The sequence below is a fragment of the Prescottella agglutinans genome (assembly GCF_004011865.1).
Classification (GTDB): Bacteria; Actinomycetota; Actinomycetes; order Mycobacteriales; family Mycobacteriaceae; genus Prescottella; species Prescottella agglutinans.
The window spans coordinates 172066-227705 of the sequence record NZ_RKLP01000009.1; the positions used below are offsets into that span (position 1 = coordinate 172066).

Sequence of the window (55640 nt, forward strand, 5' to 3'; positions counted from 1 at the left end):
TACAACGCGGCGGAGGAAGCGAACACCGTGGCGACGACGGCGGTTGGGTCGCAGATCAACTAGCAGGTGTTGCAGTGCGGAGGGCTCCTCGAGCGTGCGCCAAATTAGCTTGGACATCGAAGATCGAATGTCTCGCGCTGGCGTGTATCTCTCCTGCTGCGCGTAGCCCCTGTGAAATAGCAGGGAACCGAATCGGCAGTGCCTGCGTCTGATTAAGTTGGGAGCGGTCTGGAACGAGGGGAGGAGTGCCGGATGCGGGTGGCGGCCGTGGTCGGTCTGGTCGGCGCTGGGCTGCTGTTGGCGGGGTGCGGGTCGGGGGATGTGGCGGGCAACGCCGCTCCTGTCGACGGTACCGCGAAGGAGTCAGTGTTCAACCCGTGTGATGACATTCCCGACGAGGTAGTTAACGCCCTTGCCGTCGATCTCGCGACCGAAGAGCGGGACATCATCGGAGTCAAGCAGCCGGGGTGGAACGTCTGCGGGTGGCGCGGTTCTGAGTACTCGCTGAGCGTCTTTGCAACTACGCGGACTCTCGACGAGGTACGAACGAACGACCGGAACGAGGACTTCGCTCCAGTAGACCTCGACGGTCGGTCTGCTTTCACGTACCGAGAGGTAACGAACGTCGCTCGCGACTCCTGTGACGTTGCGATGGGTTCTGCGGACGGCGCTGTCCTGGTGTCAATTGGGTTCCACGTGCTGACACCCCCCAGCGGACCGAATGAACCGTGCGAGATCGCCGTGGAGGCAGCACGGTCAATCAGCCAGTATGTGCCGAGATGACGCCCCAACGGGAAACGAGGTGAGGTGGTGAACACGGAGTCGGTCTGGTCGGGACTTGGCGTTGCCGCTCAGAGCGGCAACCTCGTTCTCGAGCGCGGAACAGCATCGAGATGCGCGACCAAATGCGGGGAACTCATCGACCAACTGGACGGACTGCGGGACTCCGCGGTTCGCTTGGCGAAGATCGACGGATTTGGATCCCTGCCATCAGGGCTGGCACTCGCCGCCAAGTTTGAGCGTAAAGCTTCTGGCGGAGACTATGCGCTTGACCAGGCGATCGCTGACCACATTCGCACAGTGGCAGAGATCCGCGACGTCTTCCTCCAAATCGAGGCCCGCTACACCGAAGCGGAGGAAGCGAACACCGCAGCGACGACGGCGGTGGGGTCGCAGATCAACTGAGACTGCCGGCTCAGCGGCACTGCGGGGACGGTGCGGCATCGGAATCTGCAGCTGATCACCTGAACGGAACGCACGACAAGAGGGGGACGGGGACATGGATCTGCAAGGCTTGGCAATGGTGGGTAAGGCCGCGGCGGTGGTGGGTGGCAAGGTGGTCGACTTCGCCGTCGACAAGGGGAACGATGTCGTCGAGCTCGTCACCGGAACCGACTACAAGGAACGGGACCGTGTCCGCGACGAGCAGGCCGCCGGCAACGCCGAACGCTCCGACATCTACCGCGAGCAGGCGGGGCTCTACAACCAGGTGGGCCAGGACTTCGACGCTCCGGTCCTCGGGTCGCCGGAGGCGTTCGAGGCCATGTCGCACGAGGCGATCAAGTCGGCCGTCGACGCCATGAACGGGGAGGCGCTCCGCGCCAGCGCGGAAGGCTGGAAGAAGATCGGTCAATCGCTCGAACAGTCCCTCAACGACTTCCGAGACTTCATGGGAAACACGATCAAGGAACGCGCCTGGGAGGGGATCGCCGCGAACAGTGCCAAACAAGCGACCGCCAACTACGCACAGGACTCGAACCGGTTGGCGGCCGCCGGCAAGCTCGTCGGCACCAAGATCGAGGAAGCCGCCACCGCGATCGACCAGGTGAAATCCACCGTCCCACCGGTCTCGAAGAGATCGATCGGCGAGGCCTTCCTCGACGCAGTGTTGCCGCCGGTGGGGTTGTACAAGAGCATCGTCCACGAGCAGGATGAGGCCCACAAAGAGGCCATCCAGATCATGCGGACCGTCTACACCCCGGTGATGCAGCAGTCCGACACGAACGTTCCGACGCTGCCGCCGCCCGTGCAGGTGGGTACGCCCCCGACGCCTCCAGACCAGCGGAACCAGGGTGGGGGCACTCGAGGAGACGGGGCGCCCGGATACACGCCGTACACCGCACCGAACGCGGGATCGCCGGGCCCGAACGGGGGCCTTCCTGGCGGCACCCCGGGAAGCGGGAACGCGCCGGGTGCCGACACCGCCGGCCCCGACGCGCTCGGACCCGATGCCACCGGACAGAACCCCTTCGCCCCCGGCAACGGCGGCGCATCCACCGGCAACCCGAACACCGTTGACGCGCAGACCAACCCGGCCTCCGCGTGGACGGCACCGGCCGCGGCTAATGGAGCCGAAGCCACCCGCTACGGCCAGACCGGCCTGGGCCCGCTCGGCACGGGTGCCGGCGGCTACGGCGGTGCCTCCGGTACGGGCGGCGGCTTCGGCGGCGGGGGTGGCTCCACCGGATCCGGTGCGGGCGGCGGCTACGCCCCCGGCGGATTCCTGAGCGGCGGCAGCGGAGGTGGTGCCGGCGGCCTCGGCGCCGGCGGAGCGTCCCCATCGGCCGCGGCCGGCGGAACCGGTGGCGCCTCGGCGGCCGGCCGACCCGGCGCCGCCGGCGGCACCGGGATGATGCCCGGCGCGGGCGGCGCGCGCGGCCGCGGCGAGGACGACAGCGAGCACAAGACGCCCGGCTACCTCGTCAACGTCGACAACGGCAACGAACTGATCGGCAAGCTCCCGCTCGCCGCACCGCCGGTCATCGGATCCTGAACGGGGCCAAGTGTTCTGAGTCAGGAATCTGAAAACGTACTTCCTGACTCAGAACACTAGAGGCCCCAGGTGTGTCGGCCGTGCACCCGGTACTCGTAGTAGAGGACGTTGGTGCGGGCCGAGATGTACCCGCACAACCCGCACGTCAACGCGATATCGAGGCTGCTGGGCAGCTGCAGCAGCATGCTGGCGATCCCGAGTGCGACACCGATGGCGAACGTCGTCAGGGCCTTGCGCCACAGACCTAGATGCAGCAGGTAGAAACAGCCGAAGAAGAATGCGAAGGTGTTGGAGGACACGGTCATTCGAGTCTTGAATGGCAAAGCCCGGAACGCCTCTTGATAGGACTTGCTGGGCTTCCACATTCCGGGAACACCGTTTGCCTGGAAGAACTGGAATCGGATCCGCCACGCCTCGGAGAGATCGGTCATCTCTCCCAGACTCACAGCATCCGAACTGACATCAGATGTCATCCCCACCCCTTGAACAAATCCCCCGACCACGGTCACGTAGCCGGCCCATTGTGTCCCACTGGAGTGGACGGATACCAATCGCCATGGAGCTGCTCTGGAGCAACCCCGTCCGCTTACATGGTTCTGGCCACGGCCCCGCTACGCCTTCACCGGCCCCGCCCGCAGCACGTCGTCGAACTGTTCCCGCACCTCGGCGATGTGCTTGTCGAGATCCTTGACCTTCCAGCCCTCGGTGCTGATCGGTTCGAGGACATCGACGTAGACGGTGCCGGGATGGGCGACGAACGAGTTGCGCCACATCAGGTCTCCGGCGTTGTGGATGACGATCGGCACGATCGGCACCTGCGCCTGCATCGCCAGATGGAACCCGCCCTTCTTGAATCGCCCCAATCGTGGTGTGGGGGAGCGGGTTCCCTCCGGGGCGATCGCGATCGACGTGCCGTTCTCGAGCTTCTCTACCGCGGGCCCCAGCGCGGCGCGCGCCTGCGTGCTGTCCGACCGGTCCACGTACGCCACGTCCAGCAGCGCCCCCACCGCCGCGAACCGCGGATCGTGCGCCGCCTCCTTCTTCGCCACTCCCGTCGCATCCCGGCGAACCACCTTGCCCACCAGCAACAGGTCCAGCGAACTCTGGTGGTTGAACATGAACACCGCGGGACGGTCCTGCCACGCGTTGTCCTCGCCGGTGATCCTCACGTCGATCCCGCAGATCGTCAGCGCCAGATCCGGGCCCACCGCGCCCACGATGTTCGCGGCGGTCCTCCTACTGCCCGTCAACACCCCCGCCCCGAGACCGGCAGCGGTCGCGACCGTCAGCGCCCCCAGCGCCGTCGCAGTGCGTAACGTCGCGACCGGCGTCGCCCCCCGCTCGGGCTTGCGCAGGTTCACCGACAGCCACCCCTCGTCGTGTGCGATCCCCGCCAGCCGTCGATCCGGGTTCAACGCCACCGGACGTCCCACCGAATCGAGCATCGGAACATCCTCGACGCCATTGGAATACGCGAACGCCTCCGACAGCGGCGCCCCGACCTCGTCGGCGAACTCCCGCAGCGCCTTCGCCTTCGCCGGCCCCCACAGCGCCGGCGCGGCCAACTCGCCGGTCAGCATCCCGTCGACCACCTCCGGCCGACTGCACAGCACGTCCTCGATCCCGAGGTCGTCGGCGAGGTACTGCGCCTGATACGTCGTCGCCGACGTCGCCATCACGATCCGATGCCCGGCGCGGCGGTGCGCGTCGAGCAGTCGCCGCACGTCCGGGTAGATCATCGACGCGACCTCCTGGCGGAACAGACGCTGGCTCCACTCCCACAGTTCGTCCTCGCGCCGCCCCGCCAGCCCGGTGACCGCGATCTCCATCAGCCGCCCGACGTCGGCGCCCCGGAACTGCGTGTCGAACGCGGCCCCCGTGGTGCGCAGCAGTTCGGCGAGGCTGATGTCGAAGCGGCGCAGCCGATCCCGGTACACGACGCTCGCGGTGTACCCGGTGATGAGGGTGCCGTCCAGGTCAAAGGCGGCCAGCGTCGTCGGGCCCTCCGGGGCGGCGGCGATCGCGGCGTACAGATCCTTCAGGCGGTTCATCGGCCCGCCTCCGGGGACCCGTCGGCCGGTTCGGTGACCGAGTCGGGGCCCTTCACCTCGTCGAGCTTGGCGTGCGCCAGGCCGCGGATCTCCCGGACCCGCCGGACCAGCGTCCGGATCTCGGTCGCGAAGGCGCGTCGACGCTCGAGCACGGCCGGGTCGTCGGTCTCGACCAGCGTCCGGTTGCGCGCCAACTGCAGTGCGGTGCCGAACAGTTCCGACGAGATCGACTCGCTGCTGGCGATCTGCTGCCGCAGCCTGCGTTGCTGCGCCAGCGCGAGGCACTCGGAGACGAAGGCCTTCTCGTCGAAATCCCCGGACACCGGGACGTCCAGCAGGTGATCGGCCACCACCTCGTAGGACTCGAGGAACGGCTGGAAGACCCGGTGCGCGAAATAGGGACGGACCCGGGCCAGCACGTTCTGCACGTGTTCGGGATTGCCGAGGTCGTCCTCCCAGGTCGGGTCGATCAGGCTCAACTCCGCGCGCATCTCGTCGCGGAAGGTGTCCTTGTCGCTGAAGAAGAACTCGTACTTGAGCAGGTCCCGGATCCTCAGCGCCTCCCGCCAGCCGTCGGTGAGCGGGTCGGCGAACTTCTCGTCGACCGCGGCTTCCAGCACCATCTCGGCGATCGCCCGGACCAGCAGGAAGTGGATCATGTTGTTGCGGTAGAACGCCGCCACCAACCCCTGATCCTTGCCGAGGTAGTAGACGCGTTCGTTGCCCTCGTCGAACCGCTTGAGCACCCCGGCGTCGACGTGGGTGAACAGGGCCCGGCGGATCACCTGCGGGTTCGTCAGGTCGGCGTCCCCGGCGGTGGGCAGCTTGCGGGAGGTGATGTAGTCCACCATCGGCCGCAGGATGAACTCGAGTTCGGGCACCGTCAGCGCCCGGTCCTCGATGCCGAGGAACGCGAGCATCACGAGCGACGACGCGGTGATCGGGGTGACCTCGTTGATCCGGTGGCTGACCTCGATGCCGGTCTTCTGGATCGCCAGGCGCATGTCGCCTTCCTGCGCGAGCGAATCCCGAAGCGACAGTGGGCGTCCGATCGTCACATGTGCGACGCCGCGACGCTGCCCCTGCGCCCGGACGTAGCCGACCAGCCACCGGAAGCTCTCCTTGCGCTTGGCCGCGCCGTGCGCCTCCGCGGCCATCGCGCTCACCTCGTACAACTGGTCGTACACCAGCGACACCGGCACCAGGTAGACGTCGGAGGCGTCGCTCTCCCGGAACGCCTGCGCCAGATAGGTGAGCAGCCCGTAGCGCGGCGGGCGCAGCTTCCCGGTGCGCGACCGGCCGCCCTCGATGTACCACTCGAGGTTGAAGCGCTTGTTCAGCAGGAACCGCATGTACTCGCGCAGCGTCCACTTGTAGATCTCGTCGCTGCCGAACTTGCGTCGGATGAACACCGTGCCGGACCGTTTGCTGATCGGGCCGACCGGCCAGAAGCTGACGTTGAGCCCACCCATCACGTGGTTGAGCGGCAGATCGTTCGCGAGCAGCGCGGGCCGCAGCACCAGCGGGTCGAGGTACGACCGGTGGCTGGGTAGGAACACCAGCGAGTGCTCCCGGTTGAGCTCGCGCAGTTCCTCGAACCGGGTGGTGTCGACGTCGAGCCGGTACGCGCGGGAGAAGTAGCGGCCCAACTGATCCCACAGGGCGATCGCCCGTCGGCTCTGCGCCGCCACCATCTCGTCGAGGTCGGCGCGGGCCCGCCGGTCGACGTCGGTGACGGTGAGATTGAGCTGGGCGGCGAGCCTCTTCACACCGGCCGTGAACCGGCTCGAGTCGGTGATCTCCTCGACCACGAATCGCGACACCTTGTACTGCGTGCCGAGGAGTTTGCGTTCGGCGCGTTCGAGCGCGAGCGCGGCCTGCCGCCGGATGAAGTCGGGCAGCGAGCCGCCGCCCCGCTCCGCCAGTCGGTCGCGCAACTCGTTCAGCGGTGCCGCATCGCCCTCGATGACGCGGCAGCGCGCGGGATCGTTACGCAGCACCCGACGCTGCGCGCCGGCGCCGAGATGCAGCGGATCGCGCGCCGAGAGCGCCTCGCGCAGCCGGCGGGCGCGATGCCCGTCGGTGACGTCGGGCAGCCACACCACCCGCACCGGCGTCAGCTCCGGGTCGTCGTCGCGCTGCGCCAGCGAGGTCAGCCCCTGATCGGTGGTCGTGACGGTGACGGTGGGCTCCCCGGTCTCGGCCTCGCGGCCCTGGAGCCACGTCCGCAGCACCCGGTCCTCGGTGTCGGTCATCGGCTCGGTGAGATAGACCCGCGTGTGATGGTTCGCGCTCGTCATCGTCGCGCTCCTTCCGATCCCTCAGCCTTCTCGCGCGCGTTCCCGAGCGCCACCACCTCGTCGAGCCCCTCCTGGAGGCAGCGCATGAACAGGGCGGGCTCGGTGACGGCGGCGGTGTCGAGGTTGACGCCGATGCAGCACACCCCCACGTGCGAGACCATCGTCGCCATCACCGCACACCCGGGCGCCGGCGCGAACGGGAACACCCGCTCGATCCGCGCGCCGGCCAGGTACACCGGGACCGGGACGCCGGCGACGTTCGACGCCTGCAGATCCAGGCCCTTCGACTGGGACAGGTACCACTCGGCCAGCAGCCGCGTGGGCAGCCGCACCAGCAGCGGCGACGCAGCCTCGACGATGTCGACCGCGGGTTCCTCGCGCAGCGCCAGCACGATGGCCCGCACCTTGCGGATGCGCATCGCCGGATCCGCCTCGGTCGCCGGACCGGCGAACCGCACCGCCGCGAACCGGTTGCCACCGGACTGATCCGACGCCGCCCGCATGTTGATCGGCATGCCCATCGGCACCTTCCCGACCGACACCCCCATCTCCTCGTGGTAGCGCCGATACCCGCCGAGCAGCGCCGCGACGTACGCGTCGTTGACCGATCCGCCGGCGGCGTGCGCCGCGATGCGCAGTTCGTGCAGCCCCACCTCGAGCACCCCGAACCAGCGGCCGAGGCCGCGGTTGCGGAGCAGGGGGGACCCGGTCGCCGGCGGCGGCTGGATCACCCGGCGCAGCGAGTTCGCGTAGTCGAGGATCTCGCCGGTCGCGTCGAGCGGGCGCCGGACCGCGTCGAGCGCCAGTCGCACCGACCCGGTCACCAGCCCGGCGATCCGGCTCGGCGCCCGCCGCGCCTCGGTGACCACCTCGCGGCCGAGCGCCGAGAGGTCGTTGAGGTGCTCGGGCGGCGCGGGCTCGCGATCCGGCTTGTCGGGGGTGGGCTCGGGCCGGCGGCTGTGCAGCAGCGTCATCATCTGGATGCCGCCCATCCCGTCGGTCATGCTGTGGTGCGTCTTGACGACGTACACCGCGCGGCCGTCGTCGATGCCCTCGATCAGCACCGCCATCCACGGCGGGCGGGCCTTGTCGAACGGCTCGGTCGCCAGGTGCCGGCACAGGCGCAGCGCGTGATCGAGATCGGCGGGCTCGGGCAGGCGCACGCGCCGCAGGTGGTAGTCCAGATCGAACTCGGGATCGACCGACCACACCGGGTTGCCCAGCCCGAAAGCCGGTTCCACCGCCCGCATCCGGATGCGCGGAACGATGTGCGACGCCCACTCGTGGGCGCGGACCAGCCGGTCCCAGTCGGGTGCCTGGTCGAGGACGTCGACGGCGACGATCGGCGTGCGCAGTTCCGGCCGGACCTCCTCCATCCGCCACATACCGGTCTCGAAGTCCGACATGATCCGGCTCATGCCCCACCCGACCGCGGACAGGTCGACGTCCACCGCGCTCGGAGGGATGAACGGTTGTCCGTCGGCCATACGCACGCTCCTCGGATCCGCGCTGACGAGATCGCTCTGGGGTGTCGCCTCAAGTGTGGACCCGCACGCGTGGACGCGTCACGGGATTCGGCGCTTCACCAGTGGGGACGATGCGGACAAGTCGTGTCGCGCGCGGTCCGGCCCGGTCTCCGATACCGTCTGAGGGACTTCGATCCTTGCCCCGGCGAAAGGACTCGGTCATTCCCCTCTACCAGTTCCGGTGCGATCACTGCGGTCCCTTCGACCGCACCTTTCCGATGGCCGCCGTCCCCGAGACGAGCACCTGCCCCGACTGCGCGTCCGACGCGCGGCGGCAGATGACCGCGCCGCGCCTCGGCCACGGCGCATCGACACCGATGCGACTGCTCGACGCGACCGCGCGGTCCGCGAGCGAACCGGCCGTCGTGCAGGGCCCCCGTCCCGGCGCCCGCCGCACCACCCAGAAGGTCACCACCGACCCGCTCCACCGAAAGTTGCCCCGCCCCTGAGTAAACCGACCATGTCGTGAGGAGCCCTGCATGCCCGAGTTGCTGTTCCCGTTGGATTCCCGCAAGAAGTTCACCGAGCAGGAGAAGATCGGCCACAACCGGTGGCACCCCGACATCCCGGCCGCGGTGACCGTCAAACCGGGCGACTCGTTCCGGGTGCACTGCCGCGAATGGTTCGACGGTGCGATCCACAACGACGACTCGGCCGACGACATCCTGAACGCGCCGCTCACGACGGTGCACACGCTCTCGGGCCCGTTCGCCGTCGAGGGCGCGAAGCCCGGCGACCTGCTGATCGTCGACATCCTCGACATCGGGCCCATCCCGCAGGAGGATTCGGGGCCGCTCGCCGGCCAGGGCTGGGGCTACACCGGCATCTTCCCGCGCGACAACGGCGGCGGCTTCCTCACCGAGCAGTTCCCCGACGCGTACAAGGCGGTCTGGGACTTCGCCGGGCAGACCGCGACGTCGCGGCACGTGCCGCATGTGAAGTTCACCGGCATCGTCCACCCCGGCCTGATGGGGACGGCCCCGTCGCACGCGCTGCTCAACAAGTGGAACACCCGCGAGGCCGCGCTGATCGCGACCGACCCGGAGCGGGTGCCACCACTGGCGCTGCCGCCGGAACCGCGGGACGCGATCCTCGGGACGCTCACCGGCGCCAACTTCGACCGGGTGGCCGCCGAGGCCGCGCGCACCGCGCCGCCCCGCGAGAACGGCGGCAACCAGGACATCAAGAACCTCACCAAGGGCAGTCGCGTCTTCTACCCGGTGTTCGTCGACGGCGGCAAGCTGTCGGTGGGCGACCTGCACTTCTCCCAGGGCGACGGCGAGATCACGTTCTGCGGCGCGATCGAGATGGGCGGATTCATCGACCTGCGCGTCGATCTCATCAAGGGCGGCATGGAGACCTACGGTGTCGCCGAGAACGCGATCTTCATGCCCGGCAACACCGACCCGCAGTACTCCGAGTGGCTCGCCTTCTCGGGGACCTCTGTGACGCTCGACGGGGAACAGCGCTACCTGGACTCCCACCTGGCGTACCAGCGGGCGTGCCTGCACGCGATCGAGTACCTCACGAAGTTCGGCTACAGCCCGGAGCAGGCGTACCTGCTGCTCGGTGCCGCACCCATCGAGGGCCGGCTGTCCGGCGTCGTGGACATCCCGAACTCGTGCGCGACGGTGTACCTGCCGACGGCGATCTTCGACTTCCCGATCGCGCCGTCCGCGGCCGGTCCGGTGCAGATCGATCCGGGGATCGGTGCGCCGCACTCGGCGCGCTAGGCGAACGAACGCTCGACCGGACGGCACCGACGGATCGTCTCCTCCTTCGCGGGGCGGGCGGGCGTCGGTGCCGCCGCGTGCGCGCGCGCATATTAGCAGCGCAAAGCATATTTTCGGCGTCCTTCGAATGTACTCGAGTCCAATAGTTTTGTCGCAGGTTTCGAGTGATGCGCGGCCGGGTGAACGCCGGGTTTCGTTATCCGATCGTGATGATCAAACAGTAACGCCCCCGTCTTTCGTCGCGTTAGCGTCGATTCCAATCGCCCGGCGCTATCGAAGCGTTACGCGATGTCACCATCATCAACATCCTTGTCGCCCGGAACGTGATGTCCGCCAGAACGAGGTCGGGCCGTCGGGGAGAAAGGGGCGCGGAGTAGTGAGCGCTTCGTCGAACTGCATCGAGGACTACGTCGCGGCGATGTTCGCGTACGAATTCATGGACGGAGGAGTCGACTACGACTCACTCGACCGCATTCACCGCGGAGACGTGGGTGAGTGGGTGTCGGCCGTCGCCGGATCCGGACTCTTCACGAACTCGCAGGTCGAGCGGATCGATGTGGCGTGGCGCCTCGAACCGAAGTCCCTGCTCGACACGCTGCTGTCCGAGGCCGACGAGATGACGGTCCGGCGCTGCGAGATGACGTGGGCCGCGCTGGACCGGCCGGAGCACTCCGAGGTGGCGGTCGGCGGCTACGACAGTGTCGCGGTGGCGTCGGCGTCCACCACGATCGCCTGATCATCGGTCAGACATCTGTACGGAACCCCGGCGGCACGGCAGGCCTCGATCATTCGGGCCGATTCGTCGCCGGGGTTCGCCGTGTCCGGCACCGGATCCTGCGGGTTCCCGCCGACGGGTGGGCAGTGCGGCACGATCGCGAAGTCGACCAGTCCGAGCCCGTCCCATCGCGGCTCCACCCCGCACGTCGGCGCCACCTCTCCGGGGTTGTCAGCGCTGTCCACCCCGACCAGCGACGGCGCCATGACGCAGGCGCCCGCGCTGTACCCCGCATAGGCGAGCACGCCGGTGCGAAGCAGTCGCGGTAGCACCTCGTCGCCGCCGCTGCGCGCCAACTGGGCGCGCAACACGAACGTGTTGCCGCCCCGCACCCACACCGCGCGGAACGCCGACAGTGCGTCCGCCAACCGGTCGGGGGCGCCGACGTAGTCACGCAGATCCACCTCGGCCGGGGCGAACCCGAGTCGCCGCAACGGGACCACGTCGCTCACCACCGCCGACTCCCGCGCCCGGACCGGCCACGCGTCCGCGGCGTTCGCGATCACCGCGATCGGCCCGGGGCCTCCGACCAGATCCAGGAATCGGTCCACGTGCGCGCCGAAACGATACGACGACAGGAACAGTCGCACGCGCGGTCAGACCGTGTAGGCCAGGTGGTCGAGGATGCGCCGCCCCACCTCGCTGTCGCCGCCCAGTTCGAACTCCGACACGTGGTCCGCGGCGACGGTGCGTCCGCACGCCAGCCGGGTGAACAGACGCGAGTCCATCGCGATCGTCGACGTCGCCGGCCCGGACAGCGCCGGCACGACGGCGGCGCGGCCGTCGACCTCGACGTGGAGCGTGCGGGCGAGCGGACCGGACAGCTCGAACGTCACGCGGGCGCCGTCGGGCGCGTGCCCGAGCTTGCCGACGATGAAGCCGAGCGCCCCGGCGATCTCTTGGAACGCGAGATCGCCGCGCGAGCCGCCCTCGTCGCCGGCGGGGACGTCGAGGGCGTCACGGATGTCGTGCTCGTGGATCCAGCAGTCGAACAGCCGGATCCGCATGAAGCGGCCGTACGTCGCCGGCCCGGCCGGGGTCACGGTGGGCGCGTCGAAGTCGGCCTGCGTCATGGCGGACAGGGCCTCCTGCCGGGTGGAGGTGATCTCGCGGAACATCGCGAGGATCTGGTCCCCGGTGTGGGCCCGCAACCCTTCCACCCAGCGCTCGTTGTAGGCGCCGATCTCGTTGCGCACGTGGAGGAGTCCGTGAACGTCGATCGCGGTCTCCGGGGGTTCGAGTCCCGACAGCATCGACTCGGTCCCGATGATGTGCGAGACGATGTCGCGCACGGTCCAACCGGGCAGCGCGGTCGGCGTGATCCAGGCGTCGCCCTCGACGGTGGACAGCACGTCGTCGAGCACCGCCCACTGCTCGGACAGGGCGTCGACCAGCATGCCCTGGGGGAACTCGCTCATGTGTCGCTCTCCGTTTCCGCTACGGGGAGGTCGACGACCTCGCCTCGGTCGATGCTCTGCCAGTCACGGCCCCGCACGTACGGTTCGAGGGCGCGTCCGATGTCCGCGGCGTCCGACGGGCCCTTGACCCGCTGGATCTCGTAGACGTGCGGAAACTCCAGCAGTTCGGTCACCGTGTTCCACAGGCGGACCGCGGCCTCGCCGTCGGGCGGGTCGATCAGCACGGGGCCGAAGAACGCAGTGCCCTGGACGAACAGCGTCGGGACGCCGAACCCGCCCGACGCGACCACCCGGTCGTGGTCCGCGCGGACGTCGTCGTGCGTGGTGGGGTCGGCCAGCGCGACGTCGAGCAGGCCGGGGTCGAGACCGAGTCGGTCGAGCAGGTCGCGGGCCACCGCCGGGTCGTGCGGTTTGCCGCCGTCGACGTGCAGCAGGTGCCCGGTCGCGAAGTACCAGCGGTCCAGCAGGTCCATGCTCTCGCGGCGGAGCAGCGCGCCGATCCGCATCAGGGACCATCCGTACGACCACTCACGTTCCCACGGATGCTTCTGATCGTCGCGGCGGTTGATCTCCTCGAGGCTGAAGAAGCGCCACGCGACGTCGATTCCGGTCTCGGCGCGGACGTGCCGGATCCATCGGGACGCATGGAACGCGAACGGGCACATCGGGTCGAAGTGGAAATCGACCGACGTGATCGGCTCGGCGCGCGCGTCCGTGGTCACCCTGTCACTCTATGACCGATCGCCGCCCGGAGCGACGACTCGGACCGCAAACGTCGCGGCGAGTCGGTCTGCGAGCGATTCGGTCGAAATCACCCCGAAGTCGCGAACGGGGGTGGACCATCGACGCACACCGATCGTGCGAATCACCGTTCACATGAGGAGCCGCCGTGTTTCCCGGAAACTTCGTCGCATCCACGCCCGACAAGCCCGCGGTGATCCGACCCGCGACGGGCGAGCAACTCACGTATAGGCAGTTGGACGACCGTTCACTGCGGCTGGCCCGCTACCTGCAGTCGGTGGGTCTGCGCCCCGGCGACCACGTGGCCATCGTTGCCGGCAACGACCTGCGGGTGCTCGAGGTGTACTGGGCGGCGCTGCGATCCGGGCTTTACGTCACCGCGGTCAACTGGCATCTCACCCCGGCGGAGACGGCGTACGTCGTGGACGACTGCGAGGCGTCGGCGCTCGTGGTGTCCGCGGACGCCGCGGCCGCGCTGCCCGCGGACGTGGGCGACCTGCCGAAGGTGCGGCACCGGTTGGTGTTCGGGGGAGCGGTCGACGGATACGACGACTACGACACCGTGCTCGCGGAACAGTCGCGCGAACCGCTCGCGTCGCAGCCGCGCGGCCAGGACATGCTGTACTCGTCGGGAACCACCGGCCGCCCCAAGGGCATCAAGCCGAAGCTGCCGGACGGGCAGGTCCACCAGACGCTCGACCCGTACACCGCGGTGTTCTCGCCGATGTACGGGTTCGACTCCGACACCGTCTACCTGTGCCCGGCGCCGCTGTATCACGCAGCGCCCCTGCGCTTCTGCGGGACGATCAACTCCGTCGGCGGCACCGTGATCGTGATGGACCGCTTCGAACCTCGTGAGGCACTCGAGCTGATCCAGCGCTACCGCGTCACCCACAGCCAGTGGGTGCCGACGATGTTCGTGCGAATGCTCAAGCTGCCGACAGATGTTCGGGACCGCATCGACGTGTCGAGCATGCGGGTGGCGGTCCACGCGGCGGCGCCGTGCCCGCCGGACGTCAAGCGCGCGATGATCGACTGGTGGGGACCGGTGATCCACGAGTACTACGCCTCCACCGAGGGATCCGGGGTCACGTTCATCGACAGTGCGCAGGCGCTCGCGCATCCCGGATCCGTCGGTCGCGACGGTGTGGTCGGGATCGTCCACATCTGCGACGAGTCGGGACGTGAGTTGCCGACCGGGGAGATCGGCACCGTGTACTGGGAGCGCGACGAACTGCCGTTCGAGTACCACAACGACCCCGACAAGACCGCGTCCGCGCAGCATCCGGACCATCCGACGTGGACCACCAGCGGGGACATCGGCTATATCGACGACGAGCGATACCTCTATCTCACCGATCGGGCCGCCTTCACGATCATCTCGGGCGGCGTCAACATCTACCCCCAGGAATCGGAGAACGTGCTGACCCTGCATCCCAAGGTGCACGACGTCGCGGTGATCGGCGTGCCGCACGACGAGATGGGAGAAGAGGTCAAGGCCGTTGTCCAACTGGCGGACGGTGTGACGGGAAACTCCGAGGTGGAGCGGGAGTTGCTCGACTACGTCCGCGACCGGGTCGCGCACTACAAGGCGCCGCGGTCGATCGACTTCACGGACGAGCTCCCGCGCACACCCACCGGGAAGCTGATCAAGCACCGACTGCGTGCCCGATACGTCACGGTGTGAGGATCAGACCGACTCCTGCAGGAACTGCTGCAGCACCGCTGCATGACTGTGATCGACGTCCTGGGCCGCGGTCAGCAGGACGATCGGGCGGTCCTGCGCGAGCTCGAGAACCCGCTCGGCAGCGGTGCGCCCGTCCGGAGATTCCAACTCAGCGAGATAGCGGGAGCGAAACTCGGCAAACTCTGCTACGTCATGGCTGTACCACCGACGTAGTTCCGTCGACGGTGCGAGATCCTTCGCCCAGTCGTCGTAGTGGAACGAATCCTTACGCAGTCCGCGCGGCCACAGCCGGTCGACGAAGACCCGAAATCCGGCCTCCGCGCCAGGGTGGTCGTACACACGTTCGATGTCGACGGCTCGAGTGTGCATCTCCGAACCTCCGTTTCTTGGGCCTATTCGGCCGTCAAGTTACGTCCATGTGAATTAGTGAGCTGTATCACAAAATGTGTCTCTTACAGTGGTATACCTCTGTTCGGACTCGATTCAGACGGCATCGACGACTTGCGTGTGTTCCCTTGCTCACGGTAGTTCTGCTTACCATCGTGGACCACTTGCATCGATCGGGTCATCGTCCGTCGATCGCTCGATAGTTGCCGCCCGTCGCGGCAGGCACACCATCTACCGCAGGAAGTCGAAACATTGGATACATCGAAGAGCGCGGCACAGGTGCGCCCATCGGTCGGTGTCGTTCGGGAGACGAGCGACGGCGAGCGACGGGTGGCGCTGGTGCCGAAGGTCGTGGCGTCCCTGGCCGCGAAGGGCGTCGACGTCGTCGTCGAGCCCGGTGCCGGACTGGGGGCCCTGATTCCGGACGAGCTGTACAAGGAGGCGGGCGCGACGATCGGGGACGCGTGGACCTCCGACGTCGTCGTCAAGGTCGCACCGCCGTCGGACTCCGAGGTCGGCAAGCTCCGGTCGGGGCAGACGCTGATCGGCTTCCTGGCGCCGCGCAACGCCGAGAACCAGATCGGTGCCCTCACCGCGGCGGGGGTGAGCGCGTTCGCCGTCGAGGCGATCCCGCGTATCTCCCGCGCCCAGGTGATGGACGCGCTGTCGTCGCAGGCGAACGTGGCCGGTTACAAGGCCGTCCTGGTCGCCGCGTCCGAGTCCACCCGCTTCTTCCCGATGCTGACCACCGCGGCCGGCACCGTCAAGCCCGCCACCGTGCTCGTCCTCGGTGTGGGTGTCGCGGGTCTGCAGGCGCTGGCCACGGCGAAGCGTCTCGGTGGCCGCACCACCGGCTACGACGTGCGCCCCGAGGTCGCGGATCAGGTCCGCTCGGTGGGTGCACAGTGGCTCGATCTCGGCATCGACGCGGCCGGTGAGGGCGGCTACGCCCGCGAGCTGACCGACGCGGAGCGTGCGCAGCAGCAGCAGGCGCTCGAGGACGCGATCAAGGGCTTCGACGTGGTCATCACCACCGCGCTGGTGCCGGGTCGTCCGGCGCCGCGTCTGGTGACCGCCGCGGCCGTCGAGGGCATGAAGCCCGGCAGCGTGATCGTCGACCTGGCCGGCGAGACGGGCGGCAACTGCGAGCTCACCGAGCCCGGCCAGACCGCCGTCAAGCACGGTGTGACGATCTGCTCGCCGCTGAACCTCCCGGCGACGATGCCCGAGCACGCCTCGGAGCTGTACTCGAAGAACGTTGCGGCCCTGATCGAGCTGATGCTCGACGAGAACGGCGCGCTGGCGCCCGACTTCTCGGACGAGATCCTCGCCGGTGCGTGCGTGACCGGATCGAAGGAGAACTCGTAGATGTACACCGAATTGTTGGCGAACATCGCGATCCTGGTTCTGGCCGGGTTCGTGGGTTTCGCTGTGATCTCGAAGGTGCCGAACACGCTGCACACGCCGCTGATGTCGGGCACCAACGCCATCCACGGCATCGTGGTGCTGGGCGCGCTGGTGGTGCTCGGGCATCTGCCCGGTGACGCCCCGTGGTCGATCAAGGTCATCCTGTTCGTCGCGCTGGTGTTCGGCACGTTGAACGTCGTGGGTGGTTTCGTGGTCACCGACCGCATGCTCGCGATGTTCAAGCCGAAGAAGGACGCCCCCAAGGCAGCCGTGAAGAAGGGGGCTGACGCCTGATGAGTTACCTCGTCACGATCCTCTACATCGTCGCGTTCGCGATGTTCATCTACGGTCTGATGGGCCTGACCGGCCCGAAGACCGCGGTCCGCGGCAACTACATCGCCGCGGTCGGCATGTTCGTCGCCGTCGTCGCCGTGCTGATCGACATCCGCGACACCGACAACTGGGGCCTGATCGTCGGCGGCCTCGCCGTCGGCATCATCCTCGGTGTCCCGCCGGCGCTGCGCACGAAGATGACCGCGATGCCGCAGCTGGTGGCCCTGTTCAACGGTGTCGGCGGCGGCACCGTCGCGCTGATCGCGTGGGCCGAGTTCCTCAACTCCGACGGTTTCACCGCGGTCGAGACGGTCCCGTCGGCGCCGTTCATCGTGGGCTCGCTGTTCGCGGCGATCATCGGCTCGGTCTCGTTCTGGGGCTCGCTGGTCGCGTTCGCCAAGCTGCAGGAACTGTTCAACAAGACGTTCGAGAAGAAGGTCGTCGCGTCGGCGAAGCTGTTCCAGCTCGCGAACATCGTCCTCGCGCTGGTGTCGGTCGGCCTGGCCGTCTACATCGGCCTCGGCGCCGACGGCGAGCCGCAGTCCCCGTGGCTGATCGTCGGGTTGTTGGTCGCGGCCGGTGTGATGGGCCTGTTCGTGGTGCTGCCGATCGGCGGCGCCGACATGCCCGTCGTCATCTCGCTGCTCAACGCACTGACCGGCCTCTCGGCCGCCGCGGCGGGTCTCGCCCTGAACAATCAGGCGATGATCGTCGCCGGCATGATCGTCGGCGCCTCCGGCTCGATCCTGACCAACCTGATGGCCAAGGCCATGAACCGGTCGATCCCGGCGATCATCTTCGGCTCGTTCGGCGGCGGCGACGCCGGCGGCGCGGGCGGCAGCGCGGCGGGTGGCACCGTCAAGGCGACCTCCGCCTCCGATGCGGCGATCCAGATGGCCTACGCGAACCAGGTCATCGTGGTCCCCGGCTACGGTCTCGCGGTCGCGCAGGCCCAGCACGCGGTCAAGGAGATGGCGGCGCTGCTCGAGGACAAGGGTGTCGAGGTCAAGTACGCGATCCACCCGGTCGCCGGCCGCATGCCCGGTCACATGAACGTCCTGCTCGCCGAGGCCGACGTCGCCTACGACGCGATGAAGGAGATGGACGACATCAACGGCGAGTTCTCCCGCACCGACGTCACCGTCGTCATCGGCGCCAACGACGTCACCAACCCGGCCGCGCGGAACGATTCGAGCTCGCCGATCTACGGCATGCCGATCCTCAACGTCGACCAGTCCAAGTCGGTCATCGTGCTCAAGCGGTCGATGTCGTCGGGCTACGCCGGCATCGACAACCCGCTGTTCACCGCGGACGGCACGTCCATGCTGTTCGGCGACGCCAAGAAGATGGTTTCCGAGGTCACCGAGGAGCTCAAGGCCCTGTAGGCCTCGGCACACCACGGAACACGAGAACGGCAGCTGACGGGGCGATCCCCCTCCGCCTGTCAGCAGAAGGGACCCTTCGCACGCTCACGGCGTGTGCAGGGTCTCTTCCGCCGTTGCGGTCACCGTCCGGCGGGGCGGCTGCACCACACCCGCGAAGCGGGACGCGACCAGCACGCACGCCAGCGGCACGATCATCGCGACCGTGAGCGGCACCAGTTGGGTGAGCCACCCGATCGTGGCCGGGCCGGCGAGGAAGCCGAAGTAGCCCATTCCCACCACGCGGGACATATTCGCTCCGGCCGCACCGGTCCCGAGATTCCCGGACGCGGTGAAGATCTGCGGCACGCAGCCCGACAGCCCGAGCCCGAACAGCGCCCACCCGAGCAGCGTCGTCGGCAGCCACCCCGACACGACGACCAGCGCCATGCCGGCAGCCGCGATCAGCGCCCCGTAGCGCACCACCGCCACGGGACCGAACGCGGCGCTGACCCGGTCCGCGGTGAACCGGCCCACCGTCATCGTCAGCGAGAACGCCCCGAACGCGAGCGCCGCGACGGACGCCGAGACGCCCAGGTGTTCCTTGACCTGCAGCGTGGTCCAGTCGTTCGCGACGCCCTCCGCGAGCATGAGGGCGAACGCGACGGCACCCAGCGCCAGCACCCGCGGCGAATACCGTCCGCGCGGGCGGGGCTCGTGATGTTCGGGCCGGGGATGCGCCGACGGCGGCAGCAGCCTGGTCGTGCACAGCACGATCACCGCGACGCCCAGCACGGACGCCGCCGCGAGCGTGGTGGCCGGTGACCAGCCCGCCTTGATCGTCACCGCCCCGACGAGCGATCCGGCGACGCCACCGATCGAGAACATGCCGTGGAACGCCGACATGATCGGCCGGCGGTACGCCTGCTCGGCGAGGACGGCCTGCGAGTTCATCGACACGTCGAGGGCGCCGTTGCCGAACCCGAACACCATCAGCGCCAAGCCCAGCTGCCACGCGGTCGACGCGAGGCCGGGGCCGATGGTCGCGACGGACAGCAGCGTGCCGCTGAGCGCGACGAGCAGTCGGCTGCCGAACCGATCCGCCAGCGGCCCCGACAGCTGCATGCCGGCGATCGCGCCGACCGCGAGCAGCAGCAGCAGCGACCCGAGCGTGGAGTGGGCGATGTTCGTCCGGTCCTCGATCGCCGGAATGTGGACCACCCACATCGCGAGCAGGAACCCGTTGATCCCGAACACGCCGAAGATCGCGGCCCGCGCCGAGCGCAGATGCGTCGGCGGCTCGGTTCGGGGGTGCACGTATCCCTTTGTACCCAAGGTTCGGGACAGTTGAAGGGACCCTACGTGCGCCGGCAGCGTCTGAAGGGCCCCTTCAGCTGTCCTGGGCGCGTTCAGAGTTGCGCGAGGAGTGTCGGCACGGGGTCGGCGAGGGTCGCCCCGAGATCGGCGAGGAACCGCGACGCCTGCTCGCCGTCGACGAGGCGGTGGTCGACGGTCACGCTCAGCGTGGTCACGTCCCGCGCGACGATGTCGTCGCCCACCACCCACGGTCGTCGGTTGATCGCACCGAGCGCGAGGATCGCCGCCTCACCCGGGTTGAGGATCGGGGTGCCGGTGTCGATGCCGTAGACCCCCACGTTCGTGATCGTGATCGTTCCCCCGGTCAGGTCCTGGGGTGTCGCTTTGCCCGCGCGTGCGGTGTCGGCGAGTTCGCCCAGCGCGCGGCACAGTTCGGGAAGCGGCAACTTGTCGGCGTCCTTGACGTTCGGGACGACGAGGCCGCGGTCGGTGGCCGCCGCGATCCCGAGGTTCACGTAGTGCTTGGTGACGATCTCCTGCGTGTCCTCGGCCCACGCCGAGTTCAGTTCCGGGTGGGCGCGCAGCGCGAGCAGCAGCGCCTTCGCGACCAGCGACAGCGGTGTCAGGTGCAGGCCCGCGAATGCGCTGGAGGCGCGCAGCTGTCCCAGCAGGTGCACGGTCTCGGTGACATCGACGGTCAGGAATTCCGTGACGTGCGGCGCGGTGAAGGCGCTGGCCACCATCGCCGCCGCCGTCTGCCGGCGCACGCTGCGGATCGGCGTGCGCGTCTCGCGTTCGTCCGGGACGGGCGCGGCAACGGCAGGGGTGGTCGCCGGCCCCGCCTGCTCCACGTCGTCGACGGTGATCGCGCCGCCGCGTCCGGTGCCGGTGAGCGTGGCCAGGTCGACGCCCAGGTCTCGTGCGGCGCGTCGGGCGGCGGGGACCGCGTCCGGCCTGCCTCCCACCGGCCGGGACGGCTGCGCGGCGGGTCGGCGCCGCCGGCTGGGGGCGGGGGACGACGGACCGTATCCGACGAGCACCGACTCGGACTTCGGCTCGTCCCTCGGCACGGCGTCGGCGGGGCGCGTCGACTCGATCCGGATCAGCGCGGTTCCGACGGGCACCGTGTCGCCGGGTCGCGCCAGCAACTCCCGCACCACGCCCGCGAACGGCGACGGCAACTCCACCAGGGCCTTCGCGGTCTCGACCTCCGCGATCACCTGATTGAGTTCGACGGTGTCGCCCACGGCCACCGCCCACGACACCAGTTCGGCCTCGGTCAGCCCCTCCCCGAGGTCGGGCAGGCGGAACTCCTCCACGCCGCTCACGCCGCCAGCACCTCGTCGACAGCGCCGAGGATGCGGTCGGCGTCGGGGACGTGGTGCTTCTCGAGCTTCGCCGGCGGGTACGGCACGTCGAATCCGCCGACCCGCTGCACGGGCGCCTCGAGTTGGTAGAAGCAGCGCTGCGAGATCCGGGCGGCGATCTCCGCGCCGAGGCCGACGAACACGGGGGCCTCGTGTGCGACGACGAGCCGCCCGGTGCGCCGCACCGACTCCTCGACGGTGTCGAAGTCGATGGGGGACAGCGACCGCAGATCGACCACCTCGAGCGACGTGCCCTCGGCGTCGGCGATGTCCGCCGCCTGCAACGCGGTCGGCACCATCGACCCGTACGCGACGAGGGTGGCGTCGGTGCCGGCGCGGGCGATGCGCGCCCGGTCCAGCGGCAGGTCCGGCGGTGCGTCGATGTCCACCTCGCCGCGGTCCCAGTACCGCCGTTTCGGCTCGAGGAAGACGACCGGATCGTCGAGGGCGATCGCCTGCCGGATCATCGCGAACGCGTCGGCGGGGTTGCTCGGCGAGACGACCCGCAGGCCGGCGGTGTGCGCGAAGTACGCCTCCGGTGATTCCGAATGGTGCTCGACCGCGCCGATGCCGCCGCCGTACGGGATGCGGATCGTCAACGGCGCCCGCACGTGTCCTCGGGTCCGGTAGTGGATCTTGGCGACCTGGGACACGATCTGGTCGAACGCGGGGTAGACGAAGCCGTCGAACTGGATCTCGCACACCGGCCGGTAGCCGCGCAGCGCCAGCCCGAACGCTGTTCCCACGATCCCGGATTCGGCGAGCGGGGTGTCGAGGACGCGGGCCGGGCCGAAGTCCTTCTGCAGGGTGTCGGTGATCCGGAAGACGCCGCCCAGCTTGCCGATGTCCTCGCCCATCAGGACCACCTTGGGGTCGTCCTCGAGGGCCCGCCGCAGCCCGGCGTTGAGGGCGGCGCCGAGCGTCATCGTGGTTGCGGAGCTGACGACAGTGGTCATGACTGGGCCTCCTCACGGTTCAGGCTGTCGAGGTACGTGCGGTAGGTGGCGCGTTCCTCGTCGATCAGGGGATGGGCGGTGGCGTAGACGTGCTCGAACAACTCGTCCGGGCCGGGATCCGCGGCCTCGAGGGCGCCGGCGCGCAGGCGGGCCGCGACCTCGTCGGCGCGGGCGGTGACCCGGGCGTCGAAGGCGTCGTCGAGCAGCCCCTCGCGGTCGAGGAGTCGGCGCATCCGGTCGATCGGGTCGCGGGCCCGCCACACCTCGTTCTCGGCCGCCGCCCGGTACCGGGTGGGATCGTCCGCCGTGGTGTGCGGGCCCATCCGGTACGTGATCGCCTCGACGAACGACGGACCGGCGCCCTCGCGCACGCGCTGCGCGGCCTGCCGGGTCACCGCCAGCACCGCGAGGACGTCGTTGCCGTCGACCTGCACGGCCGGCATGCCGTAGCCGGCGGCGCGCAGCGCGATCGGGTTCGGGCTCTGCAGCTGCACGGGTTCGCTGATGGCCCACTGGTTGTTCTGGCAGAAGAAGAGGACCGGCGCGTTGAAGCTCATCGCGAAGCCGAGCGCCTCGGCGATGTCGCCCTGGCTGGTCGCGCCGTCGCCGAAGTACACGACGGTGGCGATCTCGGCGCCGTCGAGGTGCGCGCCCAGGGCGTACCCGGTCGCGTGCAGCCCCTGCGATCCCACGACGATCGCCGGATTGGTCATGTTGACCGTCGCCGGATCCCAGCCCGAGTACGCGCAGCCTCGCCACATCCGCGTCATCACGGCCGGGTCGACGCCGCGACAGTAGGCGACGGCATGCTCGCGGTAGCTGGTGAATATGTAGTCGTCGGGGTTCAGTGCGTGCACCGAGCCCACCTGCGCGGCCTCCTGCCCGAGCAGCGGCGCCCAGATGCCCAGCTGCCCCTGCCGCTGCAGGTGTGTTGCCTCGGTGTCGATGCGCCGCGCAACCACCATGTCCTCGTACAGGTCCCGGAGTTCGTCGGGACCCACGTCGGACACGAGCGCGGCGTAGTCGGGTCGGTGAACGCGCCGTCCGTCGGGTTGGACGAGCTGCACCGGAAAGTCGATCCTGTCGGCCATCGGGGTCACCTCGCTGGCTCTGGATCCGACGGTGCCTCGTGAGCGATCGCCGGATCGTCTGTGCTCTACCTCATAGCATCCGCCCTTTCGCGATCTGCGCAAGTGTCATCGTCACGATTCAGCACAGTGCACGGTTGGGAAGTGCCTTTCGCGGGCATACTGCGAAATATGACCACTCTCGACGCCACCGACGCCCGGCTCCTGCTCGAGTTGGCCCGCAACCTGAGGGCGACCGGTGTGGAGCTCGCCCAGCGACTCGGCCTGTCGCGCAACACCGTCCAGGCCCGCCTGTCCCGGTGGGAGGGGTCCGGGGCCCTCGGCGGCTTCGACCGACTGGTCGACCCGCGGGCGCTCGGCTACCCGCTCGCGGCCTTCGTCGCCACCCGGGTGGACCAGCATCAACTCGACGACGTCGTCGACGCGCTGGCCGACATCCCCGAGGTCGTCGAGGTCTACGGCATGACCGGACTGACCGACCTGTCCGTGAAGGTGGTGGCGACCGACGCGGACGACCTGTACCGGCTGGCCGGGCAGATCCTCAAGATCCCCGGCGTGGAGCGCACCAACATGGCGCTGGTGATGCGGGAACTGGTCGGGCCGCGCACCGCGCCGCTGCTCGAGCGCACGGCCCGGCAGTGAACAGTGAGCGCTCCGTAATACCCGCGTCACGGGCTGCGGGACGCTAGCATCTGCGGACGGGCGTCGCGGGGGCGCCGGATCGAAACACGCAGAGCAGTCGTTTTTCACCATCCGGAAGTACGCACGAGGCACGGCAGGGGAGTGATGCGAAATGGGCGTTGTGGGCCTGGACGAGGATGCCGTCTCGACGTGGATCACCGGACTCGGTGTCGGCGCGCTGGCGCCGCTGTCGTTCGAGCGGATCGGCGCCGGACAGTCGAATCTCACTTTTGCAGTGCGTGATTCGGGTGGCGGGCGGTGGGTGCTGCGCCGGCCGCCCCTGGGTCGTCTGCTCGCATCGGCGCACGACGTCGAGCGGGAGCATCGAATCCTGTCTGCGCTGCAGGGAACTGGTGTGCCGGTTCCGAAGATGCTCGGTCTCACAAAGGATCCGGCGATCACCGACGCGCCGCTCGTGCTCATGAGCTACGTCGACGGCGTCATCATCGACGACGTCGTCGTCGAGGGTGAAGGGGAGGTCGGGCGGCTCACGCCCGAGCGTCGCCGCGCGATCGGACTGTCGCTGCCCAAGGCGCTGGCGAGCATCCACCGCGTGGATCTCGAGATGGCCGGCCTGCTCGACCTGGCCAGCGCCAAGCCGTACGCCGCACGTCAGCTCAAGCGGTGGTCCGCGCAGTGGGAGCAGTCCAAGACGCACGATGTGCCCGAGATCGAATCGCTCGCCGAGCGACTGTCGCGGAACATCCCGATGCAGACCGAAACCACGCTGGTGCACGGCGATTTCCATCTCAGCAACGTCATCACCTCGCCCGACGACGGCCGGGTGGTCGCGGTGCTGGACTGGGAGTTGTGCACGCTCGGTGATCCGCTCGCCGACCTCGGGGGGCTGCTCGCATACTGGCCGCAACGCAGCGACGGACCGTCCGGGCTGCTCATGGCGTCGACCCTCGACGGCTTCCCGACCCGGGACGAGTTGGTCGACGTGTACGTGCACGAGACCAAGCGCGACGTGTCCGACGTCGGCTTCTGGCACGTCCTGGCTTTGTGGAAGCTCGCGATCATCGCCGAGGGGGTTCTCCGCCGCACCATCGACGATCCCCGGAACCGGGCCGAGGGGGGCGGTCCGACGGCCGAGTTCATCGACAGCATCGTTCATCGGGCGGTCGCGACGGCCGACGCGGTCGGTCTGGACTGATCGCGCTGGGCGGGTGCCCACTCCATCTGTGGTGCGCGGCCCATGCCGCATTCGCCGGCCTCCTGGCGCAGGCCGTCGGGGAAGACTAGTTGGCCGACGCCCTCGCCTCGATTCGCCGACTGTCGGCCGCCCTCGACCGGTTGGCCGACGACGACGCATCGGGCAACCCTCACTGACGGGACCCGCACGGCGGCAACCGAACTCGCCGGGGCGTGGCGTCAGTCGTCGGAGACGGCCAGCAGGCTTGCGGCGCTGCGGATCTCGGGCGGAATCGGTACCGGTCGGCGGGTGTCGGGGTCGACGTACACGTGGACGAGCCGTCCGGTGGCGGCCAGGTCCAGGACGTCGTCGGGGTCTTCCCGGAAGATCGCCAGCGCGAAGACGATGCTGCTCGTTCCGAGGTGCTCGACGGACAGGCCCACGTGCAACTGGTCGGGGAACGACAGTTCGCGCACGAACCGGCACGACGCCTCGGCGACGATGCCGATCGCGGACAGCTCGCGGATGTCGAGTCCGGTGCTGGCCATGAGCCATCCGTTGACCGCGGTGTCGAAGTACGAGTAGTAGGTGACGTTGTCGACGTGCCCGTAGTGGTCGTTGTCGGCCCAACGGGTCGGCACCGGCCACAGGGCGGGATACGCTTCGGCGCGCGGTTCGGGCTCGTCGCGGGCTGCCATGGGATCAGACGATATCCCCTCGTGTTCGGTCAGCGCAGCTGGTCGTCGCGGCGCAGCAGGGAGGGGACGACGAACCACAGCGCGACGAAGAACAATGCGGTGATTGCCCCGATGAGCTTCGCGGCCCAGCCGCCGACGGCGATCTCCGCGACGATGAGCACCGTCCCGACCATCGCCGCGGCGAGGAATCCGGAGCCCGCGAGCGCGCATCGGTTCGCCTGGCGCAGGATGTCCGCGCGCCGACGGTGCCGGAACAGGATCCGGTGCCACACCGCGGGCGCGATCAGCAGGGCCGACGACGCCGCGGCGCACAGCACCGTGATCAAGTGCAGTGTGCGCACGTAGACCGACTGCTCCTCGTACACCGTGGTGAAGACGACTGCGAGCAGGAAGGCGAACAGGATCTGCACGCCCGCCTGCTCCACCCGCAGCTCCTGCAGGAGTTCGCTGAAGTTGCGGGCGAGGCGCGTGCTCGGCGATTCGCTGGGGTCGTTCGGCGGGAGATCGGCCAACAGGGCCTCCTAGGACCTCGAGAACTCGGACGCCCGCCGGACCTGGTCGTCGGTGGGCCGGACCCCGGTGTAGAGGGCGAACTGTTCGGCCGCCTGCAGCGCGATCACCTCGGCGCCGGTGATCACGGTCTTGCCTGCCGCGGTGGCGGCACGGATCAGTGGGGTGTCGGGCGGCATCGCGACCACGTCGAAGACGGCCTCGGCCGCACGGATCGCATCCTCGGGGAACGGCAGCGCGTCGGCGTCCGGGCCGCCGGCCATGCCGATCGGGGTTGCGTTGACGAGGAGTTGCGGGTGGGCCTCGCCGAGTACGGGCCGCCACTCGAAGCCGTACGTCTGGGCCAGTGCCGGTCCCGTCTCACCGTTGCGCGCGACGACGGTGACGGTGCGGAAACCGCTGTCCCGCAACGCGGCGACGACGGCCTTCGCCATGCCGCCGCTGCCGGCGACCGCGACGGTCCGGTCGGGATCGAGTTGTGCACGATGAAGTAGGTCCGCCACCGCCTGGTAGTCGGTGTTGTACGCGTGCAGTTCGCCGTCCTCGTTGACGATCGTGTTCACCGAGTCGATCGCCGACGCCGACGGGTGCACCACGTCGACGTGCTCGATGCACGCCTCCTTGAACGGCATCGACACCCCGCACCCGCGGATGCCGAGAGCGCGGATCCCTGCGATGGCCGACGGCAGGTCGGTGGTGGTGAACGCCTTGTAGACGAAGTCGAGACCGAGCTCGTCGTACAGGAAGTTGTGGAATCGGGTTCCGATGTTGCTGGGCCGGCCCGACAGCGACATGCACAGTCGGGTGTCCTTGGTGATGTTGTCGGTGATGGTGCGGCTCACCCGTCCACGCTAACCGGCGTCCGCCGCTCGTGTCGGCGACTCGTCACCGACACGAGCGGACGCCACTTCTATCGGGGATCGCCGCCCGCGCACGGTGCATAGGTCGAGCCGGCGAAGTCCGGTACATCCGGAGCGGGCGAGGAGACCAGGGGCGCCTGCGCTTCCCACGCGTCGGACTGAATCGTAGGCTCGATGTAGGCGTTCTTCAGCGTCGCCCAGGCTCTGGTGCCCCCCGAGGATGTGTCCCCGATCAGCTCGGCGAGCCACTTGGCCATGGCCTCGTCATTCTGCGGATCCCGCGAGAAGTCGTAGGCATCCCACATGGCCTTGCAGTAACTCATGATGTCGTCGGGCCGCTGCTCGACGGCGTCGCACGAGGTGGTGTAGTACGCCTGGACCAGCGGCGAGAGCGCGTTGCCGTCCCGGCCGACGATGTCGGTCACGCGGACGACGTCCGTCGGGGGCAGTTGCTCTTCCATCGTGGGCCCGTAGTACATGGCGTCGACCTGCTTGGCCTTGAACGCCTGGATCGCGGTCGCGGGCGCGCCGACGGCCACGAACGTGACGTCCTTCGCGGGGTCCATTCCCGCCTGGCTCAGCAGCGCGGAAATCCACAGCTCGGTCCCCGATCCGCGAGCAATCACACCGATTGTCTTGCCCTTCAGGCTCTGCATCGTCGTGTCGGGATCGGTGGGGTCACCCTTGATCTCCGTGCCCGGCTGCGCGATGACCTCCAGCGTGTTGCCGACGGTGCCGCCCATCGCCTTCACGCAAGCGCCCTTGTCGATCGCGGGCCACATCAGCGCGGGCACCATGGTGTCCACCGCGATGTCGTTGGAGATCAGCGCGGTTGCAAGGCTGTTGGCGTTGTCCATGGTGACCAGTTCGACGTTGACGCCGCGCCGGTCGAAGAAGCCCTCGTTCTCGGCGACGTAGGTCATCAGGTCGGCGGGCACACCGCGCGCCAATCCGACCTTCAAGACGGCGCCCTCGCCGTCGGCCCCGGTGCTGGCCCCACCGGCACTGCCGCAAGCTCCCAGCATGAGTGTGGTGCCCGCTGCGGCGAGGAGCGCAATGGCGCTGCGCGTCCAGTTACGTTGACGACTCATCTGGCTTCCTCTTATCTCTGTACGGCTTCCCGGGGTGGGAATCTTCGGCTTCGCTGCCGCGATCCACCAGGGAAATTTCGGCCAATGCCTGCGGACCGATCGTCAGACATCGGAGATGTGCAGGTATTGCGTTGTGTTGCGCGGGACGAACCGGCGCTAGATGACGACGCCGCCGTTGGCGCTGATCACCTGTCCCACGAGGTAGTGGTTCTCGGTCGCCAGGTACACCGCAAGCGAGGCGTACTCTTCCGGCCGGCCGAGACGGCCGACCGGGATCATCTGGTAGAGGTTCTGCTTCTGCTCCTCGCTTGCGTGCTCGAGATACTCCTCGAACGGAGGCGTCGAAACGCCGCCGCAGGCAATGGCGTTCACGTAGATGTTCGCGCCGGCAACGTCGAGCGCGACGGTCTTCGTCATGTTCGCGACCGCAGCCTTGCTGGCGGAGTATCCGGGACTGTGCATGCTGGCGGTGGAGATGCCGGCCACCGACGAGATGTTGATGATCCGGCCGTACTTCTGCGGCTCCATGTACTCGAGCGCCTCGTGGGTGCAGTAGAAGACACCATGGACGTTGACGTCCCACCAGCGCAGCCAGTCGTCGTCCGTCAGGCTGCTGGTCACGCCCACCGCCTGCCGGGGCATCGGGGTGGTGACGTAGGCGTAGTGCTTGTTCCGGCGGATCTCGTCTTCCGGGGTGGTCGGCACCTTGGCCGCGTTGTTGACCAGGATGTGCACGGTGCCGAATCTCTCGGCCGCCGCCGCGAACATGTCCGCCACGTCGGCCCGCGAGGAAACGTCGCAGCGGACGGCAAGACACTCACGCCCCAGCGCCTCGATCTCCGCCGACACGTCCTCGAGCTTGTCCGCCTGGATGTCGCAGAGGACGAGCTTGGCGCCCTCCTCGGCCATCGCGAGGGCGATGGACCTACCCAGACCCTGACCCGAGCCCGTGACGACGGCCACCTTGTCGAGAAGTCGCATTGAAAGCCCCTTCCTGCTTGCTGCGGTAGGTAACTTGGCTGAAGAGTCGAAGTCGCCCGTCGCGGACGCTCTTCGGCTTCGGATCGGATCAGCCTTCGGGCTGCTGCTGCCGGCGCGCGGCCATCTCCTCCACCAGGATGGGGACGCCGAGGTTGCAGGAGTGGATGCCCACGATCGTCGCGAGCTTGAGAACCTCGAGGATCTCCTCGGGGGTCACGCCCATGTCCAATGCGGCCTGGATATGACGCCTCGTGCCGGGCGCGTACATGTGGGTCGCCGACGCGTCGACGGCGATGCACAGCAACTGCACGACCTTCGGTGGGATCAGGCCGCTCTGGAACGGCTGCATCGCCATCTTCATGTACAGCTCGGTCCACTCGGGGTCCATCTCGTACAGCCCGTCCCACAGCTCGTTCCAGCCGCCCCCGGCCTTCATGCCCTCGACAACCGGGTATGCGCTGTCCGTTCGAGTCATCGTGTCCTCCTGTCGGCCGGAGTCGGCCGGGTTTTGGTGTCTGCCGGAAATCGGCGAATCAGATGTCGGGCGCCGGGCGGGTTCGCGCTCGAGAGTTGTGCCCGTGGCTGTCATCGGCACCGCGTCGACGAACCATCGGGTCGACATCGCACGCGGCGACCGAGTGACGGGGATCACGATATCCCGAGGATCGAACCGTAACTTGACGGTTCGGGTCGCCGAATTTGACTATTGGGGCTAGCTTTCTCGGATGCTGATGCTCAGAAGTGCCGTGCTGAACGGCTATGTCGACGTGGCGGAGTCGGTGGGCTTGAACCCCCATCCGCTGATGCGAGTGGTCGGGATCGACCCGGGAGCCTTTGCTGCCACCACCGGGTGGATCTCGGCCCACTCGGTCGACCGCCTGCTGGAGATCTCCGCGACTCAGTCGGGCTGCGCGGATTTCGCCATCAGGATGTCCGGCGACCGTGGACTGTCCGCTCTCGGCCCGGTCGGGCTCGTCGCCCGCGAGGAGCCCGACGTCCGTGGCGCGTTGGGCATCGTCCTGCGTCACCTGAACCTGCACAACGAGGCCATCGCATTGAGCCTGACCGAGGCCAGAGGCCTGGCGACCTTCCACGTGCAGTCCGCCGCCGGGATCACCCTGGGTCGCCAGTCCATCGAGTTGGTGGTCGCTTCCGTCTTTCGGATCCTCGCGGATCTACTCCCCGAGGACTGGCGGCCGGTGGCCACCTGTTTCGCGCACGAGGCGCCGCCGGACATCGCGCTGCATCACCAGGTGTTCGATGCGACCGTGGTCTTCGGGCAGGAAATCGACGGAATCATCATCCCGTCCAGCGACCTCGACACGCCGAACCCGCTGTCGAACCCGCTGCTGCGCCCGTTCGTCCAGGAGTACCTCGGGCTGTTGGCCCCGGCCACCGGCACCTCGCTGTCGTTCCAGGTTCGCGATCTGATTGCCACACTCTTGCCCACCGAGAGTTGCTCGGCCTCGAGGATTGCTCGCAGCTTGGGCATGGACCGGCGGACGCTGCACCGGCATCTGGCGATCTCGGGCGACTCGTATTCCTCGATTCTGGACGCCGTGCGCAGGGAGCATGCCCAACTCGCGATCGAGCGCGGGGACGGCTCTCTCACCGAGCTCGCCGCGGAGTTGGGGTTCTCGGAGCTGAGCGCGTTCTCGAGGTGGTTCCGGCAGCGGTTCGGTGTCAGTCCACGTGCCTGGGCGAAGAAGTTCGCCGCCGATACCTCGACGGTGCCGAGCGGGTGGAGGCCCCCGCCGAAACCGCCGGTTCCGCTGGGAGGTTCGGCGCCGAAGTCCGGGTCCGGCGCGAGGCCACCGGCCTGATCGTCGCCGGAATCCGCTTGGTGACGGCGAAGCGGTCTTCTCCCAATTGGTCAACTTTTGCGACCCAAACCGTCAAGTGTTCGCCCGCGCCTCGGGATAGCGTGATCTGCGTCACCCGATAGGCCGCGTGTGGTGCCGACCACTTCATCGGTGGGTGTGACGGCATACCGCGCGTTGGGCCAGTCCGTGTTCCCGGCTGGCGCCCCTTCCCCATGAACGGAGATCTGCAATGCATTTCCAGGACGATGCGTTCTTCCCCGAGAACCAGGACAAGTTGGTCATCACGGTCGCGCCGTACGGTCCGGAGTGGGCGGTGGAGGACTTCCCGGAGGATCTGCCGCTGACGATGGACGAGCACGTCCAGCAGGCCGTCGACTGCTACGAGGCCGGTGCGACGGTGCTGCACATCCATGTTCGTGAGGAGGACGGCAAGGGTTCCAAGCGGCTGTCGAAGTTCAACGAGCTCCTGGGCCGGCTGCGTGAGGCGGTGCCGGACATGATCCTTCAGGTCGGCGGGTCGATCTCGTTCGCACCCGAGGGTGACGGCGCGGACGCGAAGTGGTTGCCGGACAACGTCCGTCACATGCTGGCCGAGCTGGATCCGAAGCCGGACCAGGTGACGATCGCGATCAACACCAGCCAGATGAACATCATGGAGTTGATGACGCCGGGCGACATCAAGGGCACCTCGCTGGAGAACGCGGAGCTCGCGGCGACCTACCGTGAGATGACGGTGCCGGCGGGCCCGGAGTGGGTCGAGGAGCACCTGCGTCGTCTGCAGGCCGCGGGTATCCAGCCGCATTTCCAGCTCTCGTCGATTCCGCAGCTCGAGACCGTGGAGCGGTTGATCCGCCGCGGTGTGTACACCGGTCCGCTGAACCTGACGTGGGTCGGTATCGGTGGCGGTTTCGACGGCCCGAACCCGTACAACATCATGAACTTCGTCCAGCGGGTGCCGGACGGTGCGTGCCTGACCCTCGAGACGCTGATGCGCAGCGTGCTGCCGGTGAACACGATGGCGATGGCGATGGGTCTGCACACGCGTTGCGGCAACGAGGACAACCTGTGGGCGCCGAGTGGCGAGGTCAAGATCACCTCTGCCGAGCAGGTCCGCCAGCTGGTGCGTGTCGCCAAGGAGCTCGGTCGTGAGGTGGCCACCGGCAAGGAGGCCCGGGACATCTACAAGATCGGTACCACGTACGCCGACGCCGACGAGACGTTGGCCAAGCTCGGGTACGCACCGAACCGGAAGCCGGGGCAGGTCGGCTTCACCGCACACGCCTGACGATCCGCCGGCGGAAGCCCTGCCGGTCGTCGAGGCAGGACGCGGCGTACACCCGACTGCACCAAACCCGAGTAACCAGAGGACTTTTCATGACCACATTCCGCACGCGCGCGGCCAAGACGGTTGCGATCGCCGCAACCGCCGTCGGCGCGATCACGTTGTCTGCATGCGGTGGGGACACCTCCGCCGCAGAGGGCTCCGTGATGAAGGTCGGCATCACCCAGGGTGTGCCCGGCGACCTGATGGCGGTCGTCGCCGAGAACGAGGGCTTCTTCGACAAGCGCGGGGTCAACGTCGAGTTGATGCCGCCGTCGTTGACCACCGCCCAGTCCGCGGCGGTCATCTCCAATGACCTCACCGTCGGCACCATGGTGCCCGGCACGCTGTGGCCGGCGATCGACAAGGGTGCCTGTGTGAAGGCGCTCGGCTCGACCCTGGGCAACACGCTGGAGGTCATCGCGCAGCCCGGTACGGAGATCAAGGGCGACCCCACCGATCCCGACACCACCATGAAGAGCCTCAAGGGCAAGACCATCGGCGTCACTTCGCGCGGGTCCGGCATGGAGCTGTGGATCACTGCGCTGCTCAACGAGGCGGGCATGGACCCCGCGAAGGACGTCACGTTCGTGGCCGTCGGCGCGCCCGCGACCGCGATCCAGGCGTTCAAGGCCAAGCAGGTCGACGCCATGTACTACGGGCCCACGATGGAAGAGCAACTGCCCCCGACGGACGTCGTCCGCGTGACCGACATCGTCGGCCGGGACGGCAACGCGCTCTCGCCGCTGGTCCAGGGCTACCCGTCCGCGTCGTGCAGCACGATCGAGCAGCGCCCGAACGACGTGCTCAACTACTGCAAGGCCATGTGGGATGCCTACGACTTCTCGCAGGATCCGCAGAACGCGGCGACGATGGCCAAGTGGCTCGGTGGGCTGGTCGGCGTGACGCCCGAGGCTGCGCCCGCGCTCTGGGAGTCCATCAAGGATGTGTACGTGCCCTTCTCGATCACCGAGGAGTCGTGGAAGGCGCAGGCCCCGCTGGCCGGTTCGCCCGCTCCCGAGGCGCCGAACTTCGCCGACACCGTGTACGAGCCGTGCGCAGGCGGTGATCCCCGATGAGTGTGACTCCCGCCGGGGTGGCCCGGTCTGCAACACCCACGACGGCGGCGGTGGGCGGCCCGCGTGCCGTCGGCAAGGTGAAGAAGCAGAAGAAGGACAAGGTTGTCGTCGGTGCTACCGGCGCGAAGGCGAAGCTGTCGGGCGCGCCGCTGCTGGCGGTGCAGATCCTGCTGCTGGTGGCGCTGCTGGGACTGTGGCAGTTGACCTACAACTTCGCCGGCAGCAACAAACTGGTGGTCTCGAACCCACAGCTGGTGTGGGAGGCGTTCGTGGCCTGGCAGGACAAGGGCACCTTCTGGCCGGATCTGTGGTCGACGGTCTCGGCGGCGTTGATCGCGCTGGTCGCCAGCGCCGTGATCGGCATCGCCGTGGGCATCGGCCTGGCGCTGTCCCCGAGTGTCGAGGCAGTGGTATCCCCGTTCCTGGACGCGATCAACGCCATGCCCCGGATCGCATTGGCCCCGGTGTTCGTCATCTATTTCGGCATCGGCTCGACGTCGAAGATCGTGCTGGCCTTCACGCTGGTGGTGTTCATCATCACCATCAACACCCGTGCGGGTGTCGCCAGCGCTGACCCGGAGTTGCTGCGGCTCTCGGTGGTGATGGGCGCGAACAAGTGGCAGCGCTTCTACAAGGTGCTGCTGCCGGTGGCGGTTCCCTCGATCTTCGCGGGCCTGCGACTGGGCCTGATCTACTCGCTGCTCGGCGTCGTCGGCGCGGAGCTGATCGCGTCCACCGCCGGCCTGGGCCAGCAGATCTCCGCATCCTCGGCCGCATTCGACCTCGGCACCGTCTATGCGGCGCTGATCGTGCTGGCGATCATCGCGGCGGCCTTCAACGCGGCGTCGGGCCGGATCGAAAAGGCGATTCTCCGTTGGCAACCCCCTCAGGACTCATGATGACGCATACGGACGTGACGACGACGGGCGCCGCCGGCGCCACCACCATCGAGGATCCGGCCTTCGAGATCCTCTCCGCGACACTGGATTACACCCCGCCGGGCGCGACCACGTACTCGGGCGTGCGGGATCTGTCGATCACCGGCAAGCGGGGTGAGCTGCTGGTCCTGGTCGGGCACAGTGGCTGCGGCAAGACCACCGCGCTGAACCTGCTGGGCGGATTGATTCAGCCGACCACCGGTTCGGTGTCGGTGCTCGGTTCCAGCCCGGCCCAGGCACGCTCGCAGATGGGCTACATGTTCGCCCGCGATGCGCTCTACCCGTGGCGGACTGCGCTGCGCAACGTGGAGTTGGGCATGGAGATCGCCCACGTCGACAAGGCCGAGCGGCGCGAGCGGGCGATGGACATGCTGCGCAGGGTCGGTCTCGAGTCGGCGGCCGACCGCTACCCCTGGCAGCTGTCCCAGGGCATGCGCCAACGGGTTGCCCTCGCCCGGACCTGGGTGATGAAGCCCGCCATGATCCTGATGGACGAGCCGTTCTCCGCCCTGGACGCGCAGACCCGCGACGTCGTGCGCGACGAGTTCCTCAACGTGTGGAGCCAGGAACGACAGACGGTCGTGTTCGTCACCCACGACCTGGGGGAGGCCCTGCTGATCGCCGACCGCGTCGTCGCGATGCGCGAAGGCCGCATCGTGATCGACATGAAGGTCGAACTCGACCGGCCCCGCGACACCATCGACATCGAGAGCTCCGTCGAGTACCGCGACATGCTCGCGGAACTCCGCGAAACACTCAACAAGCACTGACCGCCATACTCCCTCATACGATCGCGGGGCCGGCCCAACGCATGGGCCGGCCCCGCGGTCGTGGTCGAGAACGGCGGTTGATCGACCTTCATCAGGGACCGCTGGAGATTTCCACTGCCGCTTTCCATGTCGCGCGATCATCGATTGCAGAGAGCATGTACCGAGCCAGGTCGGCACGGGTGATGGTGCTGGCGTCGGCAAGGTGGGTGTCGACAGCGGTGCGGTAGTTGCCCGTGGGGGCCTGTCCGTGAGCATGGGCGCTCGAATGATTGTCCATTGGACCTCTTGGGTGCGTAGGGACGCCTCCATTCGTCTCATGTCTGCGTATCCGTGCCGGTACATCCGCTGGACGACGAGACGAGTGACGATCCTCTGGAGCGCGGGTGTGTCCGGAGAGATGTCGAGTCCGGCGGAGGACAGGCAGAGGAGTCGGCAGCGTCTTCCCAGTCGCCGGCCTCGAGAACATCACCTGGGACGATTCGCAGCGAGGAACTCTCCGGATGGGCGATTCTCTCCGGGTGGCGGGCGATCACAGTAACGTCGTGTCCAGCACGGACAGCCTGGGCAAGCACTTCGGCTCCGGTTCCACCGGTCGCGCCGAGCACCAGAAGTTTCATCGCGCATCACCTTCGGAGAGTGCTCCCAGAATCCGGGCAGTGAGTGCCTCTTGAGTCGCGATGCTGAGGTGCAGGCCGTCCTCGGTGAACCCGTGACGATCGGAAACCGCGGGCGTGCTGTCGACTGCGAGGCCGGGCATGGCGAGGATCGCTGCAGCGAGCGATGACAGATCGGCGTTCGTCCACGAAATTCCGGCGTCGCGGAAGAACGGGAATGCGGCGACAAGTGTTTCGTCGACCGGTGTCGGGGTCACCCATATCCAGCGAGAGCTGTCATCCGGGAATGCTTGGGCGCGAAGCTCGGTGAGATTTCGAAGTGTTTCCTGTCGGGTCACCAACTGGGGTCCGTCGGCAGAGCCCAGACGTTGGGAGTCGTTCCCGCCGAGCATGCAGAACATCCAGTCCGCTGTCTGTCGCCGGATCGCAGGTACCGCCGCGAGCATCTGCGTGCTCGTGGCACCGGCGACAGCAAGATTCGCGAAACGTAGCTCGAGATCGGGTCGGTGTGTTTCGAGGATCGTACGCAGTATCTCGAACCAGGAAAGCCTGTCGGCGGTGGTGCTCTCGCCGATGGCCACCAGGCGCGCGCCCCGTTCGAACGGCAGCGTCTCGAGATGCGCGCTGACCCGTGGGTCGGCAGCGAGCCGGGCCGCGACCTCCGTGCGTTGTACGTCGAAACCTTCGAGGACGGAGCGATATTGGTCCTCGTCGGTGCCGAAAATGCCGGACAGTGTCTCGACGCTCAGATTCCGAGCGTAGGGCAGCGTGTGCTCGGGGCGCTGGAATCGGATGAGTTTCTCGAGCATCGGGTTGGTCATTTCTGGTCCTTCCTGTTGATGACATGGGTCTCGGTCGGAATGACGAACGCGGCCACGACGATCCAGGCCAGCGATGTGAATCGCACGATCGGGAGCAGGATCGACAACGCGGGAAGCGCGACGGTCAGCGTTGCCGACATCGCGAGACCGGCGATGACGAGACCCGCCCGGGCGTGCCAGCGCGGCAGAACTCGAGCGATCAAACCGGGCACGGCGATTCCCGCGATGAGCAGGCCGTTGGGCACGATGAATCCGGGGCCGCCGGTGATGAACGCAAGGTCGTGCGCCAATCGCACGAGCTCGGTGCTTTCCAAGATCTCCGGCCGGGTGAGAGCCCAGGTGACGAGTGCCGACGAGGCCATCGACGCCGAGGCGAGAATCCCGCCCGCGAGACCGATCGTCGGTCCTGGTGCGCGGACACCGAGCCGGTTCAGCCGCACCGACACCGTGGCAGCGAAGATCGCCAGCGGAAGCGCGGCGGCGAACTGCAGTAGCGCCGTAACCAGGACCGGGGTCGTTTCGGCGCGGAAGTACTCGACGACGGCGGCTTCGTCGGAGTAGGGGGACGGGTAGGTCGCGCCTCCGGCAAGGACGATGGGAATTGCCAGCGAGGCCATGAAGAGAGCGACGGTCGCGATCGCGATGGGCGGCAGAGGCGGCCCTGTCCGGGCGCGACGCGGACTGGTGAGTGTGGCGGTCATAACGTCATTCCTCCGGTGACATCGAGAGTTGTCCCGGTGATCCACGACGCGCGGTCGCTGACGAGAAAGGCGATCGCTTCGGCGACGTCGACCGGCTGTCCGATGCGGCCGAGAGGTACACGTGCGGCAATCGCGTCGAGCTGTGGCGAAGGTATGCGCTTGTTCAGTGCGGCGGTTTCGCTGATGGAGGGCGCCACGCAGTTGGCCCGGACGGCCGACGCTGCGTACTCCTTCGCGATGTGCTCGGTGAGCATGACCACGCCTGCCTTCGCAGCGGCGTAGGCCGCGTTTGCCTGGGACGGTCGACGGCCGGCACTCGAAGCGACGGTCACGATCCGCCCTCCGCCCCGCTCCAGCATCCCGGGGAGCACCGCACGAATGGTGAGGAACACCGACGTCAGGTCCGTGTCGATCACGCTTCTCCATCGATCGGGATCGAGGGCCGCGGTCGGAACGGGCGCCCCTGCGCCGCCGGCGAGCGTGACGAGCACGTCGATCGGCCCGAGTCTCTGTGCCACATCGGCCACGACCTCGGCGAGATGGTCGGCGTCACTGACGTCTCCGACGTAGCCGGCGCTGGCGCCGCCCTCTCTGCGCACCTCGGAGGCGAGCGCGTCGAGAGCGGCCGGGGTACGTCCGTGGACAGCGACGTCGGCGCCGAGTCGTGCGAGCGTTCGGGTGACCTCGGCGCCGATGGAGCCCGATGCCCCGGTGACCAAGGCGACGTGACCGGACAGCGATTCAGTAATCATCATGAATCATTCATAGCAGTGAATGATTCTGTTGCGCTAGCATTGCGTGGTGCCCGACCCTCGACACCCCCTCGCCACGTCTCGTGTCAGCTTCCTGCTCGCCCAGGTCGGGGCCTTCGCTGCGGCACGCTTCGCGGAGCGACTGGAGGCACTTTCAGTGCAGCCCAGCGATATCGGGATCCTGAGACTCATCGCCACCGAGCCGGGTCTCAGCCAGCAGGCTCTCGCGGACAGGCTCGGCGTCGCCCCGAGTCGCGTCGTCGTTCTGATCGACGGACTGGAGAAGAAGGGCCTGGTCGCTCGTGAGCGGAGTACGCGCGACCGACGAATCTACGAACTTCAGCTCACCGACGAGGGGCGCGCAGTCATGGGCCGGATGCGCCATGTCGGCGCCGCCCATGAAGCCGACATGGCGAAAGCGCTCACCGCGAAGGAACGCGAGACCCTCGCGACCCTGCTGAACAAGATCGCGGCGAGCCACGACCTCACGCCCAATGTGCATCCCGGGTACCGCGCAGGCGGTTGATCCTGCCGATGTGCTGGACGGCACCGACGGTGCCGGTCAGGAGTGTGGGAACTTCGCCGCGTGGATCGAGCCGACGTCGACGCCGTCGTGCCCGATGAGCCACGAGCCGCCGTTCTGCCGGCACTCGGCGATCTTGCCGAAGATACTCAGGAGGAAGTAGATCGCCTGCTCGGGCGATCCGGTGGTGGCCAGCCGGTGCGATTCGCCGTGTTTGGTGACGTCGAGCCACACCCCGGACTGCCCGTCGAGGCGCATCGCGACGATGTGATCGGCGTCGACGAAGGCCACCTTGCGCTGCTGCCACGGCGTGTTGGGTGAGTACACCTGTTCGAAGACTTGAATCATGATCGGCATGACCGGCTCCAGACTTCCGTCTGCGCCCAGTATGGCCTGGTGGCGGGGTGAACTCCAGGCATGTCGGTGCGGGCTGGTTGGATGGATCGCATGCTGCACGGGCTCTGGTCGCCGGGCGCGGGCCTCTTGCTGTGGCGCGGCCCGGACTCCGAGCTGCCCGATCTGCCCGAGCCGATCGGCCGGGTGCTGCGCCGCCGCTTCCGCCGCCATCACACCGTGCAGGTTCCCGCGGCCGTCGGGGTGCAACCGCAGCGGGTCCCGGTCCTGGCTCTCGCGCCCGCCGAGGCCGCCGACGTCCTGCTCGCCGTTCCCGACGATGCCCCGCACGTCTCGGGTGATCTGCGGTACCTGGCACACGTCGCGCGCGGCGTCGAACGGTGGGCGCGGGCCGGTCGCGTCGTGCCCGAGCTGTACCGGGCGGAGGGGCACTGGTGGCCGCGGTGGCGGCTGCTGGGCGGGGAACGGCAGCGTGCGTGGCTGGCCGAGCTGTCGGCGGCGATGCCGCCGGTGCAGCGGTTCGAGGGCAGCCCGCGCGAGATCCTCGACGACTTCGTCGGCGAACTGACCGACGCGGTGGTCCGGGACCTGCTCGGCGACCGGGACGCGGAGCATCCGCTGCTGCGGGCGCTGCTGCGCGGCGAGCCCTACGAGGGCGGCAGCCACCGGATGGCGAGCGGGCTCGACGCGTGGCGCGCGAGCCTGACGGCCGACGAGCCGGAACTGGTCCTGCGGCTCCTCGAACCCGAACCCGAGGAGGGCGAGTCCGACCTCGCCGACGACGCGCTGTGGCGCCTGCAGGTGTGCCTGCGACCCGAGGGCGAGGCGCCCGCGCCGGTCCGGTTGCACCGCACGGAATCCCGGCTGCTCGAGATCGCGGTCCGGAAGCTGGGCGCCGCGGTCGCGGCGTACCCGCGGCTGCGGGACCTGCCCACCGACCCGGACAGCCTCGATCTGCTGCTCCCGACCGCGGTGGTCACCGACCTGGTGCTGCACGGGGCCCGGGCGCTCGAGCACGCCGGCATCGCACTGCTGCTGCCGCGCGCGTGGGCCGCGGGATCGCCGTCGCTGCGGGTGAAGGTGTCGTCGCCGCCGGTGCCCGCCGCCGCCGAGGACCGGGCCGTCGGCATGAACGAGATCGTCGGGTACGACTGGGAACTCGCGCTCGGCGACATCGTCCTCACCCCGGACGAGCTGACCCGGCTCGCGGACACCCAGAGCGACCTGGTCCGGCTGCGCGGGCAGTGGGTCCAGGCCGACGCGACCGTGCTCGCGCAGGCGGCCCGCTATGTGACGCAGCGTAATTCGGGAGAGAACGGAACGCTCGGCGGGCTGCTCGGGCAGCTCACCGAGGCCGAGCGGCCACCGGTGCCGGTCGACGAGGTGCAGGCGACCGGGTGGGTGGGCACGCTGCTCGACGGCACGCTCGAGCCGGCGCCGGTGCCGAAGCCGACGGGGCTGCAGGCCGACCTGCGGCACTACCAGCAGCGCGGTCTGGACTGGCTGGCGTTCATGAGCGATACCGGGCTCGGCGCGGTACTGGCCGACGACATGGGCCTGGGCAAGACGCTGCAGTTGCTGGCGCTGCTCGCGCACGAACGCTCCGACAAGCCGACGCTGCTGGTGTGCCCGATGTCGGTGGTCGGTAACTGGCAGCGTGAGGCCGCCCGGTTCGTGCCCGACCTGCGCGTCCACGTCCATCACGGCGCCGACCGCAGCCGCGGCGAGGACCTCACCGGGGCGGTCCGCTCCAGCGACCTGTTCATCACCACGTACTCGCTCCTCGCCCGCGACGCCCCGGCGCTCGCGGAACAGTCGTGGCGCCGGGTGGTGCTCGACGAGGCGCAGCACATCAAGAACTCCGCGACCGCGCAGGCCCGGGCCGCCCGCGCGATCCCCGCCGAGCATCGTGTCGCCCTCACCGGCACCCCGGTGGAGAACCGCCTCGACGAGCTGCGGTCGATCCTCGACTTCGTCAACCGCGGAATGCTGGGCAGCCCACAGGCTTTCCGTGCCCGCTTCGCGGTGCCGATCGAGCGGGAACAGGACGAGGCCGCGGTCACCCGGTTGCGGGCGGTGACATCGCCGTTCATCCTGCGCCGCGTCAAGACCGATCCCGCCGTCATCTCGGATCTGCCGGAGAAGCAGGAGATGACGGTGCGGGCGAACCTGACCGTGGAGCAGGCCGCGCTGTACCGGGCGGTGGTCGACGACATGCTGAAGAAGATCAAGGACACCGAGGGCATGCAGCGCAAGGGCGCCGTGCTCTCCGCGCTCACCCGGCTCAAGCAGGTGTGCAACCATCCCGCCCACTTCCTGGGGGACGGGTCCGGGGTGCTGCGCCGCGGCCGGCACCGGTCCGGCAAGCTCGGACTGGTCGAGGACATCCTCGACTCGGTCACCGCCGACGGTGAACGGGCGCTGCTGTTCACGCAGTTCCGGGAGTTCGGCGACCTCGTGGTGCCGTACCTGTCGGAGCGGTTCGGGGTGGATGTTCCGTTCCTCCACGGCGGTGTTCCCAAGGCCCGCCGGGACCGGATGGTCGAGCGGTTCCAGGGCGACGACGGGCCACCGATCATGCTGCTCTCCCTCAAGGCCGGCGGCACGGGGCTGAACCTGACCGCGGCCAACCACGTCGTGCACCTGGACCGGTGGTGGAACCCGGCTGTGGAGAATCAGGCCACCGACCGGGCCTTCCGGATCGGGCAGCGCCGCGACGTGCAGGTCCGCAAGCTGGTGTGCGTCGGCACGCTCGAGGAACGGATCGACGCGATGATCTCGAACAAGCAGGAACTCGCGGATCTCGCGATCGGCACCGGCGAGAAGTGGATCACCGAGATGAGCGCCGATCAACTGCACGACCTGTTGATCCTCGGCGACGAGGCGGTCGGCGAATGAGCCCGCAACGCGGCCGCCCGGACTTCAGCGCCTTCGGCAAGCGCCGGCCCGTGGTCGGCGGCGTCGAATCGGTCTCCAAGCGAGGCGCATTCGCGCGCGGGTGGTGGGGGCGCGCGTTGATCGAGTCGCTCGAGAAGGTCGGCGACACCGGGCGACTGAGCCGCGGCCGCACCTACGCCCGCGGCGGTCAGGTGGTCGCGCTCGACATCGCGGCCGGGCGGGTCACCGGTGAGGTGCAGGGCAGCCAGATCGCACCGTTCACCGCGGTGCTGACGCTGCGCACCCTCGACGAGGAGCACACCGCTGAACTGGTCGAGACGATCCGGTCGACACCCGGCACCCTCGCCGCGCTCGCGTCCGGGGCGGTTCCGCAGGAATTGGCGCCGATGCTGTTGCCGGACGGCGGACGCGAACTCGACTTCGACTGCACGTGCCCCGATCCGGGGTGGCCGTGCAAGCACGTCGCCGCCGTCGCGTACCTGCTGGCCGAGCGTGTCGACCGCGAACCCCTGACGATGCTCACGGTGCGGGGCCTCGACCTCGACACGTTGATGCGGGCGGTCGGCGGCGAGGAGGACGACACCGGCCCCGCGCACGTCGACGACCACTTCGGCGACGGCGTGCGGTACGAGACACTGCCCGAGATCGAGTTCGCCGCCGCGCCGGACGATCTCGACGCGACACTGCTGCGCACCGTGCTGCGCGCGGGTCTGGAAGCCGGCGCGGACGAGTCCGACGTGGCTGCGGCCCTTCGCGACCTCGACGAGTGCTACCGCGCTTTGGGGAGCGGGTTCCGGCGTCGGCGGTAACATCAGGGCGCTCTGGTCGGATAGACGCGACATGAACAGGATCAGAGCCGCCGCCGTCGTTGTGTCCGTGGGTTTCTTGTTCCTCGTGAGCGGCGGGGTTGCACATGCAAACCCGCCGGGGCTCGACCCCCTGGCCGGATGGCCGGAGCCGCTACGCCCCCTGGGGGTGGCGATCTTCGGAAGTCTCGGCGACGTGTGGAACTTCTTCGCCGGCATCGCGGACCTCATCCTGTTCGGTTCGTGACACCCGTCCGGAAGCGGCCGGTCCCACGCGATGCCGAGTTCTTCTGTCGTGCAGGTCAGTTCGCCGGCGGCAACCAGCTGCGTGCCGCGGTCACCAGTGCGGCCACGCCGATCGGCAGCGTCGGTTCGATCGCCGGTGCGTAGTGCGGGGAGTGGTTGGACGGCACCTTCAACAGGGCCGGATCCGTCATGTCGCCGGTGGTGAACAGGGACGGATCGGCGCCGCCCAGGAGCCAGTAGGACAGCGGGGCCCCGGAACTGGTCGCGAGGATGCCGACGTCCTCGCTGCCGGCCCCAGCGCCCGGATCGAGGATGTTCTCGCGTCCTAGCCACGAGCCGAGGGCGTCGAGGCTCTTGCGAAGGGCTTCCGGGTCGTTGGTGACGATGGGAAACCGCTCGATCTCGGTGATCGTCGGCGCCTCGGGTGCGCCAGCGGTCTCGGCCTCGCCGCGCACGATGCGCCCGACCGCGTCGAGGATGCGTCGGCGAACACGCGCGTCGTAGCTGCGGATGTTCAACTGGAGTTCGGCGTGCCCGGGAATCACGTTGGCGGCGTCGCCGGCGTGGATGGACCCGACGGTGAGCACCGCGGTCGCGGTGCTGGGGATCTCCCGGGAGACGACGGTCTGCAGGCGCAGCACCGTCGCGGCCGCCACCACGACGGGATCGACCGACGCCTCCGGCATCGACCCGTGAGCACCCTTGCCGACGATCCGCACCCGCAGCGAGTCCGATGCCGCGTACGACGGGCCCGGATGTCCGGCGATCTTGCCGGCGGGCAGGGGCGCCACGTGCTGGCCGAGGACGACGTCGGGCCTCGGGAATCGGTCGAACAGTCCGTCGTCCACCATCGCCTGCGCGCCCGCCCCCAGTTCCTCGGCGGGTTGGAACACGAGCATCAGGGTGCCCGTCCAGCGGGACCTGTCGGTCGCGAGAATCTGCGCCGCGCCCAGCAGGCAGGTGGTGTGCAGGTCGTGACCGCACGCGTGGGCAACCGGCACGGTGGCGCCGCCGGCGTCGGTGGCGGTGACGGTGCTCGCGTACTCGAGTCCCGTCTCCTCCCGGACGGGCAGGGCATCCATGTCCGCGCGGATCAGGGCGGTCGGACCCGCGCCGTTCTTCAGGACGCCGACCACCCCGGTCTTCCCCACACCGGTGGTGACGTCGAATCCGGACTTCCGTAGACGCTCCGCCACGATCGAAGCGGTGCGGTGCTCCTGGAATCCGAGTTCGGGATGTCGATGCAGGTCCTTGTACAGGTCGACGAGCGTCGGATCGATCGTGATGTCGCTGGGTACAGCCATGGGATTCCCTTCGACTGCGTCGTCCGATCCTCTCAGCTCCGACTCGACGTGGGGCGGCTTCCAGGTCGTGCCGTGCGATCGTTACGTTCGGTGTCGTCCCCTAGCATCGACGAAACGTCACGTTCCGGAGCCCCACCCGAAATCCGAAGGAGCATCATGCGTCTGAGCGACAACCCCACCGTCGAGGTCGTCGAGCGTCTGGCCTGCACCCCCGAGCAGGCGTGGGCGCTGGTCACCGACATCGAGCTGCCCACCCGCGCCGACGGCGAGCTGCAGCGGGTCGAATGGCTGGACGGGGCGACCGGGGTCGCCGTCGGAGCGAGGTTCCGTGGGTACAACGCCAGCCCGCACGTGGGGGAGTGGCAGACCGAGTCGGAGATCGCCGAGGTCGAGGACGGTCGCCGTTGGGTGTGGTGTGTCGGCTCCGTCGAGGTGCCGGTGGCCTCCTGGGGTTTCGAGGTCGAGCCCGACGGCGACGGCACCGTCGTGCGGCAGTGGGCCAAGGCCGGCACCGGCCGGTCCCCGCTGATCGAGTTCATCGAGCAGCACCCGGACAAGGAAGGCGCGATCGTCGCCCACCGACTTTCGGTGTGGCGCGACGGGATGGCGGCCAACCTCGCGATGCTCGCGCAGCTCGCCGCCTCCCCCGTCTGAGACCCGCGACGGGCCGGTCGTGGTCAGGCCGTGGGGACCTTGTCGAGGAACCCGAGGACCGTGCGCACCTTGCCCTCGGCGTCGCGCTCGAGGATGTCGAAGCCGACGACGAGGGGTTCGGCGCCGACCGGGCCGAGCGCCCACGTGAACCGGGCCTGGTCGTGGTGGGCGTCGATGTCGCCGGCCAGGTCGAACCGCATGCCGTCGAACTGCTGCTGGACCGCCCCGATGAGGGCGCTGAGTGCGGTGTGCCCCTCGGCGCTGCCGATCGGGTCGACGTAGCGCCCGTCCGCGGCCCACAGTTCCGCGACGAGGGCCGCGCGCTTGTCGGCGTCGGTCTCGTTCCAGGTGTCCAGGTAGCGCTGGACCAAGTTGTCGAAGTCGTTCACGGTGAACCCCTTTCGAGTGCGACCGCCGGGTGCGGCCTCTGCGAACGAGCGTGCTCCGCGAACGGCCGCCGGTCGATTACCTCGGAGGTAATGGGGAGCGTTCCCCCGACCGCCTAGGGTCGGGTCCATGACGCGGGCACAGGAGCGGCCGGTAGGGGACCAGATCCGGTGGTGGCGCGGGCACCGTCGGATGACGCAACTCGACCTGGCGAACCGGGCCGAGGTGTCGACCCGGCACGTCAGCTTCCTCGAGACGGGTCGCGCCAAGCCGACCCGGGCGATGCTCCTGCGACTCGGCGAGCACCTCGACATCCCGCTGCGGGACCGCAACACCCTGCTGCTGGCCGCCGGCTTCGCCCCGGCATTCCCGGAGCACACGCTGACCGACGTCCCGATGGCGGTGGTCTCCGACGCGATCCGGACCATCCTGGCGGCGCACGCCCCGATGCCCGCGCTGGTGGTCGATCGGCACTGGAACCTGGTGGACGCGAACGACACCGTCGCGCTGCTGACGGACGGCGCCGCCGGTCGGCTGCTCGAACCACCCGTCAACGTGCTCCGCCTGAGCCTGCACCCGGACGGGATGGCGCCGCGGATCACGAATCTCGCGCAGTGGCGGGCGCACGTGCTGCACCGGCTCGACCGGCAGATCGACGCGACCGGCGACGACGAGCTTCGACGGCTGCGCGTCGAGCTGGCGGCGTATCCGGGCGGAGTCGATCCGACCGGGCCGGGACCCGCGCTCGTCGTGCCCCTCCGGGTCCGGGTGGGCGAGCACGACCTGGCTTTCCTCAGCACGACGACGGTCTTCGGGACGCCCCTCGACGTGGCGGTCTCCGAGCTCGCGATCGAGACGTTCTTCGCCGCCGACACCGCGACGGCCGAGTACCTCGCTGCACGCCGGTAGGGCGCCGACCAGCGTTCTCTGCGGGTGGCCTTACCGTGGAATCCTGCGTTGTCGGTACGAGAGGGTTCGCGTGAGGGTTCGACGGACAGCGGCGCTGCTCGGCGCCGCGGCGCTCGGTGCGGTGACGTTGTCCGGCTGCAGCACCAGCGGTGTGCGCGAATCCGTCGCCGTCGCGTGGGAGCCCTGTACGGACCTGGCGGCCTACGTCACCGATCTCGGCATCGAACCGGGCGTCGTCGACCGCCTGCAGTGCGCGTCGGTGGGCGTCCCGCTGGACTACACCGATCCGGACGGCCGCACGGTCGAACTCGCGCTGAGCCGCGTCGTCGGCACGGATCCGGCGGCGCCGACACTGTTCGTCAATCCGGGCGGTCCGGGGGTGGAGGGCCGCAGCATGGCGGCGACGGTGGCGTCGGAACTGGGGCTCGGCGGCACCGTCGTCGGGATCGACCTGCGTGGGATCGGGTCCTCGACCGGCGTCACCTGCGACGCGCCGGACGTCCCGGCCACGCGCGACGACGCGAGCCTGGCGGCGTACGGCGGCGCGATCGCCGCCGCCAACCGGGACTGCGTCGACCTCGACCCCGATCTTCTCGCGAGCCTGACCACCGCGACCGCGGCCCGCGACCTCGACCGGGTGCGGCAGGCGCTCGGGCTGGACACCGTCGACTTCCTCGGCGTCTCGTGGGGCACGGTCCTCGGCGCCGAGTTGCAGTCGCGGTTCCCCGAACACCTGCACCGGGTGGTCCTCGACAGCATGGACTACACGGGAGACTCGGCGACCGAGGCACTGCGAACCCTCGCGGCGGCCGACCCGGACGTTCCGCGGGACACGGTGCCAGACACGGCCGTTCTGGGCGTCGAGGGCGCCGAGAACGACGGCGGCGCCACCCCCGACGAACCCGACGTCCCGCCCGGCGACGCCCCGGCACCCGACGACAACGACTCTCCGCTCGATCCGGAGACCACCGACTTCCTCGAGCGTTCGTTCGACGCGACGGCCGGTACCGCCTACATCTGCAACAGCCTCGACCCGGTCGGCGACACCGCGGGCCAGCTCGCGGCGCACCGGGCGCTCAACGTCGAGCTCGGTCGAGATCCGCAGCGGCGCATCGAGTTCCCCGCCGACTCCGACGTCCCCGGTGTCAGCCTGTGCAGTGGCTGGCCCCTCCCCGCCGAGCCGACGGCCGTCGCGAACACCGGCACCGACCTGCTGGTCATCGGCCACCGCGTCGAGACCGTCACCCCGTACGGGTGGGCGCTCGACGCGCACGCCGCGATGGGTGGCCGGCTCCTGACGATCGAGGACGGGGTGCACGGCTCCACCGTCGGTTCGTCGTGCGGCGGGTTGGTCACCGACTTCCTCGCGTCCGGTGAGCTGAGCGAGAACGACTGCACCCCAAGCTGATTACCGGTCGGGTGGACACACCCCGCGGCCGCCTGCTCGAAAGACCGACCCGGCACCCGAGTCGCTGATAGCATTTTGTCCGGTTCACCTCGATGCCTCGTTGACAGATCTGTTCTCTCAACCCACGAAAGGTGGAGCGAATGTGCACCAGGGTCATGTGGCCTGATGCGGCCGGTTCGGTGCTCGTCGGCCGCAACATGGATTACCACCGCGATACCGGAACGAATCTCTGGTCCCTTCCCCGCGGAATCGAACGGCACGACGGCGTCGGCGGATCGCTCAGCTGGACGTCCAGGTACGGAAGCGTCGTGGCCGGTGCCTTCGACATGATGTCCGTCGACGGGATCAACGAGGCCGGCCTGTCCGGCCACATCCTCTGGCTGACCGAATCCGAGTACGGGACTTTCGACAAGTCGCGGCCGGCGCTCAGCATGGCGATCTGGCTGCAGTACTTCCTCGACAACTTCGCGACCGTCGCCGACGCCGTCACCTGGATCGAGGAGACCGACGTTCAGGTCGTGCCCCTGGGGGATCCGGCGACTGGTGAGGTGCCGGCGGTGCATCTCGCGCTCGACGATGCGACCGGTGACTCGGCGATCGTCGAGTACGTCGACGGCGGCGTCGCCAGGGTCTGGCACGACCGCGCTTACCGGGTGATGACCAATTCGCCGACCTACGACAAGCAGATCGAGATGCTGAAGGAGGTGGCGGGTTTCGGTGGCGACAAGCCGCTTCCCGGCACCACGCAGGCATCCGACCGATTCGCGCGCGCCGCCCACTACGTCGGTCACCTGCCGCAACCGCAGACCCGGGTGGAGGCCGTCGCGGGAATGTTCAGCGTCATTCGCAACGCGGCCCAGCCGTTCCGAGTGCCGGAGCCGGGCAAGCCCTACGCGTCGCAGACCATCTGGCAGACGGTGGCGGACCTGACCAACCGGCAGTTCGTCTTCTCGTCGACCACACGGCCCAACGTGGTCTGGGTGAACCTCGCAGAACTGGACTTCACCGAGGGCGCGTCCGCGCGCAAGCTCGACCTGATCGCCGACACGGCGCTCGAGGGCGGACTCGGCGGCAACGTCACGGGCCGGTTCACCGAGGCGGCCCCGATGCAGTTCCTGGAACTGGTGCACTGATCAGTCCGCGCTCGGGCGTGGTGCCGCACCTGTCCATGACCTCGAACAGCTTCGCGTGCATGCGCGCGGCCTGGTCCGGATCGAAGTAGGCGACGTTGCGCGCGTCGGCGCGGTTGTGTAGTTCCAGCGGGTCGGTCTGCATGTCGTACATCTCGAACTGCGGCGGCGTGACGTCGGCCGGGTCGAAGTACGCCGAGTACTTCCACCGGTGATCGCGGATGGTGCGCATGTGGTTGGGCTGCGTGACGATGTTCTGCCCGTCGGGGGTGGCGCAGTTCTGGTCGTCGTAGGTGAAGTGCAGAACGTCCTGCACCTCCGCGCTGGGCGCGGTCGGGTTCGCGGCGGCGTCGGTGACGATCGGCATCAGGTCGACGCCCCGGAAGTCCCACGCGGACCGGTCCGGAACGTCCGCGAGGGTGGCGAGCGTCGGCATGACGTCGATCAGCGATGCGAGCGCGCCGGAGCGGGCCGGCTGCGGGAACAGCGCCGGGTTGCTGATCACCATCGGCACCCGCAGCGTCTCCTCGTACGCGTTGAACACCTTCTGTCGCAGCCCACCGTGCGACATACCCATCTCGCCGTGGTCGGACATCCGGATCACGACGGTCGAATCCCGCACCCCGGGACGGGACTCGAGGGCGTCGAGAACCGCGCCGATGTGCTCGTCGACCACCTTGTGCATGTAGGCGTAGAAGTTGACGTAGTTGCGGGCCGCCTCCGGGCCGGGCAGCGGACCGAGTCCGGCGGCGAGGAGCACCTGCGACTGCACCTGCGCCGTGGGTTTGAAGTTGAGGGCGAGGGACTCGTCGTAGGTCGGCGGCAGGTCGATGCCCTGCTCGAAGATGCCGGGCGCGTCGGAGCCGTAGTTGTCGCACGTGCCGTTGATCGCGTCCCACGTCTGCGGATACGCCAGCACGTCGTGCGGGTTGACGAACGAGACGACGAGCGCGAACGGCCGGTCGTCGTTCGGGTCGAGGCCGCGCAGGAAGTCCACGGCCTCCGCGGCGTAGCGGCTGTCGAGATCGGCGCAGCCGCCGCCGAAGTGGTCGGGGTCGGTGTCCTGGCCGCCCTCGGGCGGGATCCAGCCCTGGAACCCGTACGCCGCGACGTCCGCGCCGGACGGGTCGCCGCCGCCCGCACCCTTGCTCATGTGCCACTTGCCGCGGTAGTGCACGTTGTAGCCGGCGGAGTCGAGGAGCTTGGCCATGTTCTGGAGGCCCAGCGGCAGGGTCGGTTCCGTCGGGGAGACGGTCCCGCCCTCGGTCAGGGTCGCGGTGACCCCGTGCTGGGCGGGATACAGCCCGGTGAAGAACGTGCTCCGGCTGGGCGAGCACATCGCGGCGTTGCAGCAGCAGTTGTCGAACGTGAGCCCGGTGTCGGCGAGGCGCTTGCGGTTGGGGAGGTTCGCCTCGGCCCACCCCTGGGGCCAGAACATCGGTGGGCGCTCCTGATCGGTGATTATCACGACGATGTTGGGGCGGTGGGGAAGTCCGCTCGGCTTGGCGGCGCGCGCGGGTTGTGGCGACGCCGTCGCGTGGGTGGTGGCCCCGGCCATGCCCGCGACCAGTAGGGCGCCGGCGCCGCCGAGGAAGGTCCGACGCGAGAACGGGTGGTCGACGGTGTCGAGAATCGGTTCGCTCAGGGAGTCCATCGGCTGATCTCCGTCCGGGAAGCGATCGCGGAATCCAGGCGCTCGGAATCGTCATTCTGTCCGAGGAATCCGCCCCCTACCTGCGGTTCGGGCAATTGTCGGGATCCGACCCCTAGACTTGCATGGACTTCCAACTATAGGATGGGCGATGAATGTTGGAGGTGACGTATGTCTCCTTCACGTCTTGGCAGCGACAGCAAAGGACGGGTTCGGGCAATGAGCGTTCGAGAGCTCTCTCACTTCATCGGCGGCAAGCGGATCCCCGGTGCGTCCGGCAGATTCGCCGACGTCTTCGACCCCAACACCGGGCAGGTGCAGGCGCGGGTTCCGTTGGCCGACCAGTCCGAGACCGAGGCGGCCATCGCGAACGCGGCCGATGCCCAGAAGGAGTGGGCGGCATGGAACCCGCAGCGCCGCGCCCGCGTGCTGATGCGGTTCCTGCAGCTGATCCAGCAGGAGATGGATCCGCTCGCGCGGCTGCTGTCGTCCGAGCACGGCAAGACCGTCCCGGATGCGAAGGGTGACATCCAGCGCGGCCTCGAGGTCGTCGAGTTCGCCACCGGCATCCCGCACCTGCTCAAGGGCGAGTACACCGAGGGGGCGGGCTCGGGTATCGACGTCTACTCGATGCGTCAGCCGCTCGGCGTCGTCGCCGGCATCACCCCGTTCAACTTCCCGGCGATGATCCCGCTGTGGAAGGCTGCGCCCGCCCTCGCGTGCGGAAACGCGTTCGTGCTCAAGCCGTCCGAGCGGGACCCGTCGGTGCCGCTGCGCCTGGCCGAGCTGTTCCTCGAGGCCGGTCTGCCGCCGGGCGTGTTCAACGTCGTCAACGGCGACAAGGGTGCGGTCGACGTGCTGCTGACCGACCCGCGGATCAAGGCCGTCGGCTTCGTCGGCTCCACCCCGATCGCGCAGTACATCTACGAGACCGCCGCGGCGCACGGCAAGCGCGCGCAGTGCTTCGGCGGCGCGAAGAACCACGCCATCGTGATGCCGGACGCCGATCTGGACCAGGTGGCCGACGCGCTGGTCGGTGCCGGCTACGGCTCGGCCGGCGAGCGGTGCATGGCCATCTCGGTTGCGGTGCCGGTCGGTGAGGAGACCGCGGACGCGCTCGTCGCGAAGCTCACCGAACGGGTTCGGGAGCTCCGGATCGGCCGCTCGGACGACGAGACCGCCGACTTCGGGCCGGTGGTGAGCAAGGATGCTCTCGACCGCGTCAACGGCTACGTGCAGATCGGCGTCGACGAGGGTGCCGAGCTGGTCGTGGACGGCCGCGGCTTCACCCTCGACGGCCACGAGGACGGATTCTTCGCCGGCGCAACCCTGTTCGACCGCGTCACCCCGGAGATGCGGATCTACAAGGAGGAGATCTTCGGTCCCGTCCTGCAGGTCGTCCGCGCGCACGACTACGAGGACGCGCTGCGCCTGCCGACCGAGCACGAGTACGGAAACGGTGTCGCGATCTTCACCCGCGACGGCGACACCGCCCGCGACTTCTGCTCCCGCGTCGAGGTCGGCATGGTCGGCGTCAACGTGCCGATCCCGGTGCCGATCGCGTACCACACCTTCGGCGGCTGGAAGCGTTCCGGATTCGGCGACCTCAACCAGCACGGCCCGGACTCGATCCGCTTCTACACCAAGACCAAGACGGTCACGCAGCGCTGGCCGTCCGGGTTCAAGGAGCACTCGGACCACTTCGTCATCCCGACGATGGACTGACGCGGTGAAGAAGTACGTGCCGGGCTGGCACGACGACGAGGTCAGGGCGCTCTCCGAGCTTGCGGCCGGGTTCTTCGAACGCGAGGTCGTCGCCAACAACGAGAAGTGGGAGGCGCAGCGCCGCATCGATCGCGACGTGTGGCTCACGGCCGGCAAGCTCGGACTGCTCTGCTGCTCGATTCCCGAGGAGTACGGCGGCGGCGGCGGCACGTTCGCGCACGATCTGGCGGTGTTCGAGGCGCAGGGCTATGCGGGTGACCTCGCATTCGGGGTCTCCGTGCACAGCGGAATCGTCGCGCACTACGTCAACGAGTACGGCACCGAGGAACAGAAGCGGGCGTGGCTTCCCGGCATGGCGTCCGGGGAGATCCTCGGCGCCATCGGAATGACCGAACCGGGCGCGGGCTCCGACCTGAAGGCCATCCGGACGACGGCCGTCAGGGACGGCGACCACTACGTCGTCAACGGTTCCAAGACGTTCATCACCAACGGCTCGTCCGCCGACATGATCGTCCTGGCGGTCAAGACCGATCCCAAGGCCGGCGCCAGGGGAGTGTCGCTGTTGATCGTCGACCTGCGGGACTGCCCCGGATTCACGGTGGGGCGGGTGCTCGACAAGGTCGGGCAGCACGCCGCGGACACCTCCGAGTTGTCGTTCGTCGACGTGCGGGTTCCCGCCTCGAACCTGTTGGGCGAGGAGGGGCAGGGGTTCGGTCAGCTCATCGCCCAACTCGTCCAGGAGCGGTTGATCATCGCGGCCCAGGCGTCGGGTGCGATGAACCGCGCCGTGGAGGAAACCGTCGCCTACGTCAAATCCCGGCAGGCGTTCGGCCACAGCCTGTTCGAGTTCCAGAACACGGCGTTCGAACTCGCCGAGTGCCAGACGATCGCACGGACGTGCGAGGTGTTCCTCGACCACTGCATCCAGGAACACCTGCGCGGCGAGCTCGACGCGGCGGAGGCGGCCATGGCGAAGTACTGGCTCACCGACAAACAGTGCGAGGTCGTCGACCGCTGCGTGCAGCTGCACGGTGGTTACGGGTACATGCGCGAGTACCTCGTCGCCCGGATGTACGAGGACGCCCGGGTGCAGAAGATCTACGCCGGCGCCAACGAGGTCATGAAGGGGATCATTGCGAAATCCCTCTGACGACCGCGGACACAGCGTCATCCCGACCACGACGAACTAGGAGCGAAGGCAATGTTCAGACTTTCCGACGACGAGCGCGCGATCAGCGACACCGCGCGCGACTTCGCCGCGGAATACCTGGCGCCCAACGCGATCGAGTGGGACCAGAACAAACACTTCCCGGTCGACGTGCTGCGCAAGGCAGGTGCGCTCGGCATGGGCGGCATCTACATCCGCGAGGACGTCGGCGGTTCCGGTCTCACCCGGCTCGACGGCGTCCGGATCTTCGAGCAGCTCGCCACGGGCTGCCCGTCGATCGCCGCGTACATCTCCATCCACAACATGGTCACGTGGATGATCGACGAGTTCGGTGACGACGAGCAGCGCCGCCGCTGGGTGCCCGGACTCGCGTCGATGGAGCAGCTCGGCAGCTACTGCCTCACCGAGCCCGGCGCCGGATCCGACGCGGCGGCCCTGTCCACCAAGGCCGTTCGCGACGGCGACGACTACCTGCTCACCGGCGTCAAGCAGTTCATCTCCGGTGCGGGCACGTCGGACGTGTACGTCGTCATGGCCCGCACCGGCGCCGCCGGCGCCCGCGGCATCTCGGCGTTCATCGTGCCGAAGGACGCGCCCGGGCTGTCGTTCGGTGCCAACGAGAAGAAGATGGGCTGGAACGCCCAACCCACCCGGCAGGTGATCCTCGACGAGGTGCGGGTGCCGGCGGCGAACCTGCTCGGCGGTGAGGGCGAGGGCTTCCGCATCGCGATGAAGGGCCTCAACGGCGGGCGACTGAACATCGCCGCCTGCTCGGTGGGCGGGGCACAGGCCGCGCTGGGCAAGGCCGTCACGTACCTCGCGGAGCGGAAGGCGTTCGGGTCGGCGCTCGTGGAGTCGCAGGCGCTCCAGTTCCGCCTCGCCGACATGCGGATCGAACTCGAGGCCGCGCGCACCCTGCTGTGGCGGGCCGCGGACGCGCTCGACGCGGGCACCGCGGACAAGGTGGAACTGTGCGCGATGGCCAAGCGCTTCGCGACCGACACCGGTTTCGCGGTCGCGAACGAGGCGCTGCAGTTGCACGGCGGCTACGGCTATCTGGCGGAATACGGATTGGAGAAGATCGTGCGAGACCTGCGGGTGCACCAGATCCTCGAGGGCACCAACGAGATCATGCGGGTCGTCGTGGCCCGCGCGGTGGTCGGATCGGCGGGCGCGGCGTGAGCGAAGCGAACGAACCCGAGGTCCTGGTCGAACGCGTCGGCGCTCTCGGCCGGATCACCCTCAACCGGCCGAGGGCGATCAACGCCCTCAACCACGCGATGGTGCAGGCGATGGCGTCGGCGCTGCTGGAATGGGCCGACGACGAGTCCGTGGGCGCCGTGCTGTTGACCGGTGCCGGCGAGCGCGGGCTGTGCGCGGGCGGCGACATCGTCTCGATCTATTACGACGCCCGCGAGGGCGGCAGCGGGTCGAAGGACTTCTGGCGCGACGAGTACGTGCTGAACGCCGCGATCGCCCGCTACGGCAAGCCGTACGTCGCGATCATGGACGGCATCGTCATGGGCGGCGGTGTCGGTGTCTCCGCGCACGGCAACGTCCGCGTCGTCACCGAGCGGTCGACCGTCGGAATGCCCGAGGTGGGCATCGGCTTCGTCCCCGACGTCGGCGGCACCTACCTGCTGTCGCGGGCGCCCGGCGAACTCGGCACCCACATCGCGCTGACGACCGCGCGACTGAGCGCGGGCGACGCGATCGCCTGCGGCTTCGCCGACCACTTCGTGCCGTCGGACCGGCTCGCGGAGTTCGAGCAGGCGCTGGCCGAGGGTTCGGTCGAGGACGCGCTGGCGCGGTTCGCGCAGCCCGCCCCGGCATCGGACCTGGCCGCGCAGCGCGCATGGATCGACGCCGCGTACGCGGCCGACACGGTCGAGGAGATCGTCGCCAACCTGCAGGGCAGCGGGGTTGCCGAGGCGGCCGCGGCCGCCGAGCAGATCCTCGCGAAGTCCCCGACCGCCGCGAAGGTGACGTTGCGGGCGCTGCGGCAGGCCCGCGAACTCGACACGCTCGAGGCGGTGCTCGATCAGGAGTACCGGGTGTCGTTGGCGTGCCTGGGATCCCACGATCTCGTGGAGGGCATCCGGGCGCAGGTGGTAGAGAAGGACCGTAACCCCGCATGGTCGCCGTCGACCCTCGAGGCGGTCACCGACGAACACGTGGATCGATTCTTCGAGTCGCTCGGCGACGCCGAACTCGGTTTGGCCGCAGCGCTCGTGAGTGGGGAGGAACTGCGATGAGCAGGAGCGACATCACCGTCGGATTCGTCGGCCTGGGCCACATGGGTGGGCCGATGGCGGCGAATCTGGCGAAGGCGGGATACCGGGTGCGGGGCTTCGACCTCGCGCCGGCCGCGCTCGAACAGGCACAGCGGGACGGCATCACGCCGGTGGCCTCCGCCGTCGAGGCCGCCACCGAGGCCGACGTCGTCATCACGATGCTGCCCAGCGGCAAGCACGTGCACGAC

The 55640-nt window shown here is 68.7% G+C and carries 56 protein-coding genes and 1 pseudogene (2 of these 57 only partly in view); 31 read left to right on the forward strand and 26 right to left on the reverse strand.

Annotation, left to right across the window (positions count from 1 at the left end; all coding sequences use genetic code 11):
- The 4 genes from EGT67_RS17725 to EGT67_RS25125 form a co-directional block, all read left to right on the forward strand.
- Window positions 1–63, forward strand: the 3' portion of a protein-coding gene (locus tag EGT67_RS17725; RefSeq protein ID WP_127917404.1) for a hypothetical protein. The gene continues 312 nt to the left of window position 1, outside the view; only the last 63 of its 375 coding nucleotides appear in the window; its start codon lies off the left edge, out of view; the stop codon is at window positions 61–63.
- Window positions 64–252: 189 nt separating this feature from the next.
- On the forward strand, window positions 253–783 hold the full coding sequence (locus tag EGT67_RS17730) for a DUF3558 domain-containing protein (protein WP_127917405.1): 531 nt from the start codon (window positions 253–255) through the stop codon (window positions 781–783).
- 27 nt (window positions 784–810) lie between these two features.
- Window positions 811–1185 (forward strand): hypothetical protein, encoded by a 375-nt coding sequence (locus EGT67_RS17735; protein WP_127917406.1) that lies wholly within the window; start codon window positions 811–813, stop codon window positions 1183–1185.
- A 94-nt stretch (window positions 1186–1279) separates the two neighbouring features.
- Window positions 1280–2773 (forward strand): hypothetical protein, encoded by a 1494-nt coding sequence (locus EGT67_RS25125; protein ID WP_164877598.1) that lies wholly within the window; start codon window positions 1280–1282, stop codon window positions 2771–2773.
- A gap of 56 nt (window positions 2774–2829) precedes the next feature.
- Here the strand turns inward: EGT67_RS25125 and EGT67_RS17740 are convergent, their stop codons facing one another.
- From EGT67_RS17740 to EGT67_RS17755, 4 genes are all read right to left on the reverse strand, one after another.
- Window positions 2830–3204 carry a DUF2628 domain-containing protein gene (locus tag EGT67_RS17740; protein ID WP_127917407.1) on the reverse strand — a complete coding sequence of 125 codons (375 nt, stop codon included), beginning with the start codon at window positions 3202–3204 and terminating at the stop codon, window positions 2830–2832.
- A 180-nt stretch (window positions 3205–3384) separates the two neighbouring features.
- Window positions 3385–4824, reverse strand: a complete 1440-nt coding sequence (locus EGT67_RS17745) for an HAD-IB family hydrolase (protein ID WP_127917408.1) — start codon at window positions 4822–4824, stop codon at window positions 3385–3387.
- Window positions 4821–7124: a glycerol-3-phosphate 1-O-acyltransferase gene (locus tag EGT67_RS17750; protein WP_127917409.1), complete on the reverse strand. Its 2304-nt coding sequence runs from the start codon at window positions 7122–7124 to the stop codon at window positions 4821–4823. Before EGT67_RS17750 ends, EGT67_RS17745 begins: the two co-directional genes overlap by 4 nt.
- Window positions 7121–8611 carry a wax ester/triacylglycerol synthase domain-containing protein gene (locus EGT67_RS17755; RefSeq protein ID WP_127917410.1) on the reverse strand — a complete coding sequence of 497 codons (1491 nt, stop codon included), beginning with the start codon at window positions 8609–8611 and terminating at the stop codon, window positions 7121–7123. The genes EGT67_RS17750 and EGT67_RS17755 overlap by 4 nt, the downstream gene beginning before the upstream one ends.
- Window positions 8612–8787: 176 nt before the next feature.
- Between EGT67_RS17755 and EGT67_RS17760 the strand changes: the two genes are divergently transcribed.
- The 3 genes from EGT67_RS17760 to EGT67_RS17770 all read left to right on the forward strand — a co-directional run bounded on the left by EGT67_RS17760 (window position 8788) and on the right by EGT67_RS17770 (window position 11119).
- Window positions 8788–9099, forward strand: coding sequence for an FmdB family zinc ribbon protein (locus tag EGT67_RS17760; protein WP_338324867.1), 312 nt, complete (start codon window positions 8788–8790; stop codon window positions 9097–9099).
- Between the two features lie 30 nt (window positions 9100–9129).
- Window positions 9130–10383: a formamidase gene (gene fmdA / locus EGT67_RS17765; protein WP_127917412.1), complete on the forward strand. Its 1254-nt coding sequence runs from the start codon at window positions 9130–9132 to the stop codon at window positions 10381–10383.
- 418 nt (window positions 10384–10801) lie between these two features.
- Window positions 10802–11119, forward strand: coding sequence for a hypothetical protein (locus tag EGT67_RS17770; protein ID WP_127917511.1), 318 nt, complete (start codon window positions 10802–10804; stop codon window positions 11117–11119).
- On the opposite strand, the gene EGT67_RS17775 is transcribed toward EGT67_RS17770, so the two are convergent.
- Genes EGT67_RS17775 through EGT67_RS17785 form a run of 3 tightly spaced genes read right to left on the reverse strand, consistent with a single transcriptional unit; the run spans window position 11074 to window position 13271 of the window.
- Window positions 11074–11748 (reverse strand): Type 1 glutamine amidotransferase-like domain-containing protein, encoded by a 675-nt coding sequence (locus EGT67_RS17775; RefSeq protein WP_127917413.1) that lies wholly within the window; start codon window positions 11746–11748, stop codon window positions 11074–11076. The genes EGT67_RS17770 and EGT67_RS17775 overlap by 46 nt on opposite strands.
- A gap of 6 nt (window positions 11749–11754) precedes the next feature.
- Complete coding sequence (locus EGT67_RS17780; RefSeq protein WP_127917414.1) at window positions 11755–12576, reverse strand: maleylpyruvate isomerase family mycothiol-dependent enzyme; 822 nt, start codon at window positions 12574–12576, stop codon at window positions 11755–11757.
- Window positions 12573–13271, reverse strand: coding sequence for a mycothiol-dependent nitroreductase Rv2466c family protein (locus tag EGT67_RS17785; protein WP_206612431.1), 699 nt, complete (start codon window positions 13269–13271; stop codon window positions 12573–12575). The genes EGT67_RS17780 and EGT67_RS17785 overlap by 4 nt, the downstream gene beginning before the upstream one ends.
- A 194-nt stretch (window positions 13272–13465) precedes the next feature.
- Between EGT67_RS17785 and EGT67_RS17790 the strand changes: the two genes are divergently transcribed.
- A complete protein-coding gene (locus tag EGT67_RS17790; RefSeq protein ID WP_127917416.1) occupies window positions 13466–15004 on the forward strand; it encodes an AMP-binding protein in 1539 nt (512 codons plus the stop codon).
- A 3-nt stretch (window positions 15005–15007) separates the two neighbouring features.
- Here the strand turns inward: EGT67_RS17790 and EGT67_RS17795 are convergent, their stop codons facing one another.
- Entirely contained in the window at window positions 15008–15373 is a 366-nt protein-coding gene (locus tag EGT67_RS17795) for a DUF488 domain-containing protein (RefSeq protein WP_127917417.1), read from the reverse strand.
- 270 nt (window positions 15374–15643) lie between these two features.
- Between EGT67_RS17795 and EGT67_RS17800 the strand changes: the two genes are divergently transcribed.
- From EGT67_RS17800 to EGT67_RS17810, 3 genes are read left to right on the forward strand one after another with little or no spacing between them, the layout of a single operon-like run.
- Window positions 15644–16759, forward strand: coding sequence for a Re/Si-specific NAD(P)(+) transhydrogenase subunit alpha (locus tag EGT67_RS17800; protein WP_127917418.1), 1116 nt, complete (start codon window positions 15644–15646; stop codon window positions 16757–16759).
- Window positions 16760–17092, forward strand: coding sequence for an NAD(P) transhydrogenase subunit alpha part 2 (locus tag EGT67_RS17805; protein ID WP_127917419.1), 333 nt, complete (start codon window positions 16760–16762; stop codon window positions 17090–17092).
- Window positions 17092–18516, forward strand: coding sequence for an NAD(P)(+) transhydrogenase (Re/Si-specific) subunit beta (locus tag EGT67_RS17810; RefSeq protein ID WP_127917420.1), 1425 nt, complete (start codon window positions 17092–17094; stop codon window positions 18514–18516). The genes EGT67_RS17805 and EGT67_RS17810 overlap by 1 nt, the downstream gene beginning before the upstream one ends.
- 84 nt (window positions 18517–18600) lie before the next feature.
- On the opposite strand, the gene EGT67_RS17815 is transcribed toward EGT67_RS17810, so the two are convergent.
- The 4 genes from EGT67_RS17815 to pdhA all read right to left on the reverse strand — a co-directional run bounded on the left by EGT67_RS17815 (window position 18601) and on the right by pdhA (window position 23223).
- Entirely contained in the window at window positions 18601–19719 is a 1119-nt protein-coding gene (locus EGT67_RS17815) for an MFS transporter (protein ID WP_241566108.1), read from the reverse strand.
- A gap of 182 nt (window positions 19720–19901) precedes the next feature.
- Window positions 19902–21137 carry a dihydrolipoamide acetyltransferase family protein gene (locus EGT67_RS17820; RefSeq protein ID WP_206612428.1) on the reverse strand — a complete coding sequence of 412 codons (1236 nt, stop codon included), beginning with the start codon at window positions 21135–21137 and terminating at the stop codon, window positions 19902–19904.
- Window positions 21134–22132 carry an alpha-ketoacid dehydrogenase subunit beta gene (locus EGT67_RS17825; protein ID WP_127917422.1) on the reverse strand — a complete coding sequence of 333 codons (999 nt, stop codon included), beginning with the start codon at window positions 22130–22132 and terminating at the stop codon, window positions 21134–21136. Before EGT67_RS17825 ends, EGT67_RS17820 begins: the two co-directional genes overlap by 4 nt.
- The gene (gene pdhA / locus EGT67_RS17830; RefSeq protein ID WP_127917423.1) at window positions 22129–23223 is read right to left on the reverse strand and encodes a pyruvate dehydrogenase (acetyl-transferring) E1 component subunit alpha; all 1095 of its coding nucleotides are present in this window, start codon (window positions 23221–23223) and stop codon (window positions 22129–22131) included. The genes EGT67_RS17825 and pdhA overlap by 4 nt, the downstream gene beginning before the upstream one ends.
- A gap of 168 nt (window positions 23224–23391) precedes the next feature.
- Between pdhA and EGT67_RS17835 the strand changes: the two genes are divergently transcribed.
- Both EGT67_RS17835 and EGT67_RS17840 read left to right on the forward strand, forming a co-directional pair.
- Window positions 23392–23862, forward strand: coding sequence for an Lrp/AsnC family transcriptional regulator (locus EGT67_RS17835; protein ID WP_127917424.1), 471 nt, complete (start codon window positions 23392–23394; stop codon window positions 23860–23862).
- Between the two features lie 151 nt (window positions 23863–24013).
- Window positions 24014–25057 carry a phosphotransferase family protein gene (locus EGT67_RS17840; protein WP_127917425.1) on the forward strand — a complete coding sequence of 348 codons (1044 nt, stop codon included), beginning with the start codon at window positions 24014–24016 and terminating at the stop codon, window positions 25055–25057.
- Window positions 25058–25275: 218 nt separating this feature from the next.
- Here EGT67_RS17840 and EGT67_RS17845 read toward each other — a convergent pair whose 3' ends face one another.
- The 6 genes from EGT67_RS17845 to EGT67_RS17870 all read right to left on the reverse strand — a co-directional run bounded on the left by EGT67_RS17845 (window position 25276) and on the right by EGT67_RS17870 (window position 29651).
- Complete coding sequence (locus EGT67_RS17845) at window positions 25276–25734, reverse strand: acyl-CoA thioesterase (RefSeq protein WP_127917426.1); 459 nt, start codon at window positions 25732–25734, stop codon at window positions 25276–25278.
- 29 nt (window positions 25735–25763) lie between these two features.
- The gene (locus tag EGT67_RS17850; protein ID WP_127917427.1) at window positions 25764–26246 is read right to left on the reverse strand and encodes a DUF6328 family protein; all 483 of its coding nucleotides are present in this window, start codon (window positions 26244–26246) and stop codon (window positions 25764–25766) included.
- Between the two features lie 9 nt (window positions 26247–26255).
- Window positions 26256–27086: a shikimate 5-dehydrogenase gene (locus EGT67_RS17855; protein ID WP_127917428.1), complete on the reverse strand. Its 831-nt coding sequence runs from the start codon at window positions 27084–27086 to the stop codon at window positions 26256–26258.
- Between the two features lie 68 nt (window positions 27087–27154).
- Window positions 27155–28195 (reverse strand): ABC transporter substrate-binding protein, encoded by a 1041-nt coding sequence (locus EGT67_RS17860; RefSeq protein WP_127917429.1) that lies wholly within the window; start codon window positions 28193–28195, stop codon window positions 27155–27157.
- Window positions 28196–28351: 156 nt separating this feature from the next.
- Entirely contained in the window at window positions 28352–29176 is an 825-nt protein-coding gene (locus tag EGT67_RS17865; protein WP_127917430.1) for an SDR family NAD(P)-dependent oxidoreductase, read from the reverse strand.
- An 88-nt stretch (window positions 29177–29264) separates the two neighbouring features.
- Window positions 29265–29651, reverse strand: a complete 387-nt coding sequence (locus EGT67_RS17870) for a carboxymuconolactone decarboxylase family protein (RefSeq protein WP_127917431.1) — start codon at window positions 29649–29651, stop codon at window positions 29265–29267.
- 250 nt (window positions 29652–29901) lie between these two features.
- Between EGT67_RS17870 and EGT67_RS17875 the strand changes: the two genes are divergently transcribed.
- From EGT67_RS17875 to EGT67_RS17895, 5 genes are all read left to right on the forward strand, one after another.
- The gene (locus EGT67_RS17875) at window positions 29902–30999 is read left to right on the forward strand and encodes an AraC family transcriptional regulator (protein WP_127917432.1); all 1098 of its coding nucleotides are present in this window, start codon (window positions 29902–29904) and stop codon (window positions 30997–30999) included.
- 229 nt (window positions 31000–31228) lie between these two features.
- Window positions 31229–32284, forward strand: a complete 1056-nt coding sequence (locus EGT67_RS17880) for a beta-keto acid cleavage family enzyme (protein ID WP_127917433.1) — start codon at window positions 31229–31231, stop codon at window positions 32282–32284.
- Window positions 32285–32373: 89 nt separating this feature from the next.
- Window positions 32374–33399 carry an ABC transporter substrate-binding protein gene (locus tag EGT67_RS17885; protein ID WP_127917434.1) on the forward strand — a complete coding sequence of 342 codons (1026 nt, stop codon included), beginning with the start codon at window positions 32374–32376 and terminating at the stop codon, window positions 33397–33399.
- On the forward strand, window positions 33396–34298 hold the full coding sequence (locus EGT67_RS17890) for an ABC transporter permease (RefSeq protein ID WP_241566101.1): 903 nt from the start codon (window positions 33396–33398) through the stop codon (window positions 34296–34298). The genes EGT67_RS17885 and EGT67_RS17890 overlap by 4 nt, the downstream gene beginning before the upstream one ends.
- A complete protein-coding gene (locus EGT67_RS17895) occupies window positions 34298–35107 on the forward strand; it encodes an ABC transporter ATP-binding protein (protein ID WP_127917513.1) in 810 nt (269 codons plus the stop codon). The genes EGT67_RS17890 and EGT67_RS17895 overlap by 1 nt, the downstream gene beginning before the upstream one ends.
- 243 nt (window positions 35108–35350) lie before the next feature.
- On the opposite strand, the pseudogene EGT67_RS25630 reads toward EGT67_RS17895, so the two are convergent.
- From EGT67_RS25630 to EGT67_RS17920, 4 genes and pseudogenes are all read right to left on the reverse strand, one after another.
- A pseudogene (locus EGT67_RS25630) lies at window positions 35351–35724 on the reverse strand (NAD(P)-dependent oxidoreductase); the annotation flags it as partial.
- Entirely contained in the window at window positions 35721–36542 is an 822-nt protein-coding gene (locus EGT67_RS17910) for an SGNH/GDSL hydrolase family protein (protein WP_127917436.1), read from the reverse strand. The pseudogene EGT67_RS25630 and the gene EGT67_RS17910, both read right to left, overlap by 4 nt.
- Window positions 36539–37243 (reverse strand): hypothetical protein, encoded by a 705-nt coding sequence (locus EGT67_RS17915; RefSeq protein ID WP_127917437.1) that lies wholly within the window; start codon window positions 37241–37243, stop codon window positions 36539–36541. Before EGT67_RS17915 ends, EGT67_RS17910 begins: the two co-directional genes overlap by 4 nt.
- Window positions 37240–37998 carry an SDR family NAD(P)-dependent oxidoreductase gene (locus tag EGT67_RS17920; protein WP_127917438.1) on the reverse strand — a complete coding sequence of 253 codons (759 nt, stop codon included), beginning with the start codon at window positions 37996–37998 and terminating at the stop codon, window positions 37240–37242. Before EGT67_RS17920 ends, EGT67_RS17915 begins: the two co-directional genes overlap by 4 nt.
- Before the next feature lie 46 nt (window positions 37999–38044).
- Between EGT67_RS17920 and EGT67_RS17925 the strand changes: the two genes are divergently transcribed.
- A complete protein-coding gene (locus EGT67_RS17925; protein ID WP_127917439.1) occupies window positions 38045–38521 on the forward strand; it encodes a MarR family winged helix-turn-helix transcriptional regulator in 477 nt (158 codons plus the stop codon).
- Window positions 38522–38557: 36 nt separating this feature from the next.
- Here the strand turns inward: EGT67_RS17925 and EGT67_RS17930 are convergent, their stop codons facing one another.
- The gene (locus tag EGT67_RS17930; protein ID WP_127917440.1) at window positions 38558–38875 is read right to left on the reverse strand and encodes a hypothetical protein; all 318 of its coding nucleotides are present in this window, start codon (window positions 38873–38875) and stop codon (window positions 38558–38560) included.
- A 90-nt stretch (window positions 38876–38965) separates the two neighbouring features.
- Here EGT67_RS17930 and EGT67_RS17935 point away from each other — a divergent pair, with 90 nt between their 5' ends.
- From EGT67_RS17935 to EGT67_RS25130, 3 genes are all read left to right on the forward strand, one after another.
- The gene (locus EGT67_RS17935; protein WP_241566102.1) at window positions 38966–41770 is read left to right on the forward strand and encodes a DEAD/DEAH box helicase; all 2805 of its coding nucleotides are present in this window, start codon (window positions 38966–38968) and stop codon (window positions 41768–41770) included.
- Complete coding sequence (locus tag EGT67_RS17940; RefSeq protein ID WP_127917442.1) at window positions 41767–42579, forward strand: SWIM zinc finger family protein; 813 nt, start codon at window positions 41767–41769, stop codon at window positions 42577–42579. The genes EGT67_RS17935 and EGT67_RS17940 overlap by 4 nt, the downstream gene beginning before the upstream one ends.
- A gap of 85 nt (window positions 42580–42664) precedes the next feature.
- Window positions 42665–42823, forward strand: coding sequence for a hypothetical protein (locus EGT67_RS25130; protein WP_164877599.1), 159 nt, complete (start codon window positions 42665–42667; stop codon window positions 42821–42823).
- Between the two features lie 55 nt (window positions 42824–42878).
- On the opposite strand, the gene EGT67_RS17945 is transcribed toward EGT67_RS25130, so the two are convergent.
- On the reverse strand, window positions 42879–44126 hold the full coding sequence (locus tag EGT67_RS17945; protein ID WP_127917443.1) for an amidohydrolase: 1248 nt from the start codon (window positions 44124–44126) through the stop codon (window positions 42879–42881).
- A 156-nt stretch (window positions 44127–44282) separates the two neighbouring features.
- On the opposite strand from EGT67_RS17945, the gene EGT67_RS17950 reads away from it, so the two are divergent.
- Window positions 44283–44780 (forward strand): SRPBCC family protein, encoded by a 498-nt coding sequence (locus tag EGT67_RS17950; RefSeq protein WP_127917444.1) that lies wholly within the window; start codon window positions 44283–44285, stop codon window positions 44778–44780.
- A gap of 23 nt (window positions 44781–44803) precedes the next feature.
- On the opposite strand, the gene EGT67_RS17955 is transcribed toward EGT67_RS17950, so the two are convergent.
- A complete protein-coding gene (locus tag EGT67_RS17955; protein WP_127917445.1) occupies window positions 44804–45169 on the reverse strand; it encodes a nuclear transport factor 2 family protein in 366 nt (121 codons plus the stop codon).
- Between the two features lie 127 nt (window positions 45170–45296).
- On the opposite strand from EGT67_RS17955, the gene EGT67_RS17960 reads away from it, so the two are divergent.
- From EGT67_RS17960 to EGT67_RS17970, 3 genes are all read left to right on the forward strand, one after another.
- Complete coding sequence (locus EGT67_RS17960) at window positions 45297–46076, forward strand: helix-turn-helix domain-containing protein (protein ID WP_127917446.1); 780 nt, start codon at window positions 45297–45299, stop codon at window positions 46074–46076.
- Between the two features lie 70 nt (window positions 46077–46146).
- The gene (locus EGT67_RS17965) at window positions 46147–47484 is read left to right on the forward strand and encodes an alpha/beta fold hydrolase (protein WP_127917447.1); all 1338 of its coding nucleotides are present in this window, start codon (window positions 46147–46149) and stop codon (window positions 47482–47484) included.
- Between the two features lie 140 nt (window positions 47485–47624).
- On the forward strand, window positions 47625–48617 hold the full coding sequence (locus tag EGT67_RS17970) for a linear amide C-N hydrolase (RefSeq protein WP_127917448.1): 993 nt from the start codon (window positions 47625–47627) through the stop codon (window positions 48615–48617).
- Here the strand turns inward: EGT67_RS17970 and EGT67_RS17975 are convergent.
- Complete coding sequence (locus tag EGT67_RS17975; protein WP_127917449.1) at window positions 48574–50268, reverse strand: sulfatase family protein; 1695 nt, start codon at window positions 50266–50268, stop codon at window positions 48574–48576. The two genes, EGT67_RS17970 and EGT67_RS17975, sit on opposite strands and share 44 nt — an antisense overlap.
- A 216-nt stretch (window positions 50269–50484) precedes the next feature.
- Here EGT67_RS17975 and EGT67_RS17980 point away from each other — a divergent pair, with 216 nt between their 5' ends.
- The 5 genes in view from EGT67_RS17980 to mmsB are tightly spaced (at most 51 nt apart) and all read left to right on the forward strand, a layout consistent with a single transcriptional unit that may run on beyond the window.
- The gene (locus EGT67_RS17980) at window positions 50485–51990 is read left to right on the forward strand and encodes a CoA-acylating methylmalonate-semialdehyde dehydrogenase (protein WP_127917450.1); all 1506 of its coding nucleotides are present in this window, start codon (window positions 50485–50487) and stop codon (window positions 51988–51990) included.
- A gap of 4 nt (window positions 51991–51994) precedes the next feature.
- Window positions 51995–53140 (forward strand): acyl-CoA dehydrogenase family protein, encoded by a 1146-nt coding sequence (locus EGT67_RS17985; RefSeq protein WP_127917451.1) that lies wholly within the window; start codon window positions 51995–51997, stop codon window positions 53138–53140.
- Between the two features lie 51 nt (window positions 53141–53191).
- A complete protein-coding gene (locus tag EGT67_RS17990) occupies window positions 53192–54340 on the forward strand; it encodes an acyl-CoA dehydrogenase family protein (protein WP_127917452.1) in 1149 nt (382 codons plus the stop codon).
- Window positions 54337–55413: an enoyl-CoA hydratase/isomerase family protein gene (locus tag EGT67_RS17995; RefSeq protein WP_127917453.1), complete on the forward strand. Its 1077-nt coding sequence runs from the start codon at window positions 54337–54339 to the stop codon at window positions 55411–55413. The genes EGT67_RS17990 and EGT67_RS17995 overlap by 4 nt, the downstream gene beginning before the upstream one ends.
- Window positions 55410–55640, forward strand: partial view of a 3-hydroxyisobutyrate dehydrogenase gene (gene mmsB, locus EGT67_RS18000; protein ID WP_127917454.1) — the 5' end (the start) only. The gene runs 681 nt beyond the window's last position; only the first 231 of its 912 coding nucleotides appear in the window; the start codon lies at window positions 55410–55412; its stop codon lies off the right edge, out of view. The genes EGT67_RS17995 and mmsB overlap by 4 nt, the downstream gene beginning before the upstream one ends.

Bases quoted from the DNA above. Each gene is read 5' to 3' on its own strand.
- EGT67_RS17935 (WP_241566102.1), top strand. From the start codon at position 38,966: ATGCTGCACGGGCTCTGGTCGCCGGGCGCGGGCCTCTTGCTGTGGCGC.
- EGT67_RS17920 (WP_127917438.1), bottom strand. From the start codon at position 37,998: ATGATGATTACTGAATCGCTGTCCGGTCACGTCGCCTTGGTCACCGGG.
- EGT67_RS17780 (WP_127917414.1), bottom strand. From the start codon at position 12,576: ATGAGCGAGTTCCCCCAGGGCATGCTGGTCGACGCCCTGTCCGAGCAG.
- EGT67_RS17845 (WP_127917426.1), bottom strand. From the start codon at position 25,734: ATGGCAGCCCGCGACGAGCCCGAACCGCGCGCCGAAGCGTATCCCGCC.
- EGT67_RS17770 (WP_127917511.1), top strand. From the start codon at position 10,802: ATGTTCGCGTACGAATTCATGGACGGAGGAGTCGACTACGACTCACTC.
- EGT67_RS17890 (WP_241566101.1), top strand. From the start codon at position 33,396: ATGAGTGTGACTCCCGCCGGGGTGGCCCGGTCTGCAACACCCACGACG.
- EGT67_RS17835 (WP_127917424.1), top strand. From the start codon at position 23,392: ATGACCACTCTCGACGCCACCGACGCCCGGCTCCTGCTCGAGTTGGCC.
- EGT67_RS17895 (WP_127917513.1), top strand. From the start codon at position 34,298: ATGACGCATACGGACGTGACGACGACGGGCGCCGCCGGCGCCACCACC.
- EGT67_RS17870 (WP_127917431.1), bottom strand. From the start codon at position 29,651: ATGACTCGAACGGACAGCGCATACCCGGTTGTCGAGGGCATGAAGGCC.
- fmdA (WP_127917412.1), top strand. From the start codon at position 9,130: ATGCCCGAGTTGCTGTTCCCGTTGGATTCCCGCAAGAAGTTCACCGAG.
- EGT67_RS17980 (WP_127917450.1), top strand. From the start codon at position 50,485: ATGAGCGTTCGAGAGCTCTCTCACTTCATCGGCGGCAAGCGGATCCCC.
- EGT67_RS17910 (WP_127917436.1), bottom strand. From the start codon at position 36,542: ATGACCAACCCGATGCTCGAGAAACTCATCCGATTCCAGCGCCCCGAG.
- EGT67_RS17915 (WP_127917437.1), bottom strand. From the start codon at position 37,243: ATGACCGCCACACTCACCAGTCCGCGTCGCGCCCGGACAGGGCCGCCT.
- EGT67_RS17930 (WP_127917440.1), bottom strand. From the start codon at position 38,875: ATGCCGATCATGATTCAAGTCTTCGAACAGGTGTACTCACCCAACACG.
- EGT67_RS17880 (WP_127917433.1), top strand. From the start codon at position 31,229: ATGCATTTCCAGGACGATGCGTTCTTCCCCGAGAACCAGGACAAGTTG.
- EGT67_RS17810 (WP_127917420.1), top strand. From the start codon at position 17,092: ATGAGTTACCTCGTCACGATCCTCTACATCGTCGCGTTCGCGATGTTC.
- EGT67_RS17860 (WP_127917429.1), bottom strand. From the start codon at position 28,195: ATGAGTCGTCAACGTAACTGGACGCGCAGCGCCATTGCGCTCCTCGCC.
- EGT67_RS17740 (WP_127917407.1), bottom strand. From the start codon at position 3,204: ATGACCGATCTCTCCGAGGCGTGGCGGATCCGATTCCAGTTCTTCCAG.
- EGT67_RS17730 (WP_127917405.1), top strand. From the start codon at position 253: ATGCGGGTGGCGGCCGTGGTCGGTCTGGTCGGCGCTGGGCTGCTGTTG.
- EGT67_RS17750 (WP_127917409.1), bottom strand. From the start codon at position 7,124: ATGACGAGCGCGAACCATCACACGCGGGTCTATCTCACCGAGCCGATG.
- EGT67_RS17745 (WP_127917408.1), bottom strand. From the start codon at position 4,824: ATGAACCGCCTGAAGGATCTGTACGCCGCGATCGCCGCCGCCCCGGAG.
- EGT67_RS17950 (WP_127917444.1), top strand. From the start codon at position 44,283: ATGCGTCTGAGCGACAACCCCACCGTCGAGGTCGTCGAGCGTCTGGCC.
- EGT67_RS17805 (WP_127917419.1), top strand. From the start codon at position 16,760: ATGTACACCGAATTGTTGGCGAACATCGCGATCCTGGTTCTGGCCGGG.
- EGT67_RS17885 (WP_127917434.1), top strand. From the start codon at position 32,374: ATGACCACATTCCGCACGCGCGCGGCCAAGACGGTTGCGATCGCCGCA.
- EGT67_RS17840 (WP_127917425.1), top strand. From the start codon at position 24,014: ATGGGCGTTGTGGGCCTGGACGAGGATGCCGTCTCGACGTGGATCACC.
- EGT67_RS17825 (WP_127917422.1), bottom strand. From the start codon at position 22,132: ATGACCACTGTCGTCAGCTCCGCAACCACGATGACGCTCGGCGCCGCC.
- EGT67_RS17755 (WP_127917410.1), bottom strand. From the start codon at position 8,611: ATGGCCGACGGACAACCGTTCATCCCTCCGAGCGCGGTGGACGTCGAC.
- EGT67_RS17815 (WP_241566108.1), bottom strand. From the start codon at position 19,719: ATGTGGGTGGTCCACATTCCGGCGATCGAGGACCGGACGAACATCGCC.
- EGT67_RS17990 (WP_127917452.1), top strand. From the start codon at position 53,192: ATGTTCAGACTTTCCGACGACGAGCGCGCGATCAGCGACACCGCGCGC.
- EGT67_RS17865 (WP_127917430.1), bottom strand. From the start codon at position 29,176: ATGCGACTTCTCGACAAGGTGGCCGTCGTCACGGGCTCGGGTCAGGGT.
- EGT67_RS25125 (WP_164877598.1), top strand. From the start codon at position 1,280: ATGGATCTGCAAGGCTTGGCAATGGTGGGTAAGGCCGCGGCGGTGGTG.
- EGT67_RS17975 (WP_127917449.1), bottom strand. From the start codon at position 50,268: ATGGACTCCCTGAGCGAACCGATTCTCGACACCGTCGACCACCCGTTC.
- EGT67_RS17960 (WP_127917446.1), top strand. From the start codon at position 45,297: ATGACGCGGGCACAGGAGCGGCCGGTAGGGGACCAGATCCGGTGGTGG.
- EGT67_RS17875 (WP_127917432.1), top strand. From the start codon at position 29,902: ATGCTGATGCTCAGAAGTGCCGTGCTGAACGGCTATGTCGACGTGGCG.
- pdhA (WP_127917423.1), bottom strand. From the start codon at position 23,223: ATGGCCGACAGGATCGACTTTCCGGTGCAGCTCGTCCAACCCGACGGA.
- EGT67_RS17970 (WP_127917448.1), top strand. From the start codon at position 47,625: ATGTGCACCAGGGTCATGTGGCCTGATGCGGCCGGTTCGGTGCTCGTC.
- EGT67_RS17945 (WP_127917443.1), bottom strand. From the start codon at position 44,126: ATGGCTGTACCCAGCGACATCACGATCGATCCGACGCTCGTCGACCTG.
- EGT67_RS17795 (WP_127917417.1), bottom strand. From the start codon at position 15,373: ATGCACACTCGAGCCGTCGACATCGAACGTGTGTACGACCACCCTGGC.
- EGT67_RS17940 (WP_127917442.1), top strand. From the start codon at position 41,767: ATGAGCCCGCAACGCGGCCGCCCGGACTTCAGCGCCTTCGGCAAGCGC.